Annotated in this window: 52 protein-coding genes (2 of these 52 cut by a window edge); 31 read left to right on the top strand and 21 right to left on the bottom strand. The window is 67.0% G+C overall.

The genetic code is table 11. The annotated features are described in order from the left end of the window. On the top strand, positions 1-35 hold the 3' end of the coding sequence (locus NP80_RS03820) for a phosphate/phosphite/phosphonate ABC transporter substrate-binding protein (RefSeq protein ID WP_006409408.1). Its footprint begins 790 nt before the window's first position; 35 of the gene's 825 nt are visible here — the last part of the coding sequence; the start codon falls outside the window, past its left edge; it ends in the stop codon at positions 33-35. 27 nt (positions 36-62) lie between these two features. On the opposite strand, the gene dbpA is transcribed toward NP80_RS03820, so the two are convergent. The 3 genes from dbpA to NP80_RS03835 form a co-directional block, all read right to left on the bottom strand. Further along, positions 63-1457: an ATP-dependent RNA helicase DbpA gene (gene dbpA / locus NP80_RS03825; RefSeq protein ID WP_006409403.1), complete on the bottom strand. Its 1395-nt coding sequence runs from the start codon at positions 1455-1457 to the stop codon at positions 63-65. After that, on the bottom strand, positions 1454-1651 hold the full coding sequence (locus NP80_RS03830) for a hypothetical protein (protein ID WP_006397660.1): 198 nt from the start codon (positions 1649-1651) through the stop codon (positions 1454-1456). The genes dbpA and NP80_RS03830 overlap by 4 nt, the downstream gene beginning before the upstream one ends. A gap of 443 nt (positions 1652-2094) precedes the next feature. Then, the gene (locus tag NP80_RS03835; RefSeq protein WP_006404509.1) at positions 2095-2682 is read right to left on the bottom strand and encodes a DUF4410 domain-containing protein; all 588 of its coding nucleotides are present in this window, start codon (positions 2680-2682) and stop codon (positions 2095-2097) included. Between the two features lie 145 nt (positions 2683-2827). On the opposite strand from NP80_RS03835, the gene NP80_RS03840 reads away from it, so the two are divergent. After that, a complete protein-coding gene (locus NP80_RS03840; protein WP_006409394.1) occupies positions 2828-3046 on the top strand; it encodes an autotransporter outer membrane beta-barrel domain-containing protein in 219 nt (72 codons plus the stop codon). Positions 3047-3300: 254 nt separating this feature from the next. Here the strand turns inward: NP80_RS03840 and NP80_RS03845 are convergent, their stop codons facing one another. The 3 genes from NP80_RS03845 to NP80_RS03855 form a co-directional block, all read right to left on the bottom strand. After that, complete coding sequence (locus tag NP80_RS03845; protein ID WP_035946182.1) at positions 3301-4041, bottom strand: fucose-binding lectin II; 741 nt, start codon at positions 4039-4041, stop codon at positions 3301-3303. Between the two features lie 169 nt (positions 4042-4210). Then, the gene (locus tag NP80_RS03850; RefSeq protein ID WP_006404505.1) at positions 4211-4600 is read right to left on the bottom strand and encodes a fucose-binding lectin II; all 390 of its coding nucleotides are present in this window, start codon (positions 4598-4600) and stop codon (positions 4211-4213) included. 611 nt (positions 4601-5211) lie between these two features. Beyond that, a complete protein-coding gene (locus NP80_RS03855) occupies positions 5212-6144 on the bottom strand; it encodes a LysR family transcriptional regulator (protein ID WP_006409409.1) in 933 nt (310 codons plus the stop codon). Between the two features lie 96 nt (positions 6145-6240). On the opposite strand from NP80_RS03855, the gene NP80_RS03860 reads away from it, so the two are divergent. The 3 genes from NP80_RS03860 to NP80_RS03870 all read left to right on the top strand — a co-directional run bounded on the left by NP80_RS03860 (position 6241) and on the right by NP80_RS03870 (position 9038). Next, positions 6241-7464: a Zn-dependent hydrolase gene (locus NP80_RS03860; protein WP_006409406.1), complete on the top strand. Its 1224-nt coding sequence runs from the start codon at positions 6241-6243 to the stop codon at positions 7462-7464. A 141-nt stretch (positions 7465-7605) separates the two neighbouring features. Continuing rightward, positions 7606-8073: a cupin domain-containing protein gene (locus NP80_RS03865; RefSeq protein WP_035946191.1), complete on the top strand. Its 468-nt coding sequence runs from the start codon at positions 7606-7608 to the stop codon at positions 8071-8073. Between the two features lie 125 nt (positions 8074-8198). Next, positions 8199-9038, top strand: coding sequence for an SDR family NAD(P)-dependent oxidoreductase (locus NP80_RS03870; protein WP_035946188.1), 840 nt, complete (start codon positions 8199-8201; stop codon positions 9036-9038). A gap of 124 nt (positions 9039-9162) precedes the next feature. On the opposite strand, the gene surE is transcribed toward NP80_RS03870, so the two are convergent. From surE to NP80_RS03885, 3 genes are all read right to left on the bottom strand, one after another. Beyond that, positions 9163-9942 (bottom strand): 5'/3'-nucleotidase SurE, encoded by a 780-nt coding sequence (gene surE / locus NP80_RS03875; RefSeq protein WP_006409411.1) that lies wholly within the window; start codon positions 9940-9942, stop codon positions 9163-9165. Positions 9943-10244: 302 nt separating this feature from the next. Next, positions 10245-10544: an AzlD family protein gene (locus tag NP80_RS03880; RefSeq protein ID WP_006413322.1), complete on the bottom strand. Its 300-nt coding sequence runs from the start codon at positions 10542-10544 to the stop codon at positions 10245-10247. Beyond that, entirely contained in the window at positions 10537-11271 is a 735-nt protein-coding gene (locus NP80_RS03885) for an AzlC family ABC transporter permease (RefSeq protein WP_006397673.1), read from the bottom strand. Before NP80_RS03885 ends, NP80_RS03880 begins: the two co-directional genes overlap by 8 nt. 124 nt (positions 11272-11395) lie before the next feature. Between NP80_RS03885 and NP80_RS03890 the strand changes: the two genes are divergently transcribed. Together NP80_RS03890 and NP80_RS03895 are read left to right on the top strand one after the other, a co-directional pair. Further along, positions 11396-11854 carry an Lrp/AsnC family transcriptional regulator gene (locus NP80_RS03890; RefSeq protein WP_006409399.1) on the top strand — a complete coding sequence of 153 codons (459 nt, stop codon included), beginning with the start codon at positions 11396-11398 and terminating at the stop codon, positions 11852-11854. Positions 11855-11985: 131 nt separating this feature from the next. Further along, entirely contained in the window at positions 11986-12555 is a 570-nt protein-coding gene (locus tag NP80_RS03895; RefSeq protein WP_006397675.1) for a hypothetical protein, read from the top strand. 185 nt (positions 12556-12740) lie between these two features. Here NP80_RS03895 and NP80_RS03900 read toward each other — a convergent pair whose 3' ends face one another. From NP80_RS03900 to NP80_RS03910, 3 genes are read right to left on the bottom strand one after another with little or no spacing between them, the layout of a single operon-like run. Beyond that, positions 12741-13073, bottom strand: coding sequence for a DUF2322 family protein (locus NP80_RS03900; protein ID WP_006397676.1), 333 nt, complete (start codon positions 13071-13073; stop codon positions 12741-12743). 43 nt (positions 13074-13116) lie between these two features. Continuing rightward, the gene (locus NP80_RS03905) at positions 13117-14553 is read right to left on the bottom strand and encodes an MFS transporter (protein WP_045593087.1); all 1437 of its coding nucleotides are present in this window, start codon (positions 14551-14553) and stop codon (positions 13117-13119) included. Beyond that, positions 14550-15278, bottom strand: a complete 729-nt coding sequence (locus NP80_RS03910) for a flavin reductase family protein (RefSeq protein ID WP_006409576.1) — start codon at positions 15276-15278, stop codon at positions 14550-14552. Before NP80_RS03910 ends, NP80_RS03905 begins: the two co-directional genes overlap by 4 nt. 195 nt (positions 15279-15473) lie before the next feature. On the opposite strand from NP80_RS03910, the gene NP80_RS03915 reads away from it, so the two are divergent. Continuing rightward, a complete protein-coding gene (locus NP80_RS03915; RefSeq protein ID WP_006397679.1) occupies positions 15474-15800 on the top strand; it encodes a thioredoxin family protein in 327 nt (108 codons plus the stop codon). A 20-nt stretch (positions 15801-15820) separates the two neighbouring features. Continuing rightward, positions 15821-16240, top strand: coding sequence for a secondary thiamine-phosphate synthase enzyme YjbQ (locus NP80_RS03920; RefSeq protein WP_006404493.1), 420 nt, complete (start codon positions 15821-15823; stop codon positions 16238-16240). Between the two features lie 57 nt (positions 16241-16297). On the opposite strand, the gene atsR is transcribed toward NP80_RS03920, so the two are convergent. From atsR to NP80_RS03935, 3 genes are read right to left on the bottom strand one after another with little or no spacing between them, the layout of a single operon-like run. Further along, positions 16298-18103: a hybrid sensor histidine kinase/response regulator AtsR gene (atsR, locus tag NP80_RS03925; protein WP_035946334.1), complete on the bottom strand. Its 1806-nt coding sequence runs from the start codon at positions 18101-18103 to the stop codon at positions 16298-16300. After that, positions 18100-18600 carry a putative pterin-binding protein gene (locus NP80_RS03930; protein ID WP_006409575.1) on the bottom strand — a complete coding sequence of 167 codons (501 nt, stop codon included), beginning with the start codon at positions 18598-18600 and terminating at the stop codon, positions 18100-18102. The genes atsR and NP80_RS03930 overlap by 4 nt, the downstream gene beginning before the upstream one ends. Before the next feature lie 38 nt (positions 18601-18638). Beyond that, the gene (locus NP80_RS03935; RefSeq protein WP_006409578.1) at positions 18639-19511 is read right to left on the bottom strand and encodes a response regulator; all 873 of its coding nucleotides are present in this window, start codon (positions 19509-19511) and stop codon (positions 18639-18641) included. Positions 19512-20220: 709 nt separating this feature from the next. Between NP80_RS03935 and NP80_RS03940 the strand changes: the two genes are divergently transcribed. The 4 genes from NP80_RS03940 to NP80_RS03955 all read left to right on the top strand — a co-directional run bounded on the left by NP80_RS03940 (position 20221) and on the right by NP80_RS03955 (position 27662). Next, positions 20221-23271, top strand: a complete 3051-nt coding sequence (locus NP80_RS03940; protein WP_258178732.1) for an ATP-binding protein — start codon at positions 20221-20223, stop codon at positions 23269-23271. Positions 23272-23373: 102 nt separating this feature from the next. Beyond that, positions 23374-23580: a hypothetical protein gene (locus NP80_RS03945; RefSeq protein ID WP_006404487.1), complete on the top strand. Its 207-nt coding sequence runs from the start codon at positions 23374-23376 to the stop codon at positions 23578-23580. Positions 23581-23878: 298 nt separating this feature from the next. After that, a complete protein-coding gene (locus NP80_RS03950) occupies positions 23879-24553 on the top strand; it encodes a response regulator (protein WP_006404485.1) in 675 nt (224 codons plus the stop codon). Between the two features lie 103 nt (positions 24554-24656). Next, positions 24657-27662 (top strand): ATP-binding protein, encoded by a 3006-nt coding sequence (locus tag NP80_RS03955; RefSeq protein ID WP_006409676.1) that lies wholly within the window; start codon positions 24657-24659, stop codon positions 27660-27662. Between the two features lie 49 nt (positions 27663-27711). Here NP80_RS03955 and NP80_RS03960 read toward each other — a convergent pair whose 3' ends face one another. Continuing rightward, positions 27712-28728 carry a 1-aminocyclopropane-1-carboxylate deaminase gene (locus NP80_RS03960; protein ID WP_006409677.1) on the bottom strand — a complete coding sequence of 339 codons (1017 nt, stop codon included), beginning with the start codon at positions 28726-28728 and terminating at the stop codon, positions 27712-27714. A 190-nt stretch (positions 28729-28918) separates the two neighbouring features. On the opposite strand from NP80_RS03960, the gene NP80_RS03965 reads away from it, so the two are divergent. The 10 genes from NP80_RS03965 to NP80_RS04010 all read left to right on the top strand — a co-directional run bounded on the left by NP80_RS03965 (position 28919) and on the right by NP80_RS04010 (position 39834). Beyond that, on the top strand, positions 28919-29419 hold the full coding sequence (locus tag NP80_RS03965; RefSeq protein ID WP_035488207.1) for an Lrp/AsnC family transcriptional regulator: 501 nt from the start codon (positions 28919-28921) through the stop codon (positions 29417-29419). Between the two features lie 410 nt (positions 29420-29829). Then, a complete protein-coding gene (locus tag NP80_RS03970) occupies positions 29830-30396 on the top strand; it encodes a CS1 type fimbrial major subunit (RefSeq protein ID WP_035488015.1) in 567 nt (188 codons plus the stop codon). Between the two features lie 236 nt (positions 30397-30632). Then, positions 30633-32786, top strand: a complete 2154-nt coding sequence (locus tag NP80_RS03975; RefSeq protein WP_006404478.1) for a TcfC E-set like domain-containing protein — start codon at positions 30633-30635, stop codon at positions 32784-32786. A 17-nt stretch (positions 32787-32803) separates the two neighbouring features. Continuing rightward, entirely contained in the window at positions 32804-33490 is a 687-nt protein-coding gene (locus tag NP80_RS03980) for a pilus assembly protein (protein ID WP_006404477.1), read from the top strand. Next, the gene (locus NP80_RS03985; RefSeq protein WP_006404476.1) at positions 33487-34065 is read left to right on the top strand and encodes a hypothetical protein; all 579 of its coding nucleotides are present in this window, start codon (positions 33487-33489) and stop codon (positions 34063-34065) included. The genes NP80_RS03980 and NP80_RS03985 overlap by 4 nt, the downstream gene beginning before the upstream one ends. Beyond that, positions 34059-35147 carry a hypothetical protein gene (locus NP80_RS03990; RefSeq protein ID WP_226823179.1) on the top strand — a complete coding sequence of 363 codons (1089 nt, stop codon included), beginning with the start codon at positions 34059-34061 and terminating at the stop codon, positions 35145-35147. Before NP80_RS03985 ends, NP80_RS03990 begins: the two co-directional genes overlap by 7 nt. A gap of 47 nt (positions 35148-35194) precedes the next feature. Further along, positions 35195-35743 (top strand): hypothetical protein, encoded by a 549-nt coding sequence (locus tag NP80_RS03995; protein ID WP_006404474.1) that lies wholly within the window; start codon positions 35195-35197, stop codon positions 35741-35743. Positions 35744-35898: 155 nt separating this feature from the next. Continuing rightward, positions 35899-36573, top strand: coding sequence for a hypothetical protein (locus NP80_RS04000; RefSeq protein ID WP_035488012.1), 675 nt, complete (start codon positions 35899-35901; stop codon positions 36571-36573). Positions 36574-36961: 388 nt separating this feature from the next. Further along, positions 36962-38683 (top strand): ubiquinone-dependent pyruvate dehydrogenase, encoded by a 1722-nt coding sequence (poxB, locus tag NP80_RS04005; protein WP_035488009.1) that lies wholly within the window; start codon positions 36962-36964, stop codon positions 38681-38683. A gap of 590 nt (positions 38684-39273) precedes the next feature. After that, entirely contained in the window at positions 39274-39834 is a 561-nt protein-coding gene (locus tag NP80_RS04010; protein WP_006404469.1) for a hypothetical protein, read from the top strand. 97 nt (positions 39835-39931) lie between these two features. Here NP80_RS04010 and NP80_RS04015 read toward each other — a convergent pair whose 3' ends face one another. Beyond that, positions 39932-40807, bottom strand: coding sequence for a LysR family transcriptional regulator (locus tag NP80_RS04015; RefSeq protein WP_006397730.1), 876 nt, complete (start codon positions 40805-40807; stop codon positions 39932-39934). A 141-nt stretch (positions 40808-40948) separates the two neighbouring features. Here NP80_RS04015 and NP80_RS04020 point away from each other — a divergent pair, with 141 nt between their 5' ends. Then, positions 40949-42268 (top strand): DUF3422 family protein, encoded by a 1320-nt coding sequence (locus NP80_RS04020; RefSeq protein ID WP_006404467.1) that lies wholly within the window; start codon positions 40949-40951, stop codon positions 42266-42268. Between the two features lie 30 nt (positions 42269-42298). Then, entirely contained in the window at positions 42299-42505 is a 207-nt protein-coding gene (locus tag NP80_RS04025; RefSeq protein WP_006404466.1) for a hypothetical protein, read from the top strand. Positions 42506-42722: 217 nt separating this feature from the next. On the opposite strand, the gene NP80_RS04030 is transcribed toward NP80_RS04025, so the two are convergent. The 3 genes from NP80_RS04030 to NP80_RS04040 form a co-directional block, all read right to left on the bottom strand. After that, the gene (locus NP80_RS04030; RefSeq protein WP_006404465.1) at positions 42723-44204 is read right to left on the bottom strand and encodes an aldehyde dehydrogenase family protein; all 1482 of its coding nucleotides are present in this window, start codon (positions 44202-44204) and stop codon (positions 42723-42725) included. 35 nt (positions 44205-44239) lie between these two features. Beyond that, positions 44240-45190, bottom strand: a complete 951-nt coding sequence (speB, locus tag NP80_RS04035) for an agmatinase (protein WP_006404464.1) — start codon at positions 45188-45190, stop codon at positions 44240-44242. A gap of 146 nt (positions 45191-45336) precedes the next feature. Further along, positions 45337-46242, bottom strand: coding sequence for a helix-turn-helix transcriptional regulator (locus tag NP80_RS04040; protein WP_006404463.1), 906 nt, complete (start codon positions 46240-46242; stop codon positions 45337-45339). A gap of 205 nt (positions 46243-46447) precedes the next feature. Here NP80_RS04040 and NP80_RS04045 point away from each other — a divergent pair, with 205 nt between their 5' ends. The 3 genes from NP80_RS04045 (at position 46448) to NP80_RS04055 (ending at position 49434) form a co-directional block, all read left to right on the top strand. Then, positions 46448-46792: a cupin domain-containing protein gene (locus NP80_RS04045; protein WP_006404462.1), complete on the top strand. Its 345-nt coding sequence runs from the start codon at positions 46448-46450 to the stop codon at positions 46790-46792. Positions 46793-46958: 166 nt separating this feature from the next. Beyond that, positions 46959-48419: an NAD(P)/FAD-dependent oxidoreductase gene (locus NP80_RS04050; RefSeq protein ID WP_006409682.1), complete on the top strand. Its 1461-nt coding sequence runs from the start codon at positions 46959-46961 to the stop codon at positions 48417-48419. A 94-nt stretch (positions 48420-48513) separates the two neighbouring features. Next, positions 48514-49434: a LysR family transcriptional regulator gene (locus NP80_RS04055; RefSeq protein WP_006397741.1), complete on the top strand. Its 921-nt coding sequence runs from the start codon at positions 48514-48516 to the stop codon at positions 49432-49434. A 9-nt stretch (positions 49435-49443) separates the two neighbouring features. Here NP80_RS04055 and NP80_RS04060 read toward each other — a convergent pair whose 3' ends face one another. Continuing rightward, positions 49444-50829, bottom strand: a complete 1386-nt coding sequence (locus NP80_RS04060) for an MFS transporter (protein WP_006404460.1) — start codon at positions 50827-50829, stop codon at positions 49444-49446. 250 nt (positions 50830-51079) lie between these two features. Between NP80_RS04060 and NP80_RS04065 the strand changes: the two genes are divergently transcribed. The 3 genes from NP80_RS04065 to NP80_RS04075 all read left to right on the top strand — a co-directional run. After that, positions 51080-52891 (top strand): ExeM/NucH family extracellular endonuclease, encoded by a 1812-nt coding sequence (locus tag NP80_RS04065; RefSeq protein WP_006409681.1) that lies wholly within the window; start codon positions 51080-51082, stop codon positions 52889-52891. 714 nt (positions 52892-53605) lie between these two features. Beyond that, positions 53606-55456, top strand: a complete 1851-nt coding sequence (locus NP80_RS04070) for a S10 family serine carboxypeptidase-like protein (protein WP_035946413.1) — start codon at positions 53606-53608, stop codon at positions 55454-55456. A gap of 93 nt (positions 55457-55549) precedes the next feature. Further along, on the top strand, positions 55550-55798 hold the 5' portion of the coding sequence (locus NP80_RS04075; protein WP_006404456.1) for a hypothetical protein. 141 nt of this gene lie beyond the right edge of the window; 249 of the gene's 390 nt are visible here — the first part of the coding sequence; the start codon lies at positions 55550-55552; its stop codon lies beyond the right edge, outside the window.

Raw genomic sequence — 55798 nt, forward strand, 5'->3', positions numbered from 1 at the left:
ACGCGGCCGTGCACGGCTATCCGGCGCTCGCGTGAGCGCCGGCCGCGCGGGCGGCGCGGCGCTTACTCGTCCATCAGTCTGACTTTCACGCGCTTGCCCTTGATCTTCCCCGCATTGAGCTTGCGCAGCGCGTCATGGGCGATACCGCGCTCGACTGCGACGTAGGTCGAGAACTCGGTCACGTTGATCTTGCCGATCTGCTTGCCGTCGAATCCCGCATCGCCGGTCAGCGCGCCGAGCACGTCGCCGGGACGGATCTTGTCCTTGCGTCCGCCGAGAATCTGCAGCGTCTCCATCGGCGGCAGCAGCGGCGCGTCGCTGGCGGGCGTCAGCTCGGACAGCGGCCGCCATTCGACGTCGCGCTTCTGCGCCTGCTCGATCGCGCCGACGCGGCCCATCTCGTCCATGCTCGCGAGGCTCAGCGCCCAGCCTGCCTGATCGGCGCGGCCCGTGCGGCCGATCCGGTGCACGTGCACTTCGGGGTCGGGCGTCACGTCGACGTTGATCACCGCTTCGAGCTGCGCGATGTCGAGCCCGCGCGCGGCGACGTCGGTCGCGACGAGCACCGAGCAGCTGCGGTTCGCGAACTGGATGAGTACCTGGTCGCGTTCGCGCTGTTCGAGCTCGCCGTGCAGCGCAAGCGCGTGGAAGCCCTGTGCGTGCAGCACGTCGATCAGGTCGCGGCATTGCTGCTTGGTATTGCAGAACGCGATCGTGCTGACCGGCCGGTAATGGTTCAGCAACATGCCGACCGCATGCAGCCGCTCGGTTTCGGTCACTTCGTAAAAGCGCTGACGGATCTTGCTGTCGTCGTGGCGCTCTTCGAGCTTCACTTCCTTCGGATTGCGCAGGAACTGCTGGCTCAGTTTCGCGATGCCTTCCGGGTAGGTTGCCGAGAACAGCAGCGTCTGCCGCGTCGGCGGACATTGGCGCGCGACCTTGGCGATGTCGTCGAAGAAGCCCATGTCGAGCATACGGTCCGCTTCGTCGAGCACGAGCGTGTTCAGCGCATCGAGGTGCAGATTGCCGCGATCGAGGTGATCCATGATGCGGCCGGGCGTGCCGACCACGATATGCGCGCCGTGCTCGAGGCTTTGCGCCTGCGGACGCATCGGCGTGCCGCCGCAGAGCGTCAGCACCTTCACGTTTTCCTCTGCGCGTGCGAGGCGGCGCACCTCCTGCGCGACCTGGTCCGCGAGTTCGCGCGTCGGGCACAGGATCATCGCCTGCACGTCGAAACGGCGGGCATCGAGGCGCGACAGCAGCGCGAGCGAGAATGCGGCGGTCTTGCCGCTGCCGGTTTTCGCCTGCGCGATCAGGTCGTGGCCGGCCAGCGCGATCGGCAGGCTCGCAGCCTGGATCGGCGTCATGTCGACATAGCCGAGCTGCTCGAGATTGGCCAGCATGGCGGGCGTCAGCGGCAGCGCGCTGAACGGCGTGGCGGTCGGTTGGGTCAAGACAGGTCTCCGAGGTAGGGGCGGCCTTCCATTTGCTCGTAGACGACATTGCCTTCGTCGTCTTCGAAGCGCTCGACATAGTTGCGGGCGCCGCACAGCGGGCAGCGGAACAGCAGGCCCTGGCCTTCGTCCTTGATCACGACGTCGGACGTCTCCCACTGCGTGCCGCAGCTCTGGTTTCGGCAGGTAAACACGGTCTTTCTCCAGCTGAATTCGGTTGAGGGCGCCCGGGCGGGCGTGGCAGCGAAGCGCGGCACTCGCGCGGCTCGGGCGCGGGCCGCACCGGCGGTCGCGCGGACCGCGTCGATGCAGAGGGTGGATCGGGTGGCGACGGTGTCGCACGTGCCCGCAATTCTAGCGGATGCCGGGGGCGGTAGCGGGGGAACGGTGCCTCACGAGCGGGCGGGGACGATCGTCGCGCGCGGCCGGGGGCCGACGAACCGTCGCGGATGGCGGGCTTTCCGCTTCGTGCCGTCGTTCGGCACGATCGCGCGGATCCGCTGCTGCCGTTCAGGCTGTTGCCTCGGAGAAGGGCATCGCGCGCAGCGACGACCCGGCGAAGTGCGTGGAGCGACGAGCCGGCAGCCTCGGAGGCGCCCGGCGGGCCGCGATGACGCGATCCGCCGGACGTCCGGTATTACAGCTTCGACTTGCCCGTTGCAGCGGCGGCCTGCTGCGCAGCGGTGGCCGGATCGAGCGTGGCGAGCGTCTGCTCGGTGAATTTCTCGTACAGCCAGTCCATGCGCATGCTGTCGATGCCGGCGATGCCGCCGAGCGCGTACGATGCCGACACCTTGAAGCGGTCGACCGGACGATTGTCGGCATCGGCGAGCGTCACGGTGCCGTTCACATGATCGTTGCCGGCCATGAAGCCGAACATGACCGCGGAAAAGCTCGACCGCACGCGAATGCCGGTGACTTCGACGTTCAGGTGCATCGCATCGGGCGAATCGGCTTTGGCGAGCAGCTTGCGTGCGTCCAGGGCGGTTTCGAGCTTCTCCTGCAGCTTTTTCGCGTCGAACTTCAGGTTGTCTTTGAGTTCTTCCCGCGCGGTGTCGTCGAGCGTGACGTTCACGATCACGGGTTTCGTACCGAAGTGCGCCGTCGACGCGGTGACGGGCGCCGTGGCCGAGCTGCTCGCGTCGCGCGTCACGCTGCTTGCGCAGCCCGACAGGAAGCCGATCGTTATCCATGCCAGCGCGGCATGACGGAAAAGGGTTTTCATCGTTTGGTCTTCTGGTCTTGTGATTGGGATTGTTTGAACAGGCTGGGTAGCCGGAACTGAACCTAACACGCCGCGATTCGATTCAATTCGTCGAAAAGACGGGGAAGTTCGGCGCTGGATTCGGCATTCGCTTATCGCGGTGCGAATGTGCTGCGCGTTCGGCAGTGACGATAGGACGACGTTCCGCGGCTCGACGGCGATCGGCTCGCAGGCCGGGCAGACCGCCGCGCAGATCGGTGCCGGGCTTGTCGCGCAGTGGACGAAGCGCGGCAGTATGTATGCGGCGGTCAGCTACCTGACGAACCTCGGCGGCGAGCACCGGCGCACGATCATCAGGCATGCGGGCGTGCGATGGACGTGGTGATGCCGGGCCCGTCGCTCACGGGCGGGCGCTCGACGCTCGCATGAGGCAGCGTCGGCAGACGCCGGCAAGCGATGCGCGCAGCAGCGCATGCGCCCGCGCCGATGCGGGGAAAAATAGCCGCGCCGCCGGCCATCGTCGCCCGTCCGCATCTGAGCCGGCGCGCGGCGATCGCGCTTTCGAGGAGATCGCCGCACGCCTCTCGGACGGGACCGGAGCCTGCCGGCGGGCGCGTGTCCGCCGCGGCGACTGCCCGTTCAACCGAGTGGCCAGTTCAGGATCGCGATCCCGTCGTTGTAGTCGCCGTCCGTGCCGTCTTCCGAAGCGACCAGTCCGAAGTACGCCTTCTTGAAGATGTCGACCTGGCGCGAGCCGATCTTCGACGGCTTGCCGTTCACCGTGACCACCACGCGCACCTTGCCGTTGCCCGAGTTCACGATCTGCGTGTTCAGGTTCGTGTTATGCGTGCCGGCGCCCTGGAATGTCGCGGCTGGCTTCGGGTCGTCGTCGACGAAGACCTCGATCGTCTGCTGTGCGGACGAGTTGACCAGCGCGGTCACGCCGAATGCGATGTTCGGCGGCAGATTGAACACGCCGTCGCGTTCGCCGCCGCCGGCGGTCGCGGTATCCGGCTGCGCGGGTTGCGGCTGCGGCGTCGCTTTCGAGAAATAGTTGACCACCGCGCCGACGCCGAACTTCGCCGCTGCGCCCGGCAGCACGCCGGGCGCGCCGGCCCACGTGACTGTGCATGCGACCACCTGTCCGGCCGCGTCGGTCTTCACCTTGTTCTGCCAGCTGCCGACGTCGAAGCTGTACGGAACGGTCGCGATGTCGACGAACACGTCGTACTGCGGCAGCTTCTCGACGAGCTGCGCGGTCATGAACTGGCGCATCCGGTCGAGCACCGCCTGGTCGCCGTTCGCTTGCACGGCCTTGGCATCGTTGCCGGCGAGTTGCAGTAGCGCGTAAAGATCGTCATGGGTAAACGGTTGTTGCATGTCGTTCTCGTCTTGATGGTCTCGATGGAATGTCGGTGTGCATGCGGATGTCACATGCACGATTGCTGCGCCGGGTGCGCGCACGTGCGCAGGATGCAGGAGAAGTTGCGTGGAATCCGGCTTCGCTACGCTCGGCCCGGTCGCGACGGCGATGCCGGCGGCCGGCTCGTCAGCCGATCGGCCACTGCAGCACGACGATGCCGTCGTTGTAGTCGCTGTCGTGGCCGTCCTCCGACACGACGATCCCGAAGTTGACCGTGTACGGCGAGCCGTCCGATTTCTTGCCGGTGATCGGCGCGAGCCGCGCGTCGGTGGCCGATGCCTTTCCGTTGACCGTCACCTCGAAGCGCAGCTTGCCGTTGCCCGAATTCAGCGTGGCCTCGCGCGGGCCGTCGCGCGTGGTGAGCTTGTAATACGCGGCCGGTTCGTTGCTGTCGCCGATGAACAGCTTGATGTGCTGCTGTTCGGCCGCATTCGCGAAGAAAATCGCGCGGAAATCGGTGTTCGGCGGGATCGAGAATTCGCCGCCACGATTCGAGGACGTTTGAGAGTCGGCCATGCTTTCCTCCTGGAGATCGATGAATGAGATGTTTCACCGTGTTGCGCAAACGTTTGCCTTTTGAAACACGGTTAAATCAGAATGGCAAAAAATAAATAAGAAAATATTTGGCCGGGAATGGAAGTCATTCAGAAAATCGAAAACAGAAACGATCCAAATCAATAAACACATTTCAATTGGAATGACGCGATATATTCGAGAAACGATATCGTCGTGTGTCGCGCTTTCATCAACAATGAACGTACGTGTGAGCGGGAACAGCGCTACGCGTTCCGTCGGGCGTCAGGGCGCACTTGGGTTGATAAAGAGGCCATCGCGCAGCCTGACGATCAGGTCGCCGCAGCGTCGCCGAGCGAGCGTGACGGGCGCTGGGTTATCGCGCTTGCCTTGCTGAATCTTGCGCGCGTCATCGCCCGTTAGAGCGAGTCCCGCAACACCGCGAAGGCGATCCGCGCGCAGGATTTCGGCCCGGCCAACGGTGCGTGGGTGCGGGCCCATCGATTGCGCCGCCGTCGCCGGCCGAAGCCGATCTGCAGACCGACTGTCCGGCCCGTGCGTTGCACGCCATGCCGCGCGACGCGTCTGCCCCCGTGTCCGTGCGCCGACGTGTATCACGCGCCGTCGCTGTCTCCGTCTGCGCCACCCCTGAACACATCCGCCGCCGCCTTCAAACAGTCGATCAACCTCAGCGCGGCCGGCGTCAGCAGCGCGTGCCGCCGCATCACGATCGCGACCGTCAGCGCCGGCAGCGGCTCGACGAGATCGAGCACGACGAGCCGGCGCGAGCCGCGCTCGACGTCCGCGAGCGGCCGCGCGAAGACGCCGAGTGCGTCCGTCCGCGACACGAGCCCGAGCGTCGCCGCGAACGACGGGCACTGCACGATCCGCTTCGGCATCTCGATCCCGCGCGGAACGAAGATCGACCGGATCAGATCGTCGCCGCCGTCCCCATAGCGCGGCACGCACCAGCGCGCGTCGCCGAGCTCGCGCAGCGAACGCGCGCGGGCCAGCCGATGCCGGCTGCGGGCGACCACGACGAACGCAGTGCGGAACAGCGGAATGCGCGCGAATTCGTCGGCGTCCGGCAGCGCGTCCGACAGCTGATGCGTGACGATGAAATCGAGCGAGCCGTCGCGCAGTCGCGCGAAGTCGGTCGCCGTCAGCGCGTCGTCGATATTGACCGCCGCGCCGGGCAGCGCGCGCGTGAACGCATCGAAGGCGTGCGGCAGGATCGTCAGCGCGACGGTCGGGCTGACCGCGATCGACACCGAGCCGGTCGTGCCGAGCCGCAACTGCTCGATTTCGTCGCGCGTGCGCTGGATCTCCTCGACGATGCGCCGCGCGCGGATCGCGAACGCGCTGCCGTAATCGGTCAAGGCGACGCCCTTGACGCTGCGCATCACGAGCGGCACGCCGAGCTCGCCTTCGAGCTCGCGCACGATGCCGCTGACGGCCGGCTGCGTGACGCCGAGCGCGCGGGCGGCGCCGCGGATCGTGCGGTGCTCGGCGACGGCGAGGAATGCACTGAGCTGCTTGAGCTTCATCGGAGTGACAAGAAGAAGTTATCGTCTGCAAGAAAATCTTGGATTTTCCTTATCGGACCGAGTGTATATGCTCGGGGCTTTTCAGGAGCGACGGCGATGATGCGCGTCAACCGGCAACGACTGTGGGATTCGCTGATGGAGATGGCGACGATCGGCGCGACCGCGCGCGGCGGCAGCTGCCGGCTCGCGCTGAGCGACGACGAGGTGCGCGGCCGGCGCCGCTTCATCGCATGGTGCGAGGCGGCCGGCTGCGAGATCCGCATCGATCCGATCGGCAACCTGTTCGCGCGGCGGCCCGGCACGGAGCCGGATGCGCCGGCCGTGATGTGCGGCAGCCATCTCGACACGCAGCCGCTCGGCGGCCGCTTCGACGGCGTCTATGGCGTGCTCGCGGGCCTCGAGGCGATTCGCACGCTGAACGAGCACAGCATCGCGACGCGGCATCCGATCGACGTCGTCGCATGGACGAACGAAGAGGGTTCGCGCTTCACGCCCGGCATGATGGGTTCGGCCGTCTATGCGGGCAAGCTGGACCTCGACGACGCGCTCGCGCGGCCCTGCATGCACAGCGGCGTGCGGCTCGACGACGAGCTCGAACGCACGGGCTTCGCGGGTCCTGTGCGCGAGCGGCAGATGCCGAAGGCGTACTTCGAAGCGCATATCGAGCAGGGGCCCGTGCTCGAGAACGCGGGCGTGCCGATCGGCGTCGTGACCGGCGTGCAGGGCATCGTCGAACTCGACGTCACGGTGACCGGTTTCGAGTCGCATGCCGGCACGACGCCGATGAGCGTGCGCAAGGACGCGATGGGCGTCGCGGCCGCGATGATCGCCGCGATCGTCGAGCACGGGCACGGCTTCGACGCCGATGCGCGCGTGACGGTCGGCCATCTCGCGTGCCAGCCGAACTCGCCGAGCACGATACCGGGGCAGGTGCGCTTCAGCGTCGACGTGCGTCATCCGTCGCGCTCGGCGTTGCAGCGGCTCGTCGCCGATATCGGCGCGATCTGCACGGAGCGCACCGCGCTGCGCGGCACGCACGTGGACGTGCAGCGCATCGCCGAGTACGACCCGATCGCGTTCGACGCGGCATGCATCGAACGTGTGCGGCAGGCAACGATCGCGGCCGGCTATCCGTATCTCGAGATGTTCAGCGGCGCCGGGCACGATGCGGTGAACCTGTCGTACGTCGCACCGAGCGCGATGGTGTTCGTCCCGTGCAAGGCCGGCCTCAGCCACAACGAGGCCGAGGACGCAGATCCCGTCCATCTCGCGCAAGGCGCGTCGGTGCTCGCGAACCTGCTCGTCGACTGCGCGCGCTAGCACGCGGCCGCATGCCGCCGGCGGCGGTGGCGAACGGGAGGTCGCGACGCGCACGAGAAAATGGCGGACAATCGTCGGCCGGCCGGCGCCATGCCGGCCGGTTCGTTCAACCGCTGCATTCCCGACGCTTGCGAGATCCCCATGTCGACGACACCCCCGCGGGAGCTGCTGAAGGCTGCCGACATCGCGAAGATGGAACCGACACGCGCGGTTCATCCGCTCAATCCCAATGCCGTACGGCTGCGCAAGGCGCTCGGCGATCTGACCGGCATCACACAGCTCGGCTTTCATCTGATCACGTTGATGCCGGGCCACGAGTCCGCCGAATATCACCGGCATCTGTACGAGGAAGAGTGCGTCTACGTGCTGTCCGGCAACGGCACCGTGACGATCGGCGAGCGCCGCGAAGCGGTCGGACCGGGCGATTTTCTCGGCTTCGCGCGCGGCGGCGAAGCGCATACGCTGCAGAACACCGGCGATACGCCGCTCGAACTGATCGTCGTCGGGCAGCGGCTCGAGCACGACGTATGCGAATACCCGCGGGTCGGCAAGCGGCTGTATGTCGCCGGGCCGCTCGAAGACTTCGTCGACTTGCCGACACAGCCGTAACGCGCTCGCGCGATGGCGGCGGCCGCACGATGTGCGATGCGCGCGCTGCCGCGATCGCGCGCAGGATTCGCGCGGCGGTGCGCGTCGCGCTTATGATGCGGAATCGCCATCCGCAGGGTTTCGCCATGGACACGCCCCACCCGCCGACGCACGCCCCGATCCCCGACACCGAACTCGAAGCCGAAGTCGACGCCGAAGTCGAAACCGCCATCGAGCCGCGCGCGTCGCGCGTGCATCGGCCGGTTGCGCTCGTCACCGGATCGACGTCGGGGATCGGCGCGGCGATTGCACGGCGCCTCGCCGCGGACGGTTACGCGGTGATCCTGCATTCGCGGCGGTCGGTCGAGACGGGGCGCGCGATGGCGAGCGAACTCGGCGCGGCATACGTGCAGGCCGATCTCGCCGACGATGCCGAACGCGTGAGGCTGATCCGCGATGCGCTCGCGGTGCACGGCCGCCTCGACGTGCTCGTCAATAACGCGGGCATCAGCCGCACGATCGCGCACGACGATCTGGCAGCCGCGACGTCCGACGTGTGGCGCGAGCTGTACGAGATCAACGCGATCGCGCCGTTTCGGCTCGTCGCCGAAGCGCAGCCCGCGCTGCTCGAAGCGGCGTCGCACGGCCGTGCCGGCTGCGTCGTGAACGTCAGTTCGCACGCCGGTGTGCGGCCGAAGGGCGCGTCGATTCCGTATGCGGCCGCGAAGGCGGCGCTCAATCACACGACGCGCCTGCTCGCGCGCACACTGGCGCCGGCGATCCGCGTCAATGCGGTTGCGCCCGGGCTCGTCGATACGCCGCTGACGGCCGACTGGACCGACGCGCAGCAGCTCTGGCGCGAGCGTGCGCCGATGCGCCGCGCGGCGACGCCGGACGACGTCGCGCAGACGGTCGCGATGCTCGTCGCGTCCGACTACGTGACGGGCGAGATCGTCATGCTCGACGGCGGATTGAATCTGACGTAGCGGGGCGCCGCTGGCTGCCGGTCCGCTGATCGGGGGCGTAGCGCTGTCTGCTGCGGCCAGGATCGCCGGCTGCGTCTCGCTACGGTCGGTGAGCCCTCGCCCTCACCCTCGCCCGGCCGGCGACTCAGCCGATGCTCGAGCGCAGCCGCGCGAGCGCGTGATCATGCGTGCGTTCGAACTTCAGCGGCGTGACGGAAATGAAGCCTTCGCCGAGCGCGACCGTTTCCGAATCGGCGGCGTCGTCGCGCGGGGCGCGCGCGAGTTTCAGCCAGTGATACTCGATGTCGCGCGGATCGCGCCCCGACACGATTTCGACGCCCTGCAGCGTGCCGGCGCCCTGATTCGTCGCCTTCAGGCCGCGCACGTCCTGCGCGGGTCGCGCGGGGAAGTTCACGTTCAGGCACACGTCGCTGTCCCAGCCGGCCGCGACGAGCCGGCGGATGACGTCGGGCGCATGCGCAAGCGCGGTGTCCCACGGCACCGCGTGCCGATCGGTGAAGGCCTGGCTCAGTGCGATGGCCGGTACGCCGAGCAGCATGCTCGTCATCGCGGCGCCGACCGTGCCCGAGAACACGGTCTCGGTGCCGAGATTCGCGCCGCGATTGACGCCCGACAGCACCGCGTCGGGCCGCGCGTCCTTCATCAGATGGCTGACGGCGATCGCGACGCAGTCGCCGGGCGTGCCGCGCACCGCGAAGCGGCGTTCGTCTTTGCGATGCACGCGCAGCGGCTCGTGCAGGCTCAGCGAGTGCGACGTGCCGCTCTGGTCCTCGGCCGGCGCGACGATCCACACTTCGCGCGCGAGCTGCGCGGCGACGCGTTCGAGCACGGCGAGACCGGGGGCGTCGAATCCGTCGTCGTTGGTGAGCAGGACGCGATCGAACAGCGGGCGGGTTTCTTGCATCGGAACGTTCCTCGTGGAGATGGGGCTGCGGATATCGTCGCCGCGTGCGCGGGCGGCCGGCCGGGGCCGCGCGCCGCGCGCGCGGCGAAGCGACGGATTGCCGAAGAGTATGACGCAGCGCGCGCAGGTCCGGCGTGCGGCAACACGCAGCGCCTCGTTGCGCGCCGGGGCGCGCGCGTCTCGGCGCGCATTCGGCGCGATCTCGCCGATGTGAAAACGGGCGCTTGCGCGCCCGTCGTCGAATGGACCGGTGGACCGGTGGACCGCTGGACCGATGACCGGCCGCGGCGGGCCTGCGTTCGCTAGCCGAGCAGGTGTCGCAGCACGCCGGCCGACACGACGCCGATCGCGACGGTCGGGAGGATCGACAGGCGCGTGGCCGCGACGATCGTGATGCCGAGCGCGAGCAGGTCGGCCGGACGCGTCGACACGAAGGCGGGTGCGATCACCGAGATCAGCACGCAGCCCGGCACGTTCTCCATGACGGCGGCCATTCGCGGGCTCAGCGGGCGGTTGCGCAGCATCACGTAGCCGAGGATGCGCGAGAGGTAAGTCGTCGACGCCATCAGCACGATCGTTGCGACGGTGCTGAAATCAGGCATCGCGCGGCTCCCACCACAGCGCGGCGATCAGCCCCGCGCAGGCGCCCGCCGCGACGTACCAGGCACCCGGCACGGCCAGATGCGTGGCCGCCGCGACGACGAGGCTCACGAACCACGGGCGGCTCGCGCGCAGACCCTTCCACATCCCGCGCAGCAGCACGAGAAACACGGCCGTGAACGCCATGTCGAAGCCGTACTGTTCGACGTTGCCGATCGTCGGTCCGACGGCCGCGCCGAGCGTCGTCATCGAGATCCATGTCAGGTAGAGCCCGGCGCAGATCCCCGCGTAATACGGGACGCTGATGTGCGTGTCGGCGCGCGAGCGCGTATCGGCGAGCGACATCGCCCAGCTCTCGTCGCACATGAAGAACAGCGCGGCGAACGCGCGGCGGCGCGGCAGGCGCCGGATATACGGCGCGAACGCGGCGCCCATCAGGATGTGACGCGAATTGACGAGAAACGACATCGCGACGATCAGCGCGATGTGCGGCGGCGACGTCCACAGATGGATCGCCGCGAATTCGGAGCCGCCGCCGAAGTTCAGGCCCGTCATCATCGGCACCTCGAACAGGCTCAGCCCTTTTTGCGCGGCCTGCGCGCCCAGCACGAGCGCGAACGGCACGAAACCCAGCATGACGGGCAGCGCCGCGCGCAAGCCGCGGCCCATCTCGGCGACATGGGCGGGCCGCTCGCGCAGCCCGGACGACGTTGAAACGCTACTGCTCATTACTCCTCCTTCGGGGGAGGGATTGTCTGCTTTTTTGACTCGAATCGGGTTGCGTTGTCGCCATGTTTTTCGCAGAATTTGGCATCGAACCTGCAATACGCAAATTTTTTGGAATCGGGTGCCAATGAAGCTTGACGCAATCGACCGGCGGATCCTGACCGCGCTGCAGCGCGACGGCCGCATCCAGAACGTCGAACTCGCGCAGGAGGTCGGGCTGTCGCCGTCGCCGTGCCTGCGGCGCGTGCGGCTGCTCGAGGAAGCGGGCGTGATCGAGAAATACGTGGCCGTGCTGAACCCGGCGAAGGTCGGCAAGGGGCTGACGATCTTCACGCGCGTGTGGCTGAAGGGGCAGGACGCGGAGACGGTGAACCGCTTCGCGGAGGCGGTCCAGCAGATGCCGGAAGTCGTCGAATGTCATCTGATGGCGGGCGACTGCGACTTCCTGCTGCGCGTCGTCGCGGCCGACATCGACGACTACCGTCGCTTTCAGATGGAGTATCTGACGCGCATTCCGGGCGTGCTCAGCGTGAAGACCGACATTCCGATGCAGAAGATCAAGCTGACCTCGGCGCTGCCGACGTAGCGGCGCGCGGCGCGTTCACGGCAAGTGCGACGAACGCCCGATACACTGATGCAACGCGACGCCGCCGCGCCGATGCCGCGCAGGCGCCGCCCGGTAGCGAAACGCCCCTGCCTTTTCCTGTCGAGCGAAACATGCAGCCCGTCAACAGTCCGTGGAATTCGCTGGAAATCGTGAAGCTGGTGCTCGGCGTGCTGACGCCGCTGTCGGTGGCCGGCCTCGGCTGGCTGGTCGCGCGGCGGCTGAAGCGGCTCGAGCTCGTGCAGTGGACCAACCAGAAGCTGATCGAGAAGCGGCTTGCGCTGTACGACGTGGTCGCGCCGCAACTGAACGCGCTGCTGTGCTTCTACACCTGGATCGGCTACTGGAAGGACATCTCGCCCGACGACGTGATCCGCGCGAAGCGCGAGCTCGACCGCACGTTCCATCTGTATCGCTATCTGTTCGACGACGACGTGTACGACGCGTATCACGCGTACATCCACGCGCTGTTCGAGATGCATACGGGCGCGGGCCGCGATGCGCGCATCCGTTCGCTGATCCACGGGCCGGACGGCGATCGCAGCGTGCACGGCACGTACGACTGGAAGCCCGGATGGTCCGAGCGTTTCGCGACGGACAACGTCGAAGACAAGGCCGACGTGCTGCGGCACTACACGCGGCTGATGGAGCGCCTGCGGGTCGCGCTCGGTGCGAATCGCTGATCGGGATGGCGGTGCGCGGCAAGCGGCGATCGGTGCGCGGCGCGCGGCGAGTGGCGAGTGGCGAGTGGCGAGTGGCGAGTGGCGAGTGGCGAGTGGCGAGTGGCGAGTGGCGCGGCCCGCGGCTCCGCACGGCACGCGCCGCGTTCCTGCGTTCCGGCCGCCGCAGTGCCGCGACGCCGCGTCGCTCAGCCCTTCGCGACGACGTCGATGCGCAGCGCTTCGCCGCCCGCGACGATTGCGAGCAGACGATCGACGTTCGGATGCGCGCCCGGGCGATTGCGCGCGTCGGCCGTATGTTCGGCGAATACCGCGAGCCCGTGCTCGGCCGCTTTCGCGTCGAGCGTGCCGAACGTCTGCTTCAGGTAGTGGTACACGGCGAGCGAGCCCTGCTTGCCCGGCTGGTTCTCGATGCTGGCCACCACGTCGCCGTTCGCGGCGACGAGATCGATGCGTGCGATGCCGTCGATGGCCGGCAATTGCGCGAGATTGTCCTTGAAGACTGCGGTCGGTTGAATCACTGAAACACTCCGTCGGTTCATGAGGGGCAACGCGGGCCGTATCTTATCCGATCGCACGCGACGCGCGCGCGGGCGCGCGGCCGCGGCCGGACGTGCGCCACGCGAGCGCCGCGCAGCCGAGCTGCACGATGCTGCCGGCGCCCATCGCGATCCGCAGGGCGGCTGCGCCGCCGCCGAACGCGTCGTACAGCGCGCCGAGCACGGCGACGCCGAGCACCGCGCCGATCATCCGCATGACGTTCATCAGCGAGGCGGCCGTGCCGGCGCGCTCGGCGTCGACCGTGCCGACGGCCGTCGCGGCCAGCGATCCGACCGCGAGCCCGAGCCCCGTGCCGGTCAGCACGAGCCCGCAAGCGGCCCACGCGAGCGTCGGCGCGTGCGCGTCGGTCGAGCCCGCCGCGCCGATGCCGATGACCGCGAGCCCGAGCCCCATCAGCGCGACGCCGCCTGCGCCGGCCGTGCGTGCACCGACGCGCGCCGCGACGGCGCCGGAGCCGAACGACACGAGCGCGAACGGCACCGACATCGGCAGCAGCGCCACGCCGGCACCGGCCGCATCGAGCACACGGTGGCTCTGCCATGCGAGCGGCAGCACGAACAGCATCCCGTAGCCGCCGAACGTCATCGCGCCGTTCGCGATCAGCATGCCGCGAAACGGACGGTTCGCGAGCAGGTCGAGCGGCACGAGCGCGGTCGTGCCGAGCCGCCGCTCGACACGCACGAACAGCGCGACGGCGACGCCGCTCGCCGCAATCAAGAGTGCGGCGCGCGGCGGAGCTTGACGTGCGTCGATCGTCGCGAAGACGATGCCGCCGATCGCGAGCGCGCCGAGCACCTGTGCGACGACGTCGAAGCGGCGGCCCCGAGGATCGGCCGACTCGCGCACCGCGACTGCCGCGAGCACGACGGCCGCGGCGCCGAACGGAATCACGATCGCGAAGATGCTCGGCCAGCCGAACGCGCGAATCAGCACGCCGCCGAGCGTCGGCCCGACGATCATCGCGATGCCGCCGCATGCCGCCCAGATGCCGAGTGCCCGCGCGCGCTCGGCCGGATCGCGCCAGGTCACGCGCACGATCGCGAGCGACGCGGGAATCAGCAGCGCGGCCCCGGCGCCCGCGAGCGCGCGGCCGGCGATCAACACGCCGAGCGTCGGCGCGAGCGCGCAGACGACCGACGCGCCGCTCAGCAACGCCGCACCGGCGACGAATGCGCGGCGCCGCCCGTAGAGGTCGCCGATCAGGCCGCCGGTGAGCAGCAGCACCGCATACGCGAGGTTGTACGCATCGATCACCCATTGCAGTGCGCCGACGCGTGCGCCGAACGTCGCGCCGATCGCACCGGTCGCGAGATTGACGATCGCGGTGTCGATCTGCGCGATCAGCACCGCGATGCAGAGCGTCGGCAGCACGAGCCGGTGCCGCGCGGCCCGCGCCTCATCGGCAGCGTCGCGCAACGCCGCGCGGGTCGGGCGCATCATCGCGGGTCTCCCGGCAGGCTGCCGTCGTGCACGGCGTCGGCCGCGTGCAGCGCGTCGCGTGCGCGATCGATGTCGCGGCTGCGGTAGGCGCGTTCAGGAATGTCGGCGAGCCGCGACGGATGGACCTGCTGCGCGTCCAGTCCGTAGAACTTCTGGAAGCTCATGATCAGCGGCGACCATTTGTCGGGATCGATGCGATCCGGTTCCCCGTCGACCAGCAGATCGGGATGCACGTGCACGCGCTGCACGCGCACTTCGAACACGCGAATGCGGCCGCGCAGATCGGGCGCGTCGTCGCCGATGCCGTGTGTCGCGACGACGACCGCTTCCAGATGAACCGGACATTCGAGCGCACGCGGCGGCGCGACGGTGTGCGATGCGGTTTCGGTCAGTCCGGCCGTGCCGAACTTGTCGGCTTCGTACACGTAGCCCTTCGCGTGCTTCGATTCCGGCACGGGGTACGTGCCGGTCGTGCGCGCGATCCGATCGACCGCATGCGCCTGCGCGGGCGACGCCAGATTCAGTACGCATTCGCGCGTGCGCAGCAGATTCTGCGCGGTCTGCGAGCTGTTCGCGAGTCCGAGCACGCCGCGCCAGCCGAGCCAGAACGCGGACGACATCGGCGCGAGATTGGCCGTGCCGTCGGCGTTCAGCGTGCTGATCAGCACGACGGGCGTGCCGAAGTACAGGATGTTCGGTTCGGTGACGCGATGCGGCGCATGCATGGGCGGATTCCTTTCGACGATCAGCCTGCATGCTGCGCGCGCGGCGGCCGCACGGCGCTCCGGATCTTGCCGTGTCATCCGGCCGGCGGGGCGCCGGCATCGGCGGGGCTTTTCCGCTACAGTAGGAAATCGCAGGTCGCGCAGCCCGGTATCCGGCGGCGCGACCAGGTTCGAGAATTGCTGACGAGGAACCCGATGCTCACTCCGCAACGCTATACCTCCAACGCGCCGACGCGCGCGGAAGTCGAAGCGCTGACCGGCGCCACCGTGATCGAATTCGGCGCCAACTGGTGCGGGATCTGCGCGGGCGCGCAGCCGTCGATCGTCGCGTCGCTTGCGGCGCATCCCGAGGTCCGCCATCTGAAGATCGAGGACGGCCCCGGCCGGCCGCTCGGCCGTTCGTTCGGCGTGAAGCTGTGGCCGACGCTCGTGTTTCTGCGCGACGGCGTCGAAGTCGCGCGCGTCGTGCGCCCGATCGACGCGCGGCAGATCGAAGCCGAAGGCTTCGCGGCGCTCGCCTGATCCGTACGGGACGACAAGCCATGCAACAGGCCATCCAGCACGTCGGCGTCGATACGCGAGGCCGCGGCCTCGTCGAGTTCACCGCGCGCGTGCGCGCGTTCGTCGATCAGCAGACGATCCGCACCGGGCTGCTGACCGTCTTCTGCCGGCACACGTCCGCGTCGCTGCTGATCCAGGAGAATGCCGATCCGTCGGTGCAGCGCGATCTCGAGCGCTACTTCGAGACGCTCGCGCCCGAGCACGCGACGCGCTACGAGCACGACACCGAAGGCGCGGACGACATGCCGGCGCATCTGCGCACCGCGCTCACGCAGGTGCAGCTGTCGATCCCGGTCGAGAACGGACGGATGGTGCTCGGCACCTGGCAGGGCATCTATCTGTTCGAGCATCGCCGCGCCGCGCATCGGCGCGACGTCGTGCTGCATCTGATCGGCGAGTGAGCCGCACGCGGGCGCGCGTCGGCGGCGGGCGGCGTGCGATGGACGCGCGCGGCGGCGTCAGCCGAGCAGCCGTTCGATCGCCGCGCCGAGTTCGCGCAGATGCACGGGCTTCGGGACGTATTCGTCGAAGGCCTGCCGGTTCTCGCCGAGCGCCAGCGACTCGTACGCCGTGACGCCGAGGATCGCCGGACGCTGCGCGCCGGGCGCACGCGTCGAGCGCAGCCGGCGCGCAACGTCGACACCGCTGATGTCGGGCAGCTCCAGATCGAGTATCACGACGTCGTACGCGATCTCGGCCGCGCGCGCGAGGCCTTCGCGGCCGGTGCCGCACAGATCGGCGGCGATGCCAAGCGTCGTGAGCATCGCGCCGAGCGTTTCGCGCGCGTTGTCGTTGTCGTCGACGATCAGCGCGCGCGTGTCGCGCAGCGCGGCCGGCGCCGCACCGGCCGGCGCTTCGTGTGCGCTCTCTACCGCGTCCGGCACGTCGACCGGCACCGTCACGACGAACTCGCTGCCCTGGCCCGCGACGCTGTGCACGTCGACGCGCCCGCGCAGCGTCGTGACGATTTCGCGCACGACGGCGAGCCCCATCCCGATGCCGTCGACGCTGAGCCCGACCGCATCGTTCGCGCGATAGAACGGCTCGAAGATCTTCGACAGATGCGCCTTCGCGATGCCGACGCCGGTGTCGCGCACCGCGATCCTCAGCTGCGGGCCGGCCGGCGCGTCGGCGCGCGTGATCGACACGGCGATCGAGCCGCGGTGCGTGTACTTGACCGCGTTCTCGACGAGATTCGCGAGCACCTGCCGCAGCAGCTTCCGGTCGGAGCGCACGGCGAGATCGGTCGGTGCGACGTGCGACGAGAGCGCGAGCCCTTTCGCGTCGATTTTCGGGCGCAGCGGATCGAGCACGTCGGCGAGCAGCGACGCGATGCGGACCGTTTCCGCGTCGGCGAGCCGTTTCGTCGAGCGCAGCTTGATGTAGTCGGTCAGATCCTTGACGAGCGCTTCGAGCGACGCCGCCGAGTTCTGCAGCCGCCGGATCGTCTTCAGGTTCGCGTCGGACTGCGGGCGCGCGAGGAGGATCTCGATCGACCCGCAGATCGCCTGCAGCGGCGTGCGCAGTTCGTGGCTGACCATGCCGAGAAACGCGTTTTTCGCCTCGATCATCTCGAACGCGCGATCGGAGGCTTGCCGCTCGGCGTCGAGTGCCGCATTCTGCCGGTCGAGCAGCGCATCGCGCGTGCGCATCGTGTAGAACAGCAGCGCGAACAGCGCGCACAGCAGCACGCCGAGCACACCGCCGAGCAGCAGGATCGTCCGCTGCTTCGCACGCAGCTGATGGAACGTGAAGTCGCGCTGTGCCATCTCGATCGCGCGGAAGTCGTTCGCGAGACCGTTGACGCGCGGCCAGTATGCGTCGACGTCGGCCAGCACGCGCGGTGCTTGCTGCGGCGCGTCGCGCAGCTTCGGCACGTCGCGCTTCAGCTGCGCCATGAAGGCGCCGAGCGTCGCGATCTCGTCGCGCGCGCTCGGGATGCGCAGCCAGTATTCGGACACTTCGGACGGCCGCTCGAGAAAGCCGAACGACACGGAGAGGCTGTCGAGCTGCATCTGCAGCTTGTCGAAGTCGTCGTCCTGATGCGTTGCGTAGAGAATCAGCTGGCGGTTGAAGCGCGTATAGACGTTGCGGTATTGCGCGGCCGTCCAGAACACGCCCTCGCGCGGCCCTTCGAGCACGCCTTCGTTGACCGACGTCGCGAGCAGGTCCCACAGCAGGAACGCCCACGCAGCGAACCCCAGCAGCCAGACGGAGCCGAGAACGAGGATGACTTTCCGGTTACGCCATCGGCGGCGTGTCATTTCACCGTCAGCCCGACGACCTGCCACGCGAATTTCGCTTCGCCGAGCGGCGTCTTCAGCTCGTCCGGAAACTGGTCGCGCGGATACATGATCCACAGCGGCCCGTAGTTGTCGTTGCTGAGCACCTTGCCGTTCATCGTCCGCGCGAGGATCACGCCGTAACGATCGGCGTCGGATGCGGGAATCGTGAACGTGTATTCGTCGATGCAGCGGAATTCGATCTGCTCGCCGTGCGCGCCGACCGCCTTCAGCACGTCGGAGAGCCGCGGGCCCGTGAACGTCGAGACCGGCGTCCAGCTCGTCGAGGTGCGGATCGTATGCTGGGGCAGCGCCATCAGCGCCGCCTCGGAAAACACGTACGCGTGCCGGCCGGACTGGTTGCTCTTCGCGATCTTGCCGTCGACGGTGAACGTGAACGGCGCGGCCCAGCATGCGGCGGCGAGGCCGAGCAGATACACGGTGAGCACGCGCTTGAGCCAGAGAGTCGTAGCTTGCATGTGGTTGGTCTCGTTGGGGTGGCGACGATGCGCGGCGCTCAGGTCCCGGCCGGCGCGACGGGCGGCACGATCTTCAGTTCGCGCGCCACCTCGGCGAACAGGATCGGCAGGCGCACCGGCTTTTCCTCGCAGCGCGCGTTGTAATGCGACACGATGTGCGCGATTTCGTCCTCGCTCGCTTCGCCGGTCGAAATCTTGCCGGTCAGCAGGAAGATCGGCGCATCGCCGTTCTCGCTCGCGCGGATCCCGCGCACCAGATCGGCGGCCGTTTCGTCGCCGAGCATCCAGTCGAGGATGTAGCCGTCGAAGTCCTCGATCGCGAGCGCTTCGCGGAACGCGTGGCCGTCATGATACGGAATCGCGTGCACGCCCTTTTCGATGAAATACTCGCATACCGTTTCGGCGACGTCCGGCGAATCGTCGACGACGGCGATCCGCGCGGCATACGCGTTCGGCCGGCTCGAACGCAGCTCGATCAGCTCGACGGCATGCGTGCGGCCTTCGCGCGCGTGCCGGCGTTCGGTGACGATCCATTCGCCCTGCCACTGCAGCGCGACGAATTCGGTGTCGATCTGGCTGCTCGCCTTCGTCGAGATCGCGGCGCGGCAGCGAAAACGCCGCGATTCGATCACGAGCGTCGCGTCGATCATCTCGGCGTCGGCGGGCTGCGCGCCCTTGTCGTCGAGCAGGGTCGCGGGCGGCACGCCGAAGTGCGTCGCGATGTCCTGCAGTTGCGACAGGTTCCAAGGAATCAGCCCCTTCATCTTGCGCGTGACGACCGAGAAGCTCAGGCCGAGCACGTTCGCGATCGTCGTGTTGTGGCTGCGCGGCGCGATGCCGTTCCGGTTCAGCAGATCGCGCACCTTGTTCGCGGTGATCAGATCGACGTTGGCCTGCTCGCTGTTGGACATCGTGGTGAGGTTTCCGGTAGTTGGCGACGGAGAGCATAGCAAAAGTGACGCGTCATGCAAGCTTAGGATGAGCGGTCGCCTTGACATATGCTCTATCTCGATTATTATTGCGCACCACGTCACGATTGTTTGTCGCGTCATGTTTGCGCACGACGACGATCGACACCGCCACCCACCGTGGGGCGATGCCGTAACGGAACGTTTCCGGCAGAGAACCTGAGAGAGCCCTGGACTGCGTGCCGGCGCCGGCGGATTGCGATTCGCCGCGCCGCACGCAAACCGGCCAAGCGCCGTCTGCCGGTCATGCCACGCGCGATTCGCGTTCCGTCTTCCCTATCCCGCGCGCCACCTTTCCGCACGCTATTGCCTCCATCGGCGCGATCACGAGACTCGCAAAGCAGCGCTATTACCGCTCGCCCAACCGCCGCACGCGCTGCCGTTTGCATGCCATCTGCACGGCCGCGTTCCCCCGATCCCGCGATCGCGATTCGGCGTGCGCGCCCTACGTCGTCCGTGCGCGATGTATCGTTCAAGTCCGAACTAGACTTTCCAGCTAATCAGACGAGTACTAAACCGTTGATTCAGAACTGTTTTTCCCGGCGCCGTTTGGCATGATCGACCCGTTTTCGTTTTTGTACGGTTTCGTTCATGCGATGCACGGCGACCCGGAATGCGCGCATTCCAGGTGGCGTGCCGCCCGCGCTGTGTCATGCCTTACAGTTCGCTCCAATCGATTCGACGCTATCAGAACATTTCGATGTTCGGCGGCGGCATCGTCGTCACGGTCCTGATCCTGATCGCCTGTGCGCTCGGGATGGCGTCGATCGTCTACGGCTATCTCGACGGCGAGCGGCGCAATTACCTCGCGGGCTTCGTACAGACGCTGAACGAAATCAAGGTCAGCGAGACGTCGTTCCGCAACGGCGTATCGAACGCGCAGCTGATCTGGCGGGACATCGACCGCGCGCCGGACGGCGTCGTCGATGCGTTCTACTCGAGCGATCAGCAGATCGCGATTACGCCGTATCCGTCGGTCGTGTTCGGCGTGCCGGGGCAGACCGCCGACCGGCGCGAAGTCGCGCGCTACCTGTCGCTGTCGGTGCTGCTCGCGCGGATCTGCGCGGCGAGTTCGATCAATCGCGGCTATGCGCTGATCGGCTATCACTACAGCACGCGCACCGCGATGTTCGGGCTCGTGCCGAACTCGCGCGGCGACGGAGCCGGCCTCGCGACGCCGGACGAGCGGGCACGCACGCTGGACGCGCTGCGCATCGATTTCGGCGATGCACCGCCGAGCGCCGGCCACGGCCGTCCGCACGTGCGCTGGCTGCCGCCGTTCATCGATCCCGTGTCCGGCGAACGGCGCATCCGGATCGCCGCGCAGGCACAGGTCGACGGCGAGCCGTTCGCCGTGCTCGTGACCGAATACGCGCCCGATTACCTGCTGTCGTGGGTGCCGTCGAATGCAGCCGACGGCACGTTCTTCGTGACAACGGCCGACAACCGGCTCGTGACGGCCGGCCCGGGCGTCGCGCACGACGACGCGCGGATCGCCCGGCTGCTCGATCTCGACGTCGCGCGCGAGCCCGGCGATGCCGACGAGCCGGTGTTCCGCGGCGGCCACGTCGTGTTCCGCGGCACGCTCGACAAGACAGGATGGACGCTCGCATATGCGCTGTCGTGGACGCACATCGCCGCCACCGTCGCGTTGCGCGCGGGCCTGCTGCTCGGCGCGTCGCTGCTGACGATCGCGATCATGTGGGTGCTGCTCGTGCGTTTCCATCATCGTGTGCTCGCGGGCGTCTATGCGCGCTCACAGCGCGTGTTCGACAGCGAGTCGCTGTGCCGCAGCGTGATCGAGATGTCGCCGATCGGGCTCGGGCTCATCTCGCGCGCCGACGGGCGCTTCATGCTCGTCAGTCCCGTGCTCGCCGAACGTGTCGCGCGACTCGGCTGCGATTGCGGCACGCTGTCGGCGCAGATCCTCACGCAGTATCGCGCCGGCGCATCGAATGCGCCGTTTCAGATCGAACTCGTGCTGCCCGATGCGCAGGCCGCGGCCGGCGCCGATGCGCCGCCGCTGCATCTGGAAGTGATCGCACGCGATGCGCGCTATCAGGGGAGCGACGTGCTGATCGTCGCGGTCGTCGACGTGACCGCGAAGCGGCAGCTGGTGCAGAAGCTCGAAGAAGCGGTGCGCGCGGCGGACTCCGCGAATGCGGCGAAGTCGTCGTTCCTCGCCGCGATGAGCCACGAGATCCGCACGCCGCTGAACGTGATCCTCGGCAATCTCGAACTGCTCGAGCGCTCGGTGCTCGATCTGCCGCAGCGCAGCCGCGTGCAGACGCTGCGCAACGCGGCGTCGGGGCTGCTCGAGCTCGTCAGCGGCATTCTCGATTTCACGAAGGTCGAGGCCGGCGCGATGCCGGTCGAGTCGATCGAATTCGATGCGATCGGCGTGATCGCGCGCGAGTTGGGCGCGTACGCGCCCGTCGCGAAGGCGAAGGGGCTGCCGCTGTTCTGCGAGATCGCGGCGAGCGCGTCGCAGCGCATGCGCGGCGATCCGACGCGGCTCGCGCAGGTGTTCGGCAATCTGCTCAGCAACGCGATCAAGTTCACCGCGCACGGACACGTGACCGCGCGCCTGCGCGCGGTGCGCGGCGAATGCGGCACGGCGGAGCTGGCGATCGCGATCGAGGATACGGGCATCGGCATCGGCAGCGCGGATCTGCACAAGCTGTTCCGTGCGTTCTCGCAGGTCGACGCGACGATCGCGCGCCGTTACGGCGGCACGGGCCTCGGGCTCGCGCTGTGCGATCGCCTCGTCACCGCGATGGGCGGCCGGATCGCGGTGACGAGCGCGCCGGGCGCCGGCAGCTGCTTCACGGTGCGGCTGCCGCTTGGCCTCGACGTCGAGCCGATCGCCGCGCCCGTCGCGCGCGACGCAGGCACGCTGCTGCTGGTCGCGCGTCAGGCGGAATGGCGGCAGTTCGCGCTGCCGCATCTGGCCGCGTGGGGATTCGACGTGCGCGTCTACGCGTGTCCGACGCAGATACCGGCCGCGCGCTGCATGCGCGCGAGCGCGATCGTGCTGTTCGGCGATGCCGACGAGTGGCCCGGCGACGCGCTCGATCGGCTCGCCGGCAGCGCGCCGGTCGTGCTCGCGACGCCGGACGGCCCGCTCGAGCCCGGCCGCGTCGGCCGCATGATCCGCGTGTCGAGCTATGCACTCGGCGCGCTGCGCGCGGCACTCGTGCCTGCGCGCGGCGGCGCGGCGGCGATCGTGCCGATCGATCGCGCGGCCGAGCCGGCCGCCTGCGGCCGCACGACGATGCGCGTCCTGCTCGCCGACGACGCATCGGTGAACGGCACGATATTGCGCGAGCAGCTCGACGCGCTCGGCTGTGCAGTGCACGTCGTCGGCCTCGCGGGCGCGGCGCTCGACCTGCTGTACCGCAGCGACTGGGACCTGCTGCTGATCGGCACCGATCTGCCCGACATGGCCGCATGCGCACTTGCCGAAGCCGTGCATGCGCGCGGGATGCCGTGCAGCGTCGCGATCGTCACGACGCATCTCGCGCCGGACGAAGCACGCCGCTGCGCGGCCGCGAACGTGTACAGCATATTGACGAAGCCGGTGACGCTCGGACGTCTGCGCGGCGTGCTCTCGGGCGTGGCGCGACGTCGCGGCAAGCACGTCGACGGCGAACAACGACAAGAACAGGACATCGCGCAGCTATCGCACGACGGCGTCGCATGACGTGCCGTCGCGCGCGCGCTGCCGCGAATGTCCGAGGTATCGAAGGCAGACCGTTGCCGCCGCCCGCGTGCGGCACGGATTATTTTGAGGTGGAGAGAGACCGTGCACCATATGGAGAAAGTCATCGCATTGCTGCTCGATTTCGCGATGCTTCCAGAGAAGTCTCGGCGAGACTTTCTGGCGAGCATCAACGAGTTTCTGATCATGTCGCCGTTGCAGCGACGGCATGCGATCGACGCGTGGAAGCAGGTCGCCGAAAACGGGCGACGCGAAGCCGGCATGGCCGGCGAGGGCGCGAACGGCCATTGAAGGTGCGTACGCAGCGAATGCCGCCGGCGCACCAGCACCAGGCGGCGCGCGGCCCTCCCGCGATACCGCGCGCGCGATGCGGGCGCACGGCGCTCGCGCGATCGCGGCGATCTGCGCCGCTCGGCCCGTTGCGCGTGGCGCGCAAGCGGTTCACCGATGCTATTGTCTGGATATTTGATGCTGCTTGCCTGTCCGATCCGTCGAACCGGCGGAGCCGCCGAACGGGTCAGGCCGCACGGCGCGCGGCCGATGACGGCCATGAGCGAGCACATCGTCGAAGCCGGGGAGAACAGAGACCATGGATGAATTCTGCGTGCGGGTGATGGTGGCGGACGACCACCCTTCGTCCGCGATCGGCATGTCGAGGGTGTTGGCCGAAAGCAGCACGATCGAGCTCGTCGGGACCGTGTCGAACTCGACCGATCTCGTCGCGGCACTGGAAGAAAACCCGAGCGACGTGCTGGTGCTCGACTACGTGATGCCGGGCGGCAAGTTCGGCGACGGGCTCGTGCTGCTGTCGTTCCTGCAGCGCCGCTATCCGGCGCTGCGGATCGTGACGATCACGATGATCGACAACCCGAGCGTGCTGCATGCGATCCGCCGGCAAGGCGTCGGCTGCATTCTAAGCAAGTCCGATGCGATCTCGCATCTGGTCGGCGCCGTCCACGCGGCGTTCGTGTGTGCCGATTATCAGTCGCCGCACATCCGGCATCTGCTCGACAGCGCCGGCTCGTCGGTCACCGAGCGGCGGCTCACCACGCGGGAAATCGAAGTCGTACGCCTGTACGCCGCGGGCATGACCGTCGGCGAGATCGCCGCGCAACTGCATCGCAGCAAGCAGACGATCAGTTCGCAGAAGGCGAGCGCGATGAAGAAGCTCGGCATCGTCCGCGATGCGGATCTGATCCGGTTCGCCGATGAAGGCATGCTGCCCGATCCGGCCGGCAATACGCAGCAGAAGGCCCGGCCGTGATCGCGCCGCGCCGCTGCGTCATGCATGTCGCAGCGGCATGCGCGTGCGCGGCGATCGTCTCCACCGCCCCGGCGCCCATGCGCCTCCCTCAGCAGCCGAGCGTATGCCCAAGGAACTGAAAAAGCTCGCCGCGCGCAGCGCGTCCGCCACCGTCAAACGATTCGAGCCGGCCCGCGTGCGCCGTCAGCAGCGCGCGCTGCTGTACGGCGGCGGCGCGGCCGTCACCGTGTTTATCCTCGCCTGCGCGGTGTTGATCGTCTTGCTCGACGTGTCGGACTTCCTCGCTCGGGCGCGCTCCGCGTTTCTCGGGCGCGAGGCCGAGCTGCATGCGGAGCTGCAGGTCGCGAACGCGCTGCTCACGCATCACGCGGACAGCATCGAGATGTTCGAGCGCACCGATCCGCGCGCGACGCCCGCTCAGCTACGCCGGCTCGACGACGCGCACGGCCGGCTGATCGTCAGCGGCCGCGCGGGGATGCCGTCGACCGCCGTGCTCGCGGACCTTACGCACGATCGCGGCGCCGCAGCGTACTCGCGGTACGTCGCGCTGCTGTTTCAGCAGACCGACATGATCGCGGTGTCGATGCCGCACACGATCAACGCGGGGCTCAGCGCCTATCTGATCGGCACGGGGGGCGACTTCATCGGCATCGTCGGCGTTCAGCCGGTCGGCCGGCTGACGGGCCGGCTCGATGCGATCGACATGCATGCGCTGATTCGCAGCGTCGAGCCGCACCGCGGTATCGGCGTGCCGCTGCGCACGATCGACGGCCGCGACGACGCGCTGCTCGACACGCGCGACGATACGCTGCTCGGCCGCCCCGTATGGCGACTCTCGCGGCCCGTGCGCGATGCGTCCGGGCAGCCGATCGCCTGGCTCGTGATCAACACGCGCGCGCAGGTCGCCGCGATCATGAAGCCCGACTATGCGGACGACACGCATGCGCTCGTCGACGCGCGCGGAACGGTCGCGATCGGCGCGCCGGTCCCGGCGGCGCTCGTCGAGCGTGCGCTTGCGTTCGCGCGTGCGCCGGGCGACGTGCGTGCGGCCGTGCATCGCGTCGGCACGCGCTTCGTGATCGGCGATCGTCTGCCCGAATCCGATCTCGTGTTCGTCACGACGTTCTCGTGGCGCAGCGTCGTCGAAGCGCTGGCGGTGTCGCTCGGTGCGACGGCCGGCGCGGCGCTGTTCGCGATCGCCGCGCTGTGGCTCGCGGTCGTCGCGTTCGATCGGCGCGCGCTGCGTCCGGCCTATCGCCGTGCGATCCGGCTGATCGAAAGCGATGCGCTGAACCGCGCGTTGATCCGCACCGCGCCGGCAGGCCTCGCGCTGTTGTCGCTCGCGGACGGCGACGACATCGTCTGCAACGAAACGATGACGCGCTACGAGCGGCTGACGTCGGACGCGCCGCTCGGCAAGCGGCTGTGGCGCGCCTATCGCGAGCATCGCGACGCGAGCGGCTACGCGAAGGTCGTCACGTGCGAGCTGCCGATCGCTCCGGACCGGCCCGATACGCCGCATGTCGTCGCGAACATCATGCGTACGCGCTATCGCGGTGTCGACGCGCTGCTGTGCACGCTGACCGACATCACCGCGCGCAAGCAGATGGAGCAGAAGCTGCACGAGGCGCGCGTCGCCGCGGAGTCCGCGAACAAGGCGAAGTCGACATTCCTCGCGACGATGAGCCACGAGATCCGCACGCCGCTGAACGCGATCGTCGGCAACCTCGAGCTGATGGCGCGCGCGCCGCTCGCGCCGACCGAGCGGCGGCGGCTCGACACGATCGCGTCGTCATCGGACGCGTTGCTGCGGATCATCGACGACGTGCTCGACCTGTCGAAGGCCGAGTCGAACCAGATGACGATCGAGCGCATCCCGTTCGACGTGCGCGACGTACTGGACGACATCGCCGCGTTCTATCGCCCGCTCGCGAGCGCGAAAGGGCTGGAGCTGACGTGCCGCGTGGCGCCCGAGCTGGCCGACGGATACGTCGGCGACCCGGTGCGGCTGCGTCAGATCGTGTCGAATCTCGTCGACAACGCGATCAAGTTCACGGAGCGCGGCTGCGTGTCGATCGATGTGCGACGGGTGGTGCGCGGCGCGGGCGGCGCGCGCGTCGAGATCCGCGTCGCGGACACCGGGATCGGGATACCGGCCGACAGCGTGCCGACGCTGTTCGACGTGTACATCCAGGCCGACGCGTCGATCTACCGCCGCTTCGGCGGCACGGGGCTCGGGCTGCCGCTGTGCCGGCGCATCGCGATGCTGATGCACGGCGATCTTACCGTCGACAGCCGCGAACGCGAAGGCACGACGATGCGCGTGACGTTGCCGCTGCCGGAAGCGCCGCCGAACTGGCGCGCCGCGCAGCCGGGAGCGACGGCGCAAGCGGCGCCGGGCAGCATCGACGTCGCGCGCGACGCGGCGCCGATTCGCGTGCTGGTCGCCGAAGACCATCCGGCGAGCCGCGCGCTGCTGCGCGATCAGCTGGAAGCGCTGCATCACAGCGCGACGATCGTCGAGAACGGCATCCAGGCGATGCGCGCGTTCTTCGAAGCGCCGTTCGACGTCGTGCTGACCGATCTCGGGATGCCGGAACTCGACGGTTATGCACTCGCGAATTTCCTGCGCGAGCAGCGTGCGGGCGTGCCCGTGATCGCGATGACCGCGCACGCGACGGAGGACGACTATCGTCGCTGCGAGCAGGTCGGTATCGCGGAACTCGTGCTGAAGCCGTTGTCGATCGCGGTGCTCGATGCGGCGCTGACGCGGCATGCCGGCCAGCGCGCCGCATCGGCGCGCGATACGGCGGATGTCGCGTACGACGCACCGTCCGTGTTGTCGGACGACGTGCGCGATACGCTGCGCGCGGCAACGCGCCGCTCGATGGCATTGCTCGGCGACGCGGCGGCACGCGGCGATGTCGCGACGCTGCGGCTCGAACTGCATTCGATGCGAGGCGGTTTCGCGCTTGCCGGCGATGCCGATGCGTGCGACGCCTGCGCGGCGATGGAGCGCGCGGTCGAGGCGGGGACCGTCGACGCGAACTGGCCGGACTTCCAGCACGCGATCGCGCGTGCGCTGGCCCGGCTCGACGCCGACGCGTAACGCGTCCCACGTATCGGGCGACGCGCATCGCGCCCGCGGCCGGATCGCGTCAACCGTCCGCGAAGATCGCGCTGTATGCGCTCAACGCGGGCACACCGCCGAGATGCGCATACAGCACCTTCGCTCCCGGCTCGAATTCCCCACGCCGCACCTTGTCGATCATGCCGTGCATCGATTTCCCTTCGTAGACGGGATCGGTCAGCACGCCTTCGAGCCGCGCGCAGAGCCGGATCGCTTCCAGCGTGCCTTCGTTCGGCAACCCGTACTCGGGGCCGGCATAACGCGTGTCGAGCACGACGTCGGCGTCCGTGATATCGCGGCCGAGGTCGACGAGCTCGGCCGTATGACGCGCGATGCGGGTGATTTGCTCGCGCGTGCGCGCGGGCGTCGCCGACGCGTCGATGCCGATCACGCGGTCCGCGCGTCCGTCGGCCGCGAAGCCGACGATCATCCCGGCCTGCGTGCTGCCCGTGACCGAGCAGACGACGATGTAGTCGAAGCGTATGCCGAGCTGCGCCTCCTGCGCGCGCACTTCTTCCGCGAAGCCGACGAAGCCGAGGCCGCCGAGCGGATGTTCGGAGCAGCCGGCCGGAATCGGATACGGCCGCCCGCCCGCCTGTCGCACGCTTTCGAGCGCTTCCTCCCAGCTGCGGCGAATGCCGATGTCGAAGCCGTCCGGCACGAGCCGCACGTCGGCGCCCATCATGCGCGATAGCTGAATGTTGCCGACGCGGTCGTAGACGGGATCGTCGTAGTTCACCCAATGCTCCTGCACCAGCACGCACTTCATGCCGAGATGCGCGGCGACGGCCGCGACCTGCCGCGTCTGGTTCGACTGGACGCCGCCGATCGACACGAGCGTATCCGCGCGCTGCTCGAGCGCGTCCGGAATCAGGTATTCGAGCTTGCGCGTCTTGTTGCCGCCGAACGCGAGACCGCTGTTGCAGTCCTCGCGTTTCGCGTAGAGCTCGACCTTGCCGCCGAGGTGATCGCTCAGGCGCCTGAGCGGCTGGATCGGCGTCGGGCCGAACGTCAGCGGATAACGAGGGAAGCGTTGCAGGTTCATCGGCGTGCTCCGGGGACGTAGAGAGAGAGGCGGGATCGCTCGCGCATGGCCGGCGGCCGCGCAGCCCGTCGGAAAATGATACGAACGTCGACGCGAAATGAGCTTGCGAAATAAATCGCGTCGGCCTACGTTGCGGAAGACGATCACGTCGATTCAGAAATTTCAGTTCGTCGAATTGGAGAAACACGCAATGAAATTAGACAGGAAGGCTGCGTCGCCCGGCGATGTCGCGCCGACGCTCGATCGCATCGACCGCGCGATTCTTCGGCAACTGCAGCGGGACGCGTCGATCTCGAACGTGAGCCTCGCCGCGAAAGTGAAGCTCAGTGCGCCCGCATGCCTGCGGCGCGTCGAGCGGTTGAAGGAGATGGGGCTGATCCGCGGGATCGTCGCGCTGCTCGACCCGAAGCCGCTCGGGGCCGGCATGCTCGTCGTGATCGGCTTCGTGCTCGACCGCTCGACGCCCGAAGCGTTCGCTGCATTCGAGACGGCGGCGCAGGAAGTGTCGGGATGCGTCGAATGCCATGTCGTGACCGGCGAATTCGACTACTTCATGCTGGTGCGCACACGCGACAACGAGAGTTTCAATCGGCTGCACGCCGAGCAATTGCTCTATCTGCCGGGTGTGCGTCAGGTGAGGTCGTTCATGGTGCTCAAGGAAATTCTTTCGACGCATGCGTTGCCGGTTTAGCGCGAGTCGTTCGGTGCGTCGGCGGCGCCCGCCGGTTTCGTTTGCCGGTCGGCATCTGACGAATCGATACGGCTGCTCGATGCGCCGGTTCTGGATGCAGCCGGATCGGCGCCGACGCGTCTCGTGCGCCGATCCGCACCGTGATGCGCGGTCCGCCCGTTCGTGACGACCAGTGCACGTTCGCGGTACTTGAAATGTGAAAAAAGCGTGACGTTTCGTTGTGGAGAACGAAGCGAGAGAAAAAAGAAAGAGAATTTCGCGCTCGTCCTATCTCCCATCCCGCAATTATAGGAATCATCCTATTTAACGTTCCTTCTGATCAATTCACTATTTCGTCCGTGGAGTCCAATTCCACATGTCGGGCGAAATGCCTCGGTTTCGGAAAACCATTTTTCTAGAGAAATATAGATATGAAAGTTAGCCAACTCGTCGTAGCTCTGGGTGTGAGCGGTGCACTGATCGGTCTCGCTCACGCTGCGCCCGCGAACGACAATCAAGTGTCGAAGAAGATCACGCTGACCGCGCAGATCAACGACGGCATTTTCGTCTCGAAGCCGGATGGTTCGTCGTGGTACTCGACGGAAGAGCTGGAAGCGACGGACTACAAGCAGGCGAAGTTCCAAAAGACGCTGCCGATCCGCGTGTGGACCAAGGGCGCGGACTTCAACGTGTCGCTGGCACAGGAGCTGAAGCTGTCGTCGGGCAACGGCTATTCGATGGCGAACCCGGTCGTGACGCTGGCAAGCGCCGCCGGCAACAAGACCGTTGCTTTCGGCAAGCAGGAAAAGATCACGCAGGTCGTCACGGGCAATGGCGGCTATGACGAATTGCACGATCTGACGATCGCCGTCGACGCACCGACGAAGGTCGGCAACCGCAGCACGAACGGCAGCTACAGCGGCGATCTCGTGATGCTGTTCGAGCCGGTGGCAGCAGCAGGCGGCGGCTCGGGCGGCTCGGGCGGCTCCGGCCAGTAAGCCAGCTTTTCGGCCCCGGGCTCACCGGGGCCGTTTTCCCCTCATCGAATCATTCCGATTTCCATAGCCGATTCGAATTCCGATCCCATTTCATAGAAAAAAGCGTGTCTGCCTTTCAAGCCCCGTTTCAATTCAACAAGCTGTGGCTGGGTGCATTCCTGTTGTTTGTTTATTCGCACTCGTACGCAGAAGTAAAGGTATCGTATGGCGTACCTGAAGGGTTCACTGCGGCTGAAATGGACGATAGCGCAAACTATGTCGCGACGTTCAAGGGCAGAACGCTTCCGGGGTTTATTCGATATTCGGCAACCGCCGCATCCCTCGAATTCGATGCGCAGAAATATGCGGCGAACGGCATCTCGCCGGACGACGTCGATACGATCCGCGGTGTCGTGTCGCAGCTCGACTACAAGCGTTGCCGCAACGGTTGCGATGTCGAAATCGCCGGCTACTACGTCACGATCGACAAGCTGAGGCGGTCGATCTCGATCCGCGATACGCGCGAAGACTATCTCGTGCCGAAAACCGCGTTCGGGCTCGTCAACAACCAGTCGGTCGACGTGCGCGCATCGACGGACAGCTATCGCGCGTTCAACGTGAACGGCACGACGTGGGTCGGCTTGCCCTCGCAGAGCTTCGGCTATCTGAGCTGGTATGTGAACCACACCGAGACGCGCGGCAACAGCATCGGTACACAGGGCGTCTCGTCGTACTACCTGCAGAAGAACTTCGCCAGCACGTATGTTCGTGCGGGCAAGCAGAACAGCATCGACTATGCATCGGGGGCGGTCAGCACGCTGCTGTCGCCGGGCTTCGACCACTTCGTGACGGTCGGCAGCCAGCGCAATCTGCAGGTCAACCGTAGCGTGGGCTCGCTGATCCTGTATGCGACTGCCGAAGGGAACTACGAGTTCTATCGCAGCGGACGCCTGATCCTGAAGCGGCCCGCCGCGCTCGGCCGCAACGAGGTCAGCTTCGCGGATCTGCCCGGCGGCTACTACCCGGTGGAGGTACGCCTCGTCGATCGCAGCGGCCACGTGGTGAGCCAGGAAGTCCGCGAGATCAACAACGTCAACTTCGGCAGGACCGCCGGCAATGCGTGGCGCTTCACGGTCGGCAAGGAGATGCGCGAGCAGGGCGGCTTCCTGATGGAAGCCGCGATGAGCCGCAATTTCCGCCAGTTCTACATGAACGCGTCGACGCTGGTCGGTCACGGCGGAGACTGGGCGGCCGAAATCAACGTCACGCGGCCGACGATGCTCGCCGGCATCGATCTTTCGCCAACGCTCGGCGTGCTGGGCGGCGAGCGCGGTGCGGGCGGCTACGTGACGCTGGCCGCGAGCAACGAAGTGCTCGGCAACGTGATGGTCAGCCGGTATCTGAACAACGACGTGTCGCGCTTCTACACGGGCACGTCGAGCACGAGCGTGTCGTACAGCCGGAACATTCGTCGCGCGACGGCCAGCTACAACTACCAGCGCTCGCCGTTCAACCAGACGCACCAGGCCGAAGTGCGCTGGAACTATCGTCCGAACGGCCTGTGGGCGACCTTTGCGCTCGGCGTGCAGAAGGGCAGCTTCGTGCGTAACTCCGGCAGTGGCGGCTACGGCGTCTATTTCAACATGACGATGCAGCTCGACAGGACGCAGGCGAGCTTCAACGCCGCGCATTCGGGCGGCCAGACGCAGTTGAGCGGTGACTACCGGAAGGATTTCCGGGACGGTTTCGGCACGACCACGCTGGGCGTGACGGGCAGCCGGGTTGGCCGCGACTATGGGATGAACGTCTATGGCACCCGTTCGGGCACGCGCGGCGATGCATCGCTGAACCTCGGCTACAACGGCGACGCCGCGAATCTCGACTTCAACTATCGCGGCATGTTCGCAGCGAGCCGGGAAGGTATCGCATTCGGCCGCTACAGCGGCAGCGGTAGCGCGATGCTGCTGCGCACGCCGAACATCGACGGGATGAAATACGGCTTCAACGTCGAAGGCAACCCGGTCGGCGGCAACAGCACCTATGCGGTGCCGCTCAACGCATATAGCGACGTGCCGTTCGCCCGCGTGCTGAGCAACAACAGCAAGCTCGACATGAACATCGAGGTGCCGGCGAACATCCTGCGCGCACATCCGGGCCAGGTGTATTCGGCCAGCGCGAAGGTCGATATCAACATGATCTACAGCGGATTCCTGACCGACCACGACGGCAAGCCGATCAGCGGGAAGATCGCCGAGACCGGCGACACCGTCTACCGCAACGGCTTGTTCTCGATCGTCAGCAAGAAGATGTTGTCGGACCTCACGGTCGCCGGCGACGGTTATCAGTACACGTGCAGCCTGAAGGATGCGAGCGGGTCGTACTACCGCTGCAGCGCGGGCGTCGCGCAGTAACACGAAGGATGAAAAATATGACGTTCAAACCGACAGGCATGTTGTCGCTGCTGGCAGGACTGTTAGCCGCCGTGGCGATTCCGGCATTTGCGGCCGGCGAATTGATGGTGACGCCCGCGACGACACGTGTCGTCAGCGAGCACGACCAGCGCGTGACGGTCAAGAACATGGGCGACGAGCCGATGTATCTGTCCATTTCGGTCCAGAAGGTGATGAACCCCGGCATCACGCCGGAACAGAAGGTCGATCTCGGCGATCTCGAGCAGCCCGGCCTGATCGCAAGCCCCGACAAGCTGACGCTGGGTCCGAACCAGTCGCGGCAGATCACGCTCCAGTCGCTGACGGAAGTGCCGCACGAAGAGCTCTATCGGCTCTATATCATCCCGGTCAAGTCGCTGAAGGTCGACGAGGCGCCGAAGGACAAGATCACCGCGCCGCTGTCGGTGTCGATCGGTTATGGCGTACTGGTTCGACATTTGCCGAAGCCGTTGAAGCAGCATGCAGCGTGGACGCATCGCTGCGAGAACGGGGGGATCACGCTGGAAAGCACGGGCACCGTCCGCTCGGTGTTCCACGACGTCACCGTCGGCGACGGCCAGCCGGCGCAGACGGTCGCCGTATTCCCCGGCATGCCGCAGCACTTCGCGACGAAGCAGATCAAGCTGGATGCGGGCGACAAGCCCGTGACGCTGACATGCGAATGACGGTGCGCATGCCGGCAGCACGCGCGCTCGCCGCCGGTGCGCGACGTTGTGCCGCCGGCGTGCTGATCGCCGCGTACTGCGCGAGCAGTGTCGCGGCCGGCATTCTGAAGCTGTCGCGGCCGGAATTGACGCTCGAGCCTGACAAGCCGCCGGGCGAATTGTGGGTCGAGAACGTGGGCGACACGCCGCTTTACCTGACGGTGTCGCAGGAACTGGTGACGAATCCGGGCCACATGCCGGAACAGCGTGCGCCGATCGACGAGGTGCCGCGTCCCGGCTTGCTGGTTACGCCGAACCGGCTGTCGCTCGCGCCGGGGCAGAAGTACCGGATGACGTTGAAGGCGTTCGCCGTACCGGAGGAGACGCAGGTCTGGCGCGTGACGTTCCGGCCGAACGAACGGATCAGGATTGAAGGGCGCGACGCCGAGCACGGTCCCGCGCCGCTTTTTGTCAGTGTGGGATACGGTGCGGTGATTTATCACCTGGGCCGCGAGAAGCGAGAACAGTGTCGTCGCGGTAGCGACGTACGGGAACGCGATGGCGCGTCGGCGAGAGAGGCAGGGAGTTTATGTTGACCATTATTTCAGCGGTAATCAGGCGTGCGACGGAAAGAATGCGATGGATCGCGTTCACACTCCCGATGCTTGCATTTTTCGTTGTCGATCACGCGTATGCCGTGTCTGTCAAATACGACCTGGTGGAACTCGATATCATCGACCGATATCACTCGTGTTCGTGGACCGATAACGGAAACGGAACCAGCACGCTCCGCGTATCGATCGATTTCAAGGCCACAGAGGGTCGAACCTACGGGCAGGCATTCCTCTCGCGCGGGATAATGGTTTACGGGTACGACAAGAATGGCAGCATGCTTCAGAGCAGTGACGTTGCACAGGCGGTTTTCATGGGTAGCGTTCGGCATTCGATCGTGTACTTCGGGAAGGGCTACGTCATGTATAACGGGTACATAGTAGGCTCCGGCATTGGGCCGCCGAGCTATTCCGAGTGGGGGGTTACCAGGGCGTTCACGGCATCCGTCAGGGTGATCGTCGACAATGCCAAAGTGGAAGACTGGCCCGCGTTGTCCATTCGCGCCGGAAACTACGCCACTGCGGCCGGTAACCCCGGCTACCTCCCCGGTACGGGCATGAGCGGCTACGATGTCGCCGATGTCAGAGGCGCGGCGTATATCACGCGTTATGGTGGACCGGGCAGCTGCAACGTCGTGAATCCGACCACGCCACCGGAACCGCCGCGGTCGGTCGCGATCGACGTCACTGCCCCGAACTGGGATCTTGGCGAATTGCCGCGCGGCGAGGCAAAGAAGTCCTTTTCCAATATCGAGGACGCTCTCTGCTTCAAATATTCGGGCAGCGCGGTCAACGGCAAGCGCTTCGTGATCGATGCGACCAGTGCGGCAGGTACGGTCAACGGCCGCTATCGGCTGAAGAATGGAACGGACACCATTCCGTACGCCGTGGAGTTATCCAACGGAGCGGTGAATGTACCGTTGCCGAATACGGGCGGCATGACCGTTCCGCTGGATTCCGGCGGGCTATCGTGCTGGATGCCGACATTCACGACCAACGTGCCTGCCGATGCGAAAGTCGGGCAATACCACGATGTCCTGACGTTTACGGTCGTCACTAAAACCTGACGGCGCGCCAGTGTGCCAGTTCGGGTCACCAGAGCATGGGAGGCAATATGACAAAACGCATCGCCGGATACGGGCTGATTGCCGCGTGTATGCTGCCGATTTTCGCGATGGCGCAGGAGGTCACGCTTAGCGGCAAGACGAGCAGCACGATCACGGCTACCGTCGTGCCGCGCGACAACTTCGACGTCACCGACGAAAAGGGCGGCTGGTTCGACAGCGGCCTCGAAATGAAGCAGTTGGGCGGCTGGGATGCGCCCTACGAAGTGGAAGCGCGGCTGCGCGTGCTGTCGACGAGCGGCATGTTTCAGGTGCGCCTGGACACGCCGCTCGAGATCCGCAATCAGGCAGACACGCAGAGGATGTTCCAGCGGCCGTCCGTCACGCTGGCACCGGACGGCGGCCAGCCGAAGTCGATTGTGACGGGGCAGGGCACGACGTTCAGCAATCCCGTGCCGCCGGTCGCCGGCGAGGATTCGGTCGGGTACTACACGCTGGCGGTTGCCGCGTATCCGCCAGCGGGCGACTTCAAGGCGACCGCCGGCACATACAGCGGCGTGCTGTCGCTCACATTCGAGCCCACCATCAAGACGCGCTGACGCGCTCGTAGCCGTCGTCGTGCGCGCGCCGCGGCTACGGCACACCCGCCGCCTGTTCGGCCTTCCTCTCCGGCACGCGCGACGCGTTGCCATCCGGGTGCCGCTTCGGGCTGCGATGACCGCCTGCAGCGCGAACCTCCGCCAAATCGTTCACGATGAATCTATCCGTGCTTGCCCGCTTCTTCGCAACGTTCACCGCGTACCTGATGCCGGCATCGGTGCTGGCGGCGATCGATCTGATACCGAAGGAAGTCGTCGTCGACGGCCAGGAAACTGCCGTCCAGATCGTCAACAACGGCGATCGCCCGGAATACGTGAGCATTTCGCTGTCGCGCCTGATGAATCCCGGTGTGCCGCTGGCCGAAGAAAAGGTCGAACCGGTTGGCGAGAGCGACCAGCCAGCGCTGTACGCGTTCCCGTTCAAGATCAGTTTGGCGCCCGGCCAGAGCAAGACGATCACGCTGAAGTCGCTGCGCGCGGTGGAAACCGAGACGGTGTATCGCCTCGACGTGAAACCCGTGTTGAAAGTCTCCTCCGGAGAAAAGGCGAGCGCGACCGGGACCGTGCTCGTCAGCCTGGCGTTCAGTGGGCTGGTGCGCCAGTTGCCGAACCGCACTCGCGCAGGACTCTCGATGACCTGCGATGCGACGGGCGCACGCCTGACCGCAACCGGCAACGTTCGACATACGGTCAAGGGCGCGCAAGTGGACGGGCGCGTGCTCGACGATTTCAACGTCTATCCGGGCGTGCCGTTGCCGCTGAAAGGGCGTGTCGTGTCGGTGCCGGGGCACGCGGCCTGTCCGGAGCAGGCTGGTGCCGGCACGTCGTGACATCGTCGCGTATTGCATATCGCGATTTCGGCGAAGGCCCGATCGATCTTCCACATGGAGAGCGCTCGCGCGGACGGGGAGGCGATTCGGGTATATCCGTCGCGTCATTGCCGATTGTCATGGTGCTCAAGGAAATTGTTTCGGCGCAGGCGTTGCCGGTTTAGCGTGGACATGCCCGCCGGTTTCGTCTGCTTGTCGCCGATCTGACGAACCGATGACGGCCGCCGCGAACTTCCCGCGCGGCGGAGCGATGCGCATGGATGCGCGTTCAGGACGCCGATTCCGGCGTTTGTCTATCATGCGCAGAGGCGCTGCGCCGGCACGCACGACGAGCCGGCGCGCGCGGAAACCGGCATGTCGCGCAACCCAACCTGCGAGCGAGGGCATCATGGCAAGACAGACGATGGCGGAATATCTGGCGAAGACGCTTGCGGCAGCGGGCGTCGAGCGTATCTGGGGCGTGACCGGCGACAGCCTGAACGGGCTGTCGTTCAGCCTGAGCCAGATCGGCTCGATCCGCTGGATGCATACGCGGCACGAGGAAAGCGCGGCGTTCGCGGCCGGCGCCGATGCCGCGTCGACCGGGCGGCTCGCCGTGTGTGCGGGCAGCTGCGGCCCCGGCAACCTGCACTTGATCAACGGGCTCTACGACTGCCATCGCAATCATCAGCCGGTGCTCGCGATTGCCGCGCACATTCCGTCGACCGAGATCGGCCTCGGCTATTTCCAGGAAACCCATCCGCAGGAACTGTTCCGCGAATGCAGTCACTTTGCGGAACTGGTGACCAACGCGTCGCAGTTCCCACGGCTGCTGGCGCGCGCTATGCGCACCGCGATCGAAGCGCGCGGCGTCGCCGCGATCGTGCTGCCGGGCGACATCGCGCTCGGCGACGGTCCTGACGAAGCGCCGCGCTGGCACGACGCGGCGCCGCCGTCCATCGTGCCGGCCGACGCCGATCTCGACCGGCTCGCGGCGCTGCTGAACGCGTCCGACGCCGTCACGCTGCTATGCGGCAGCGGCACGCAAGGCGCGCACGACGAAGTCGTCGCACTGGCGGACACGCTCGGCGCGCCGGTCGTGCATGCGCTGCGCGGCAAGCAGTTCGTCGAATGGGACAACCCGTTCGACGTCGGGATGACGGGGCTGATCGGTTTCAGTTCCGGCTATCACGCGATGGAGTCGTGCGACACGCTGCTGATGCTCGGCACGGATTTTCCGTACCGGCCGTTCTATCCGTCGAATGCAAAGATCGCGCAGATCGACTGGAAGGGTTCGCAGCTCGGCCATCGCGCGCCGCTTGCGCTCGGCCTGGTCGGTACCGTGAAGGAGACGATCGCGGCGCTGCTGCCGCGCCTGACGCGCAAGACGCAACGTCGCTTCCTCGAGAACGCGCTGAAGCACTATGCGGCCGCACGCAAGGGGCTCGACGATCTCGCGGTGGCCGAGCCGCCCGGCCGCGCGATTCATCCGCAGTACCTGACGAAGATCGTCGACGAAGTCGCGGCCGACGACGCGATCTTCACGGCCGATGTCGGCACGCCCACGCTATGGGCCGCGCGCTATCTGACGATGAACGGCAAGCGTCAGCTGCACGGCTCGTTCAATCACGGCTCGATGGCGAACGCGATGCCGCAGGCGCTCGGCGCGCAGGGCGCGCATCCGGGGCGGCAGGTCGTGTCGCTGTCCGGCGACGGCGGACTGTCCATGCTGCTCGGCGATCTGCTGAGCGCGCGCCAGCTCAATCTCCCGATCAAGATCGTCGTCTACAACAACAGCCTGCTCGGCTTCGTGTCGATGGAGCTGAAGGCGGCAGGGTATCTCGATACGAACGTCGATTTGAGCGCGACGGATTTTGCGGCGATTGCGAAGGGCGCGGGCATTTTCAGCGTACGCGTCGAACATTCGGAGAACGTCGAGCACGCGCTGCGCACGGCGTTCGCGCACGACGGGCCGGCCCTCGTCGACGTCGTCACGTCGAAGTACGAACTGGCGATGCCGCCGAAGATCGAACTCGCGCATGCGAAGGGGTTCAGCCTGTTCATGCTGCGCGCGATCCTGAGCGGACGCGGAGACGAGATCGTCGAGTTGGCGAAGACCAATTTGCGGTAACGCGCCCGCGGGCGGCAAAGATACGGGCGCCGCGCGGCCTTCGCCAGGCAACCCAGGCGCGCCGCATCGGGCCCCGCTGCGAGGCCGTGGCGGGGCCCGATCGCACGCCCGTTCGACGCTCGCATGCGCCGCATCGGTCGTCATGCTTGCCGTTTTTGCACGAGCAGGCCGCTTTTTTGCACGGCCTTTATGTCGGCTGTCGCAAGCTTGCTACATCTTCAACAGCCGACCTTCTGCATCGGTCGACCGCCGCCATATGTCCTTTTCCTGCCGACCGAATCGCCGTCGCGGTTTTTACCGTGTGGTGCAGTTGCACTACCCGTGCCCAGCCCCGCCGGAGCGTGCCCGGCGAGGCCGGCCGCCACGCGCGACGGCGTTCGCCCTGAGCCCGTACCCGACCCGAAAAACGCTTTTCGGCCGCCGGCGAGGCGCACGCACGGTCCTCCTGCGCGCCGCACCGGCGCCGGCCGGGGAGGAACGGCAATTGCTGTCTATCCATTCGCCGCCCGCGCGTCGCATGTCGCGTCAGCCGGCGGCTCACGTCGGTGCGCCGCGGCGTGCGCGGCGCTGGCCCAAATAACGGAGGGTTCATGTACCTCACGGAAGAAGTGCATATTGCGCGCCCGGTCAGCCGCCGCGCGCGTGTCGAGGCGCTGCCGTCGGGCAGGCAGCTTGCCCGGCAGATCATGATGACGGTTCGCGCGGCGGACGTGCTGCTACGCCAGGCGATCCGAGTGCCCGAGCGGCACCAGTGGTCGGTGGATACCGAACGCGTCGACGCAGCCGGCGGCCCGCTTGCCGCATGGGACTCGCACGTTACGTTCCGCGTCGCGAAGGCATTCGAGCCCGGCGTCGACGCGAACGCGCGTGCGGCGGACCCGCATCAGGTCGCCGTCGAGATCCGGCTGTTTCTTCCCGAGCAGGCGTATGTGGCCGAGCGACGCATCGGCGTGTTCGGCCGTCGCCACGGCAACCACTTCGGCGCGACGCTGTCGGTCACGGCCGGCTCGCAATGGGGCGGCCGCCGCGTCGAGTTCGTGCCGCCGCCCGGACGGCACGTGCGCGGCGACACGCTCGAAGCGCTCGTCGACGCGGTCGCGCCGATCGTCAACGCGGCGCTCGCGATGACCGGCTTCGGCGTGCCGAAGTGACGGCGCACCACACGCAACGGCGTCGCACGGCAGGCTGCCTTGCCGCCGTGCCGCGCGTCGCGGGGCCGCGCCGCATGCGAGACGGCGTGCGGCCTCGCTACGCGTCGCCGGCCTGCCCGGTCTGACGCTGCAGATCCTCCATCAACTGTTCGGCGAGAAAGTCGCACGGCGGACGTTTCGATTTGGTGCTGCGCGCGAGAATCAGTTCGAGCGGCGGCAGGTCCGGCAATCCGTGCGAGCGGCCGAGCATCGACAGCTGCGCGGGAATCGCGCAACGCGCGAGCGGCGCGACCGCGAGACCCGCTTCCACCATGCTGAGCAGACCGAGCAGGCTCGGGCTTTCATACGACGTCCGGTACGGCACCTTCGCGCGTTCGAGGCTGCGGATCGCGTTCTCTCGCGCGACGCTGCCGGGCATGAACACCGCGATCGGCAGCGGCCGTTCTTCCCACACGCGCGGGCCGTTCGTCATCGCCGCCCACGCCATCGGCTCGTGGCGCACGAAATCGCCCGATAGCCCCTTCACGCGCGTGCCGCACACGAGATCGACGGTGCCGTCCTTCAGCAGCGGCGCGAGCGCGCTGCTCGGCAGCCCGATCACCTGGATCTCGACCTTCGGATAGGTCGCCGAGAACTTCTTCAAGACCGACGGCAACAGCGACGACGCATAGTCGTCCGGCACGCCGATCACGACCTTGCCCGTCACCTCCGGCCGCACGACGGCCGCCCACGCCTCGTCGCGCAGCGCCAGCATTCGTCTGGCGAAACCGAGCAGCACCTCGCCCTCGCGCGTGAGCACGATGCTGCGCGGCTTGCGCACGAACAGCGGGCGGCCGATCGCGTCCTCGAGGCTCTTGATCTGCATGCTGACGGCGGACTGCGAACGGTTCACGGCCTCGGCCGCGCGCGTCATGTTGCCGGTCTCCGCGACGGCGACGACGGTGGCCAGCACGTCGTGATCGAGCATCTTCATCGGTATCAGGAAAATTGAAGGTAACGATCAACATTATGCGTTTTTATTGTTGCTATGTGTCTGCCATAGTGGAATCAAGCCGGCCGTATCGTCCCGATGCGGCACGGCATGCAGCACTGAACAGGAAAGCGTGGTGTATCGATGATCGACCATCCGTTGCGCGCCGCACTGGCCGCCGAATTGCATGCCCGGCCGTTTCTGCGGATCGCCGAGGCCGTGTCGCTCACCCATTACGCGGTGTACGCGGACGGGCAGCCCGATCTCCACGAAACGCTGCTGCACGCGCTGTGTCGCGACACCGGCATCGCCGCGCCGCATGAAGGCGCGACGCACCATGCGGCGCAATCGCGTTGCGGCTGGTATCTGAAGTGGGAGCGCCACACCGAGTTCTCGACCTTCACCTTCGTCGCGCCGCGCCGCGATACCGGCTATTTCGACGATCTTGCGATCGAAGGCATTCCGGCCGCGTGGTTCGCGCGGCTCGCGGGCATCCGCTTCGTCGCGGTGCGCATGGAGCTGCTGTCCGGCGACGCCGCGCGGCTCGTGTGCACCGATCTGCGGCGCTGGATCGACGGGCCCGTCCTCGTCGGCAGCAACGTCCTCGGCGGCGGCAAGGTGTTCTGCGACTGGCACGTGCGCGACGACGGCTTCATGCGCTTTCTCGTCGTCGACGACGATTTCCGCGAGGAGCAGGGCGGCCGGCTGCTGCAGCGGCTATACGAGATCGAGACGTACCGGATGATGGCGCTGCTCGCGCTGCCGGTCGCGCGCCGGATGAGCGGCGAACTCGACGAGATCCACGCGTCGCTGCACGCGCTGATGCAGCAGATGGATGCGGGCGGCGCAGGCGACGACGATGCGTCGCTGCTCGTGAAGCTCACGCATCTCGCGGTGCGCGTCGAAGCGCTGTCGGGCGCGGGCGGCCGGTTCAGCGCGTCGCGCGCCTACGAGAAGCTCGTGCTCGCGCGCATCCAGGAATTGCGCGAGGAGCGCATCGAAGGGATGCCGACGATCGCCGAATTCATGGAACGGCGCTTCGCGCCCGCGATGGAGACGTGCCGCAGCGTATGGGCACGTCACGAGCAGATCGCCGCGCGCATCGCGCGTGCGGTCGATCTACTGCGCACGCGCGTGAATCTCGCGCAGGAGAAGGACGTCACGCGGCTGCTCGCCGGCATGGAGCGCACCGCACGCAATCAACTGCATTTGCAGCATGCGGTCGAAGGGCTGTCGGTCGCCGCGATCTCGTACTACGTGCTGTCGCTCGCCACCGCCGCCTTCAAGGCGCTGCACGTGATGAAGCTGCCGGTCGATCCCGAGCTCGCCGAAGGCTTGCTGATTGCACCGGTGGTGTTCGCGGTGATCCACATTACGCGGCGCACGCGCGCGCAGCTCGCGCACGCGGAAGCCGCACACGACGGCGGCGCCGTGCGAGTCGCCGCACTGAAGCAGGCAAGCTAAAACAAACGACTACGTATCAAAGGAACGGAGATGACTTTTTCGCTGAACCCATCCGAATTGTTCGACGGCTTCGATGGCTTCGACGGTTTCGACGAGCCGATGCACGATCACGCCGGCGCGCCCGAAGAAGCGCACGTGACCTCGTATCAGGCCGTGCTGCAGGAGCCGATGGTGTCGCTCGTCGGTAGCGTCGATCGGCCCGAGGTCGCATCGGTCGCGATTCTCGGATACAACTGACGCGCGGCGTATAGCACGCATCGCGCGCACCGCGACGGCGACGCTGCGCGGGCGTCCGCAGGACGGACGTCCGCGTGGCGATGCTTTGCTTTTCGCCTGCGGTTCTCATGCGGCTTGCTTCGTCGTCCGCGCGGCGGCAAGCGTGCCCCGTCAATGACCGCATCGAATGAGGTCGCCGCGCGGCACGTCGTGCTTCGACCGCCGCGCGACGACACCGTCAATCGACCGCGCGCATCGCGTGCCGCAATTCCTGATAGCTGCGCAGCCCCGCGACGCCGAGTTCGCGTCCGATGCCGCTCAGCCCGAAGCCGCCCCAGCAAACGTGCGGATAGATGAGCTGCGGCGCGTTGATCCACACGAGCCCCGCGCGCACGCGTGCCTGAAACTGGCGCGCGGCTGCCGCGTCGCGCGTTACGACGGTCGCGACGAGCCCATAGCGCGTGTCGTTCGCGAGCGCGATCGCCTCTTCGTCGGTACGGAACGATTTCACGCACGCGACCGGGCCGAATACTTCATCGGTCCACAGCACGTTGTCCGCGGCCGGCTCGGCGATCACGACAGGCGCCATGAAATAGCCGTCGCCGCCCGTATCGGCCACGCGTCCGCTGAAGGCGACGCGTGCGCCGGTGTCGATGCCCTGTTGCAGCAGCGCTTCGACCCGGGCGCGCTGCGCGGCCGAAATCAGCGGCCCCATCGCGACATCGGCGACATCCGGCGGCGCGACGACGAGCGCGCGCATGGCCGTCTCGAACGCGGCCATGAAGCGGCGATACACGCTGTCGTGCACGAGGATGCGCGCGGTGGCCGAACACATCTGCCCGGCGTTCGTGAACGCACCGGCGACGGCCAGCGAAATCGCGAGCTCGAGATCGGCATCGTCGCGCACGATCAGCGCGGACTTGCCGCCGAGCTCGAGCGTCACGCGCTTCATGTCGGCGGCCGCGGCGCGCATCACATGACGGCCGGCGGCGGTGCTGCCCGTAAACGAAATCTTATCGATCAGCGGATGCGCCGTCAGCGCCGCGCCGACGTCGGCGCCGCCGTTCACGACGTTGACGACACCGGCCGGCACGCCGGCCGCGGCGACGATTTCGAGCAGCGCGTGCTCGGCCGGCGAGGTCAGCTCGGACGGCTTCAGCACGACCGTGCAACCGGCCGCGAGCGCGGGCGCGAGCTTCCACGCGGTCGTCACCATCGGGAAGTTCCACGGGACGATCAGTGCGGCGACGCCGACCGCGTCGTGAAAGCGCTCGGCCGCGAACGACGCGTTCGGCAGTGCAACGGCTTCGGCCGCGAACGTCGCCGGGTCCGCGCACAGCGACGCGTAGTACGCGAACGTGGCGGCGACGTCGCCGACATCGGCGTCCGCTTCGAACGGCGGCTTGCCGCTGACCTGCATTTGCAACGCCGCAAGCCGCGCGCGTTCGGCTTCGACGCGTTCGGCGATCGCCGCGAGCATCCGGCCGCGCTCGGCGGGCGACGTGTCGCGCCAGCCCGCCAACGCGTCGCGCGCGGCGCGTACCGCGTCGTCGACGTGCACTGCCGTCGCGAATTCCTGCCAGCCGATCGTCGCACCGGTCGACGCGTTGCAGATCGGCGCGCCGGCCGTGTCGGAATGCGTGCGAACCGCACGGCCGGCGATCTGCGCTGCGGGCAGCACGAGCGTCGCGGCGGAAGGGGAGCGTTCAACGGTGGACATGAGGTTCATCCTCTCGGGCGGTGTTCGGTTTCAGGTCAGCGGTACGCGACGCCGGGCATCACGCACAGCATCTCGAACGCGAGGTTTGCGCCGACGAGCGCCGTGGTGCCGGCCGGATCGTAGGGCGGCGACACTTCGACGAGATCCGCGCCGACGATGTTCAAGCCTTTCATCCCGCGCACGATTTCGAGTCCCTGCTGGACGGACAGCCCGCCGATCTCCGGCGTGCCGGTGCCGGGTGCGAACGACGGATCGAGGCCGTCGATGTCGAAGCTCAGATAAACGGGCGTGTCGCCGACGCGCTCGCGCACCTGCGCCATCAGCGGCGCAAGCGACTTGTTCCAGCATGCTTCGGCCTGCACGACGGTGAAACCCTGCTCGCGGCACCAGTCGAAATCGTCGGCGTGATAGCCGGTGCCGCGCAGGCCGATCTGCGTGACCTTGTCGCATTGCAGCAGCCCGTCTTCGACCGCGCGGCGAAACGGCGTGCCGTGCGCGATCTTCTCGCCGAACATCGTATCGTTGACGTCCGCGTGCGCATCGACATGCACGACGGCGACCTTGCCGTACTTCCGATGCAGCGCGCGCAGGATCGGCCAGGCGATCGTGTGATCGCCGCCGAGCGTGATCGGGCGGCAGCCGTTCGCGACGATCCGGTCGTACGCCGCCTCGATCCGGCGCACCGAATCCTTCAGGTCGTACGGGTTCGTCGCGACGTCGCCGATGTCGGCGACTTGCAGCGAATCGAACGGCGCGGCGCGCGTGGCCATGTTGTAGGGGCGCAGCAGCACCGATTCGGCGCGGATCTGGCGCGGGCCGAAGCGCGACCCCGAGCGGTTCGACGTGCCGAGGTCGAGCGGCACGCCGACGAAGCATGCGTCGAGGCCGTCGGTCGTGTCGGCCTGCGGCAGGCGCATCATCGTGGCGATGCCGCCAAAGCGCGGCATCTCGTTGCCGCCCATCGGTTGATTCAGTTCGCGGTGCATGGGGCGTCTCCTCTGGTCGATCGAAAGCGATCGGCCGATGGTAGAGGAGAACGCATGCGCGAAGATTTTGAAGTCGCAACGTTCACATCGACGACATTCGATGCAACGGGCGCCGCCGCATCGAGTGCGCGCAACGCGGCCGTGCGTCAGTCTGCGGCGGCGCTCGGCGCTGCGTCGTCACCCGGCACGACATCGTGCGCGTCGCCGCGCGCGGCGGCCGGCAGCGGCGCGGCCGCGCCCCACGCGACGAGCTCGCGCTTCGTGCGCACGCCAAGCTTTGCGAACGCGCGCTTCACGTACGACTCGGCCGACGCGACGCGCACGCCGAGAATCTCGGCCGTCTCGGGCACGGTCTTGCCCGACAGCAGATGCTTGCAGGTTTCGTATTCGCGCTTCGACAGCTTCACGCCGTCGGCCGCGATGCGCGCATCGAACTGCGCGAGCGGATGCACGTCGGGCGCCGGATGCGCGACGCGCCGCGCGGCGGTGGTCGACGCATGCAGCTCGAGCAGCGGAAACAGCACGTCGCTGATGCTGCGAAAGCGGTTCATCTCGGCGAGCGTGAACGGCGGCCGGTCGCGGCCGCGTTCGAGCGCGATCGAATGCTGCGCGTAGCGCGTGCCGCGCGCGAGTACGCATTCGTGGCCGATCCGCACGTCGTCGAATAGCCGCTGCCGGAATTCGCCGGGCGGAATCGCCGCGATGTCGCGCACGACGAGCATCGTGCCGGTCTTGCCGCGCAGCCCCGCGAACAGCGGATCGCTGTCGAGAAAGCGCTCGTAGTAGAGCGTCATCACGTCGGAGATTTCGGCACTCGCGGTACCGATCCCGCTGCTGCCGATCCATTCGCAGCGATAGCCGGTCGGCATCGCGCCGTCGACGCGCGAGCGTTCGACGTGCAGCACGTCGAGCGGCACCACTTCGTTCAGCAATTGCGTGAGACGCGGCACGAAATGCGGCGTGCCGACCGTTTCGATCAATTCGCCGAGTGCCTTGAACGACACGTTGAAGCGGTCGTCGTCGCGATGGAAGGGGTTCACGTTCAGCAGCATGCGGTCCCCCGATGAAAAGCCTGCGGAAAAAGCGCGCGGATTTTAGCGTCCGCCGCGCGAAACGTCAGTAAGGGGAAATACCGGCGCGCGCGATCGGCGTGCGCGCCGCAAAACGCGGTTTGTCCCCCCTGCAGGGGGGCATACCGGCGCAGTGTAAATCGGTAACTTCGTCTCTGCTTTTTCAAACGAGAGACGAAAGATTCAGATGACCAAACTGATCAAGGACATTCTGCCGCTCGGCGCAGGCGTAGGCGAATTCACGAAGCTCGACTTCGGGATGGACGAAAGCGACTGGCGTGCGGCCGAAGGCAAGGGCGGCAACTACATCGTCGGCTGGTGGGAAGGGAAGGTCGGCGCGGTCGACTTTCCCGAAACCGCCGCGGACGAGGCCGTATGGCTCGTCGAAGGCCGCATCGCGCTGACCGACGTCGAAGGCAACCGCAAGGAGTTCGCGCGGGGCGAAGGCTATCTGCTGCCGGCCGGCTTCGCGGGTCGCTGGGAGACCCTCGAGGACGCCAAGAAGTTCTACGTGCTGCTCGAGAAGTCGTGATGTCCGCATCGGTCGCCGCGTGGCCGTCGTCCGTGTGACGCGCGCGCGGCGGCCGATGCATTTTCGATCGTCCGCACTGCGAAGCGGGTCGTGCCCGGGGCGGCAGCGGCACGCGCGTACCGCGTGCGGGACGACACGGGCGCAATCGCGCGGGAGCGCTGGAATCATGGAAATGGAAGTCAACGAAGCAAAACGGACCGTGCCGGAACCGCCGCACGCGAGGCGCGACGCGCCGGCCGCACTGAGCGTCGAACAGGCGCTCGAGCACACGAAGCTCTCTCCGTACTGGCTCGACAACCCGGCCGCGCCGGCGGCGGAGCCTGCATTGTCGGGCGACGTGACGGCCGACCTGCTGATCGTCGGCGGCGGCTTTACGGGGCTGTGGTCGGCCGTGCAGGCGAAGGAGCAGATGCCGCATCTGAACGTCGTGCTCATCGAGGCGGGCAAGGTTGCGCACGGCGCGTCGGGGCGCGCGGGCGGAATCATCTCGACATCGGTGATGCACGGGCTGCCGAATGCGGTACGCGTGTTTCCGAACGACATCGCGCAGCTCGAGGCGTTCGGCCATCGCAATCTCGACGGCTTCGAGGAAACGCTGAAGCGCTACGACATCGACGCCGACGTCGAATGGAACGGCGAGATGACGGTCGCGGTCGATCCGGACCACATCGCGCATCTGCAGGGCGACTACGAGTTGCATCGCGCATACGGCCACGATGTCGTGCTGCTCGATCGCGACGAGACGCTCGAACAACTGAATTCGCCGCTGTTCGCGGGCGCGCTGTGGTCGCGCAACCGCAGCGGGATCGTGCATCCGGCGAAGCTCGCATGGGGGCTCAAGCGCGCGGCGCTGTCGCTCGGCGTGAAGCTGTACGAGCACACGCCGTTGACGGCCGTGACGGACGAAGGCAGCACCGTGTACGTGAAGACGCCGAACGGCAGCGTGCGCGCGCCGCGCGTCGTGTTCGGCAGCGGCACCGCGAAGGTCGGGATTGCCGACATCAATCGCCGCGTGATGCAGGTGCGCGATCACGTGCTCGCGACCGAGCCGCTCACCGACGAGCAGCTCGCGCGGATCGGCTGGAAGAACCGGCAGGGCGTCTACGACACGCGCACGCAGCTCAACTATTTCCGGCTGACGAAGCACAACAGCATCATCTTCGGCGGGCTCGTCAGCTATCACTTCGACGGCGATCCGAATCCGCAGCAGGACGGTCGGCGCGAAACCTACTACCGGCTCGCGCAGGCGTTCTACCGGACCTTCCCGCAGCTGAGCGACGTGCGCTTCTCGCATGCGTGGGGCGGCCCGATCGACTACTGCTCGCGCGGCTCGGTGTTCGCGAAGCGCTATCTCGGCGGCAAGGCGGTGTTCGTCGCCGGCTATACGGGCTTCGGCGTCGCGGCGAGCCGATTCGGCGCATTCATGGGGCTGAACATCCTGTTCGATCGCGACAGCCCCGAGCGCAAGCTCGACATCGCGAACCAGAGCCCGAGCTACATTCCGCCCGAGCCGATGCGCTGGATCGCCGCGAAGATCACGTTCCATGCGTTCGACGGCGCGGATGCCGAAGGCGGATGGAAGCGCGCGTGGATCAACGGCATCAAGGCGATGGGCTTCCCGATGTAACGACCAAGCGCGGCGGCGCGCGCCGATGCCGATGGCGGCGCGCGGCCGTTCTCATGGCAACGCATGCGTGCTCTCTATGTAAGCAGGCTCCAGCATGTTCTCGAATACCACCGATCTCGATCTCCGGCTCATCCGGGTTTTTCTGGCCGTCGTCGACGCGCGCGGCATCACGGCTGCCGAGGCGTCGCTCGGCGTGCGCCAGTCGACCATCAGTACGCAGCTGTCCGCGCTGGAAGCGCGCGTCGGCTTCAAGCTGTGCGACCGCGGGCGCGGCGGCTTTCGGCTCACGTCGAAAGGCGAGCGCTTCGCGGCGACGGCGCGCACGCTCGTCGCCGCGACGTCCGAGTTCGTCGCGCGCGTGCGCGACATCGATCGCAAGCTCGTCGGCACGCTGTCGATCGGATTGATCGGCCAGGCGCCGCTCGTCGAGAACGCGCGTCTTGCCGAAGCGATCGGCGCGTTCCGCAAGCGCGACCAGGCGGTCACGTTTTCGATGAAGGTCGCGTCGCCGCAGGAGCTCGAGGAAAGCCTCGTGAATAACCAGCTCGATCTCGCCATCGGCTATTTCTGGCATCGCGTGCCGGGGCTCGTCTATACGCCGCTGTTTACCGAGCAGCAGGTGATCTACTGCGGGCGCGGGCATCCGCTGTTTCATGCGTCGCGCGCGGTGACGGCCGACGATCTGCAGGCGCACGACTGGGTGTGGCGCACCTATCCGGTGCCGGAGGAACAGTATCCGCTGCCCGAGCGCCGCGTGACGGCGAGCGCGGACAGCATCGAGGCCGCGACGATCCTGATCCTGTCGGGCGGCCATCTCGGCTATCTGCCCGCGCACTACGCGGAGCCGTTCGAGCAGCGCGGGCTCGTGAAGGCCGTCGGACGCGCGACGTTCAGCTTCGACGTGCCGATGCATCTCGCGATGAAGCGCAGCACGTCGGAGAAGCCGATCGTCGACGCGTTCTGCGACGATCTGCTGCGCGCGTTCGACATCAAGGCCGTCGCGCTCGCCGCGTGACGGCCGCGCTCATGCGTCGATGCGTTCGACCTTGCCGACCAGCAGGCCGTACGACAGGCTGCCGGCGAGCGCCATCGCCGCGATGTAGGTGATCGCGCGCGAGAAGTCCGCGCCGTCGACGAGCAGCCCGATCACGATCGGCGTCGCGATCGCCGACAAGTTGCCGATCAGGTTGAACACGCCGCCCGTCAGGCCGAGCAGCCGCGCGGGTGCGAGCCCCGACACGAGCGACCACGTGATCGACGCGAAGCCGTTGCCGAAGAACGCGAGCGTCATGAACGCGATCACCCAGCCCGTCGACGTGACGTAGTTCGCGCCGATGATGCACGTCGAGATCAGCAGCCCGGAGATGATCGGCAGCTTGCGCGCGAAGCCCTGCGACGCGCCGCGGCGCATCAGCCAGTCCGACAGCAGGCCCGAGCACAGCACGCCGACGAATGCGGCGAGAAACGGCAGCGACGCGAGAAAGCCCGACTTGATGAAGTCCATCCCGCGATATTTGACGAGGTAGGTCGGGAACCAGGTGAGGAAGAACCACAGCGTCGAGTTCAGCGCGAACTGGCCGAGATAGATGCCCCACAGCTTGCGCCGGCCGAGCACGATCCCGAGATCGCGCCACGTCGAGGGTGCGCGCTCGCGGCGGGCGGCGACGCGATCCTCGAGATCGACGAGGCCGCCACCGTCGCGGATCAGCGCGATCTCGGCTGCGTTGACGCCGCGAAACGCGCGCGGCTCGCGATACACCGCGTACCAGATCGCCGCCCAGACGATGCCGGCAAGGCCCGTCGCGACGAACACCATGTGCCAGCCGAGATGCACCTGCAGCCACGCGAGCACCGGCGTCAGAAACGCGAGGCCGACGAACTGGCCCGACGTATAGCCGCCGATCGCGCTCGCGCGTTCGCGCGTCGGAAACCACGTCGTGACGACGCGATTGTTGATCGGATACGCGGGCGCTTCGAGCGCGCCGACCGCGAGCCGCAGCACGATCACGCCGACGAACGAACCGGCGAAGCCGAGCAGCAGCGTCGCGGCCGACCAGAGCGCGAGCGCGCCCGTATACAGCACACGCGGCGACACCTTGTCGACGAGCCAGCCGCCGGGAATCTGCATCAGCGCATAGGTCCAGCCGAATGCGGAAAACACGAGCCCCGCGTGCACGGGATCGATGTTCAATTCGCGAAACAGCTCGGGTGCGGCGATCGACAGATTGCTGCGGTCGAGATAATTGATCACGACCGTGACGAACAGCAGCACGAGGATCAGCAGCCGCTTGCGCGACGGCGTCGCGTCCGTGCCGCGCGATGCGGATTCGATGGGCAGGGCGGGGCTGGCGTGCGCGTGCGGCTGCCGCTCCGGTTGACTGGCGTGCGTGCGCGACGCGGATTGGGTCACGGTTGTCTCCTGTGTGCCGTGCGGCCGGCGCACGGGTTCGGGCGCGGCCGCATTCGATGACATTCGGCCGAACGTTAGAGCGGCGGCGCGACGTGCGTCAACATTTGGACAGGCATCCCGATTGATGGGACGTTGCGTGCTCAACATGTGGGAATGCGCTGCCGAATTACATCGGCCTGTCGGCCGGTTACCGAAAACTGTCATCGATCGACGCTAAGCTTTCGCGATCCTTTACAACCGGGATCCCGTGATGCGCTCGACTCTTCGCCTGTTTGCCCCGCTGCTGCTGTTGCCCGCGCTCATCGCGCCCGCGCTCGCCGTCACCGCCGCGCCCGTCAGTGCGAACTGCGGCGGTAGCGCGACGCCGATCGCCGACATCCAGGGGCCCGGCGCGCCATCGCCGCTCGCCGGCCAGAACGTATCGATCGAGGCCGTCGTCACTGCCGATTTCGGCGGCACGGACGGCTTCGGCGGCTTCTTCGTGCAGCAGGCCGACCCGCAGCGACGCAACCAGCCGGGCGTGTCCGAAGGGCTGTTCGTCTATGCGCGGAAAGCGCGCGCGAAGGCCGGCGATCTCGTTCACGTGACGGGCAAGGTCGAGGAGAAGTACGGGCAGACGCAGCTCACGCTGTCGGGCGCGATCGCCGTCTGCGCGAACGGCCAGACGGTCACGCCGGCGACGCTGACGCTGCCGGTCGACAGCCCGAACGCGTTCGCCGCGTATGAAGGGATGCTCGTGCGCCTGCCGCAGACGCTGACAGTCACCGACAACTACGAGCTCGGCCGCTACGGCAGCGTGCTGCTCAGCAACGGCCGTCTGCGCACGCCGACGAGCGTCGTGCCGCCGTCGCAGGCGCAGTCGCAGATCGACGCGAACGCGCGCAACCGCCTGATCCTCGACGACGGATCGAACAAGCAGAACCCGGCGAGCGTGCCGTATCCGGTGCCGCAACTGTCGGCGGCGAACACGCTGCGTACGGGCTACACGGTGCGCGACGTGCAGGGCGTGCTCGAAGTGCGCTACGGCGCCTGGCGCGTGCAGCCGGTGCCGGGTGCCGCCGCGCCGACGTTCGATGCGCGCGCGAACCCGCGCACGAACGCACCGGCGCGCGATCCGCACGCGAACCTGCGCGTCGCATCGTTCAACGTGCTGAACTATTTCAACGGCAACGGTCTCGGCGGCGGCTTCGACGATCCGAACAATCGCGGCGCGAAGACCTATCAGGAATTCCAGCGCCAGGAAGCGAAGATCGTCAGCGCGCTGAAGGCGCTCGATGCGGACGTGATCGGCCTGATGGAAATACAGAACAACGGCTACGGCGAACTGAGCGCGGTCCGCCAGCTCGCGGCGAAGCTTGGCGGTGCGTGGCGCGTCGTCGATCCGGGCACGTCGCGGCTCGGCGGCGACGCGATCGCGGTCGCGATGATCTACGACAGTCGCAAGGTCGAGCCGGTCGGCCGCGCGGCGACGCTTGCGATCGACGACAAGAACCGCCAGCCGCTCGCGCAATCGTTCCGGCGCATCGGCGGCAAGCAGGCGCTGACGATCGTCGTCAATCATCTGAAATCGAAGAACTGCCCGGATGCGACCAACGACGATCTCGACCAGGGCGACGGCCAGGGTTGCTGGAACCCGACGCGCACGCGCGCGGCCGCGAAGCTCGCCGACTGGCTGGCCGGTACGCCGACCGGCGTCGCCGGGCAGGGCGTGCTGCTGATCGGCGACTTCAACAGCTACACGTACGAAGATCCGATCCGCCTGCTCGAATCGCGCGGCTATCGCAACCTCGTGTCGCGCTGGATCGGTGCGAACGCGTACAGCTACGTGTACAACGGCGAAGCCGGCTATCTCGACCATGCGCTCGCATCGCTGCCGCTCGCGTCGCACGTGAAGGCCGTGCACGAATGGCACATCAACGCGGACGAGCCCGTCGCGCTGCAGTACACGCTCGCGTACAAGTCGGCCGAGCAGCAGCAGACGTACTACGCGCCGGATGCGTATCGCTCGTCGGACCACGATCCGGTGCTGATCGACATCGCGCTGCCGGGCGGCGGCCGATAGCCGCGCGGCGACGCGTTCGCGGCAGACGACGGGCGGCGCGGCCGCCCGTTGTCGTTTTCGCGGCGGTATGCGCGCGCGGCCGATCGTGTAAATGATGCCGGCCATTGCGAAACGAATTAAAAGAATCGGTATTTTCTTTCCGGCACGGACGAAAGCGCACGGTGAGATTCATTCGCGCGAATCAATCGTGCGTATCAAACAATCGGATATGCGGGAAACGCGTCAATTAGCCGCTTATCGAAATTAAAATGAAAGAAATCATATAGCGATCTGAATGCTTTCACTCGCGCTGAAACGGCTTTCCGTGCTGTCGCAGCCAGGTTGGATCGTTAAAGAGAAAGAATCGCGTTGAAGCGACGAAAAAACCGCGTTATTCCCGAACAATCGCTACGCGCGCCCGCATTCGGCAACTGATCCGGATGCGCATTATCGCGATCTCCTTAATATCAGAATGATCTTTGACAACGCAGCGCAGCACCGCCTATTTTTGTGTTGTCGTAAATTTCGGTAATAAAAGGAAGTCATCACGGCAGGGGGCGTTCCAGTATCGATCACGCCAGCAGTCGCTGTGTCTGTATCACGTTCAGTCTCTTGAAGCAGTCGATCCCAACCGCCGTATGCCGACGTGCACGCGCGTGGCGGGTATGCGCGCGCGTGTCGCCGGCGCAGGCGGCCCTTTGTGAAGCGGTATTTCACCCAACACCAAGGACAGAGATGAAACCAGACAGGAGCTGTACCGGCAACCGCATCGGCCGTCGCGGCCGGTTGGCCGGGCTAGGTGTGCTGACCATCGTGACACTCGTGCTCGCGGGCTGCGGCGGCGACGATTCGTCGTCCGTCGGCGTGTCGAGCCTCGCGCAGGCGACGACGAGCCGACAGGCGAGCGCGCAGCAGGCTGCCGACGGCGCGACGCCGTCCGCGAACCAGCCTTATGTCGATCCGGTTGCGTATTCGATGAACGCGACGGACGGGCTCGACCCGACGCAGGTAGCCGAGAAGGCGGCCGTCATGCATTACACGTGGAAGTCCGGCGGCACGACCGTCAACTACACGACGACCACCGGCCACCTCACGGCGGCCGACGCGCAGGGCAATCCGGAAGCGTCGATGTCGTACGTCGCCTATACCGCGCCGAGCACGAACGGCAAGCCGCGGCCCGTCACGTTCGTGTACAACGGCGGCCCCGGTTCGTCGTCGATCTGGCTGCGCCTCGGCTCGTTCGCGCCGACGCGCGTCGCGACGCCCGATCCGCTGTTCGGCACGAACTGGCCGAACTATCCGCTCGTCGACAACCAGGAGAGCCTGATCGACACGACCGATCTCGTGTTCATCGATCCGCCGGGCACGGGCCTGTCGGAAGCGGTGCTGCCGAACACGAACCAGAAGTTCTGGAGTTCGGACGCCGACGTCAACATCATGCGCGACTTCATCCAGCGCTATCTGGCCGTCAACAATCGCAGCAGCTCGCCGATCTATCTGTACGGCGAATCGTACGGCACGCCGCGCACCGATATGCTCGCGCTGGCACTCGAATCCGCCGGCGTGCATCTGACGGGCATCGTGCTGCAGTCGTCGATCCTGAACTACTTCGCCGATGCGATCGAAGCGGTTGCGATCACGCAGTCGACCGAAGGGCTGCTGCTCGACACCGACACCGTGGCCGGCTATCTGCCCGGCTATGCGGCGGTGGCGGCGTACTTCAATCAGGTGTCGCCGGCGCCGGTGAACCAGGGGCTGTATGCGCTGCAGACCGAACTGTTCACGACGCTCATCTACCAGCAGTTGCAGAAGTATTCGCAGTCGTGGGTGCTGAGCCAGCTCGGGATCCCCGATGCGCTCGGCACGCCGGTGTTCCCGAGCGATGCGACGCTGCGGCTGTGGTCGTTGCCGTCCGGTCTCACGCAGCAGGCGCTGCGCGGCTACTTCAACGCGAACCCGTTCGGCACGAGCCTGCTGCCGGGCACGACGATCGGCCGGTATGACGGACGCGTCTCGCTGCCGAATTCGGATCCGCGCTTGCAGACCGACGGCGATCCGTCCGACATCCTGATTTCGGAGCCGTTCACGAATGCACTCGCGACGCAGTTGCCCGACTATCTCGGCTACAGCGCGCCGAACGCGACTTACGTACCGCTGAACGACAGCATCATCGAGGTGTGGGACTTCTCGCACGACGGCCAGCCGATGCCCGATACGATCCCCGATCTGCTCGGCGCGCTGCAGCTCAATCCGCAGCTGCAGGTGCTCGCGGAGAACGGCTATCACGATCTCGCGACGCCGTTCTTCAGCACCGAGAAGGAGCTCGCGCGGCTGCAGACGGTGAAGGGCCTGAACCCGAAGCTGCAGGTGAACTTCTTCCAGGGCGGGCATATGATTTATCTGGACGACGTAGCACGTCCGCAGATGAAGCGGGACCTGAAGCGCTTTTATCAGGGCAGCCGGATTCCGACCGCGCTGACGTTGCGCATGCTGCCGCCGCCGTGGCCTGACCAGAGCCCGGCCGGCACGCCGACCGGCAGCACGCCGGCCTCGGGCGCGGCGACGGCGGTCGCGGCGGCTTTGTGAGCGACGGACGCCTGCGTTGCAGGCGATCCGCGGGAATCCCAGTTCATCCATTGAATGCGAGCGATCATGTCCCTAATCCAATTGATGCGGCGTATGTCTCCGTTGATCGTCGTCGCCGCCACGATCGGCAGCGCGCACGCGCTGCCGCCGCAGCCCGTCGCGCCCGTGAAGCTGCCGCACGGCACGCGCGGCGTCGACGGCCCGTTCTTTCCTTCGCACCGCGTGGCGCCGGTCTTGCCGTCGACCGGCACGACGCTGCAGCAGCAGGCGCAGCGGCGCGTCGATGCACGGCTCGGCGGCAATACCGTGCTGAGCAACGGCGCGGCCGTGACGAAGGCGCAG

Origin of the sequence: Burkholderia multivorans ATCC BAA-247 (assembly GCF_000959525.1) — a bacterium.
Lineage (GTDB): Bacteria > Pseudomonadota > Gammaproteobacteria > Burkholderiales > Burkholderiaceae > Burkholderia > Burkholderia multivorans.

What these genes read in the sequence shown, in the direction of transcription:
- NP80_RS03885 (WP_006397673.1), bottom strand. Translation starts at nt 11,271, where the DNA reads ATGAGCAGTAGCGTTTCAACGTCGTCCGGGCTGCGCGAGCGGCCCGCC.
- speB (WP_006404464.1), bottom strand. Translation starts at nt 45,190, where the DNA reads ATGCACCGCGAACTGAATCAACCGATGGGCGGCAACGAGATGCCGCGC.
- NP80_RS03940 (WP_258178732.1), top strand. Translation starts at nt 20,221, where the DNA reads ATGCCTTACAGTTCGCTCCAATCGATTCGACGCTATCAGAACATTTCG.
- NP80_RS04055 (WP_006397741.1), top strand. Translation starts at nt 48,514, where the DNA reads ATGTTCTCGAATACCACCGATCTCGATCTCCGGCTCATCCGGGTTTTT.
- NP80_RS03910 (WP_006409576.1), bottom strand. Translation starts at nt 15,278, where the DNA reads ATGCATGCGCCGCATCGCGTCACCGAACCGAACATCCTGTACTTCGGC.
- NP80_RS04020 (WP_006404467.1), top strand. Translation starts at nt 40,949, where the DNA reads ATGATCGACCATCCGTTGCGCGCCGCACTGGCCGCCGAATTGCATGCC.
- surE (WP_006409411.1), bottom strand. Translation starts at nt 9,942, where the DNA reads ATGCAAGAAACCCGCCCGCTGTTCGATCGCGTCCTGCTCACCAACGAC.
- NP80_RS03950 (WP_006404485.1), top strand. Translation starts at nt 23,879, where the DNA reads ATGGATGAATTCTGCGTGCGGGTGATGGTGGCGGACGACCACCCTTCG.
- NP80_RS03840 (WP_006409394.1), top strand. Translation starts at nt 2,828, where the DNA reads ATGTGCTGCGCGTTCGGCAGTGACGATAGGACGACGTTCCGCGGCTCG.
- NP80_RS03965 (WP_035488207.1), top strand. Translation starts at nt 28,919, where the DNA reads ATGAAATTAGACAGGAAGGCTGCGTCGCCCGGCGATGTCGCGCCGACG.
- atsR (WP_035946334.1), bottom strand. Translation starts at nt 18,103, where the DNA reads ATGACACGCCGCCGATGGCGTAACCGGAAAGTCATCCTCGTTCTCGGC.
- NP80_RS04070 (WP_035946413.1), top strand. Translation starts at nt 53,606, where the DNA reads ATGAAACCAGACAGGAGCTGTACCGGCAACCGCATCGGCCGTCGCGGC.
- NP80_RS03855 (WP_006409409.1), bottom strand. Translation starts at nt 6,144, where the DNA reads ATGAAGCTCAAGCAGCTCAGTGCATTCCTCGCCGTCGCCGAGCACCGC.
- NP80_RS04040 (WP_006404463.1), bottom strand. Translation starts at nt 46,242, where the DNA reads ATGCTGCTGAACGTGAACCCCTTCCATCGCGACGACGACCGCTTCAAC.
- NP80_RS03990 (WP_226823179.1), top strand. Translation starts at nt 34,059, where the DNA reads ATGTTGACCATTATTTCAGCGGTAATCAGGCGTGCGACGGAAAGAATG.
- NP80_RS03960 (WP_006409677.1), bottom strand. Translation starts at nt 28,728, where the DNA reads ATGAACCTGCAACGCTTCCCTCGTTATCCGCTGACGTTCGGCCCGACG.
- poxB (WP_035488009.1), top strand. Translation starts at nt 36,962, where the DNA reads ATGGCAAGACAGACGATGGCGGAATATCTGGCGAAGACGCTTGCGGCA.
- NP80_RS04050 (WP_006409682.1), top strand. Translation starts at nt 46,959, where the DNA reads ATGGAAATGGAAGTCAACGAAGCAAAACGGACCGTGCCGGAACCGCCG.
- NP80_RS03860 (WP_006409406.1), top strand. Translation starts at nt 6,241, where the DNA reads ATGATGCGCGTCAACCGGCAACGACTGTGGGATTCGCTGATGGAGATG.
- NP80_RS04065 (WP_006409681.1), top strand. Translation starts at nt 51,080, where the DNA reads ATGCGCTCGACTCTTCGCCTGTTTGCCCCGCTGCTGCTGTTGCCCGCG.
- NP80_RS03935 (WP_006409578.1), bottom strand. Translation starts at nt 19,511, where the DNA reads ATGTCCAACAGCGAGCAGGCCAACGTCGATCTGATCACCGCGAACAAG.
- NP80_RS03870 (WP_035946188.1), top strand. Translation starts at nt 8,199, where the DNA reads ATGGACACGCCCCACCCGCCGACGCACGCCCCGATCCCCGACACCGAA.
- NP80_RS03980 (WP_006404477.1), top strand. Translation starts at nt 32,804, where the DNA reads ATGACGTTCAAACCGACAGGCATGTTGTCGCTGCTGGCAGGACTGTTA.
- NP80_RS03985 (WP_006404476.1), top strand. Translation starts at nt 33,487, where the DNA reads ATGACGGTGCGCATGCCGGCAGCACGCGCGCTCGCCGCCGGTGCGCGA.
- NP80_RS04025 (WP_006404466.1), top strand. Translation starts at nt 42,299, where the DNA reads ATGACTTTTTCGCTGAACCCATCCGAATTGTTCGACGGCTTCGATGGC.
- NP80_RS03890 (WP_006409399.1), top strand. Translation starts at nt 11,396, where the DNA reads ATGAAGCTTGACGCAATCGACCGGCGGATCCTGACCGCGCTGCAGCGC.
- NP80_RS03920 (WP_006404493.1), top strand. Translation starts at nt 15,821, where the DNA reads ATGCAACAGGCCATCCAGCACGTCGGCGTCGATACGCGAGGCCGCGGC.
- NP80_RS03880 (WP_006413322.1), bottom strand. Translation starts at nt 10,544, where the DNA reads ATGCCTGATTTCAGCACCGTCGCAACGATCGTGCTGATGGCGTCGACG.
- NP80_RS04015 (WP_006397730.1), bottom strand. Translation starts at nt 40,807, where the DNA reads ATGAAGATGCTCGATCACGACGTGCTGGCCACCGTCGTCGCCGTCGCG.
- NP80_RS03895 (WP_006397675.1), top strand. Translation starts at nt 11,986, where the DNA reads ATGCAGCCCGTCAACAGTCCGTGGAATTCGCTGGAAATCGTGAAGCTG.
- NP80_RS03850 (WP_006404505.1), bottom strand. Translation starts at nt 4,600, where the DNA reads ATGGCCGACTCTCAAACGTCCTCGAATCGTGGCGGCGAATTCTCGATC.
- NP80_RS03930 (WP_006409575.1), bottom strand. Translation starts at nt 18,600, where the DNA reads ATGCAAGCTACGACTCTCTGGCTCAAGCGCGTGCTCACCGTGTATCTG.
- NP80_RS04000 (WP_035488012.1), top strand. Translation starts at nt 35,899, where the DNA reads ATGAATCTATCCGTGCTTGCCCGCTTCTTCGCAACGTTCACCGCGTAC.
- NP80_RS03845 (WP_035946182.1), bottom strand. Translation starts at nt 4,041, where the DNA reads ATGCAACAACCGTTTACCCATGACGATCTTTACGCGCTACTGCAACTC.
- NP80_RS03955 (WP_006409676.1), top strand. Translation starts at nt 24,657, where the DNA reads ATGCCCAAGGAACTGAAAAAGCTCGCCGCGCGCAGCGCGTCCGCCACC.
- NP80_RS03865 (WP_035946191.1), top strand. Translation starts at nt 7,606, where the DNA reads ATGTCGACGACACCCCCGCGGGAGCTGCTGAAGGCTGCCGACATCGCG.
- NP80_RS03975 (WP_006404478.1), top strand. Translation starts at nt 30,633, where the DNA reads ATGGACGATAGCGCAAACTATGTCGCGACGTTCAAGGGCAGAACGCTT.
- NP80_RS03835 (WP_006404509.1), bottom strand. Translation starts at nt 2,682, where the DNA reads ATGAAAACCCTTTTCCGTCATGCCGCGCTGGCATGGATAACGATCGGC.
- NP80_RS04045 (WP_006404462.1), top strand. Translation starts at nt 46,448, where the DNA reads ATGACCAAACTGATCAAGGACATTCTGCCGCTCGGCGCAGGCGTAGGC.
- NP80_RS03995 (WP_006404474.1), top strand. Translation starts at nt 35,195, where the DNA reads ATGACAAAACGCATCGCCGGATACGGGCTGATTGCCGCGTGTATGCTG.
- NP80_RS03905 (WP_045593087.1), bottom strand. Translation starts at nt 14,553, where the DNA reads ATGATGCGCCCGACCCGCGCGGCGTTGCGCGACGCTGCCGATGAGGCG.
- NP80_RS04030 (WP_006404465.1), bottom strand. Translation starts at nt 44,204, where the DNA reads ATGTCCACCGTTGAACGCTCCCCTTCCGCCGCGACGCTCGTGCTGCCC.
- NP80_RS04010 (WP_006404469.1), top strand. Translation starts at nt 39,274, where the DNA reads ATGTACCTCACGGAAGAAGTGCATATTGCGCGCCCGGTCAGCCGCCGC.
- NP80_RS03915 (WP_006397679.1), top strand. Translation starts at nt 15,474, where the DNA reads ATGCTCACTCCGCAACGCTATACCTCCAACGCGCCGACGCGCGCGGAA.
- NP80_RS03970 (WP_035488015.1), top strand. Translation starts at nt 29,830, where the DNA reads ATGAAAGTTAGCCAACTCGTCGTAGCTCTGGGTGTGAGCGGTGCACTG.